The following is a 43856-nucleotide window of genomic DNA, read 5'->3' as shown; positions in this document are numbered from 1 at the left end:
TCGGTTTTTTTGGTGATTGCGTAGGCTTTGCACATTCTGCGCGCCCTGGTTTGGGCCGAGAGGCGCGCGGCCTGCCTTCGCTTGATCCGGCTGCCTGGCTTATACCAACCTCTAGAATTCACTGGAAGAATGGAGGGAAGGTGTTGTGGGGAAGAGGCGCTGAAGCGCGTGGAAGGGAGAGCCGGTGTCTTTCGAGCCAATTCTGCAGCTTGGTTTTAGCGGACGATCCCCCGCTCGCTCGACTCCACGAAGTCAATGAGATGCGAGAGTTCCTCGGTAGGGGGTTCGACTGCTTTCATCGTTTCGATGGCCTGGGTGACGTTGAGGTCTTTTTTGTAGATGGTTTTGTAGGCGGTGCGGAGGGACTTGATGGCTTTTTCGCTGAAGCCTCGGCGCTGGAGGCCTACTTGGTTGATGCCTCGGATGAGAGCGGGGTTGCCGTCGGCGATCATGTAGGGGGGAAGGTCTTGGACGAGTTTGGTGACGCCTCCGGTCATGGCATGCCTCCCTATGCGGACGAATTGGTGGATGCCACTGAAGCCGCCCAATATGACATAGTCTTCCACGAGGACGTGGCCGCCGAGGGTGCTGTTGTTCGAGAAGATGCAGTGGTCGCCAATGACGCAGTCGTGCGCGATGTGGGTGTAGGCGAGGAAGTGGCTGTGGCTGCCGATGCGGGTTTTGGAACCGGGGGCGGTGCCTCGGTTGAGGGTGACAAATTCTCGGAAGAGGTTGTGGTCTCCGATTTCGAGGTGGGTGGGCTCCCCTTCGTATTTCAGGTCTTGGGTCTGCTGGCCGATGCTGCCGTAGGGGAAGAATTCGTTTTCTTTTCCGATTTGGGTGGGGCCTTGGAGGGTGACGTGGTTGTGAATTTTGGTTCCCTCTCCCACGGTGACCCCTTTTCCAATGATGCTGTAGGGCCCGATTTCTACACCACTGCCCAGTTCGGCCTGTGGGTCGATGATGGCGGTGGGGTGGATCATCGGAGAGTTTGCTAGTTTTCGGTGTTCAGTTTTCACTGCCCGCTGTCGGGCTCTGCGGGCTATTGTTCAACCAGTCCGAATTTGAGTTCGCCTTCGCTGACGACTTTGTCGTTTACGAGGCAGCGGCAGTAGGTTTGGCCTACGCTGCCTCGGGCTTTGGTGACTTCGGCTTCGATGAAGAGGGTGTCCCCCGGGAGGACGGGTTTGCGGAATTTCACTTTGTCCGCGCTCATGAAGTAGCCGATTTTTCCCTGGTTGCCTTCCTGTCTTAACATGAGGATGCTGCCAACTTGGGCCATGGCTTCCACTTGGAGCACGCCTGGCATGACGGGGTGGCCAGGGAAGTGACCGGGAAAGAAGGGTTCGTTCATGGTGACGTTTTTGATGCCGGTGCATTTCCATTCGCCTTCGAATTTCACGATCCGGTCCACTAGCAGAAAGGGGTAGCGGTGGGGGAGGATTTTGAGGATTTCGTTGATGTCGAGGACGCTTTCGCCGGTCGGGATTTGGACCGGGGGGACCATGGCGCGCATGACGGCGTATTCTTTGGCGACTTTTTTGGCCATTTCGGTGTTGGGGCCGTGGCCGGGGCGGACGGCGATGATGTGGCCCATGATGCGTTTGCCGCAGAGCATAAGGTCGCCCACGATGTCGAGGATTTTGTGGCGGACGAATTCGTCGTCGAAGCGGAGGGGCTCGCTCGCCATGATGGAGTCGCCCTTGATGACAATGGCGCTTTCAAGGCTCCCGCCTTTGATGAGGCCTTTGTCGAGGAGCGGTTTGACGTCTTCGTAGTGCACAAAGGTGCGGGCGGGGGCGATTTCCTTTTCGTAGATGGCTGGGGTGATTTCGGTGCTGAAAAATTGGGTGAAGTTCCCTTGGTCGTCGGCTTGGGTGCAGGAGATGCGGAATTTTTTGTCCGGGACGATGGTGAAGAGGGAGCCATTGCGGGATTCAAGGTGGATGGGCTCGCGGATTTCCCAGACGCTGAGTGGCTCGTCCTGCTCGACGATGCCTGCCTGCTGGATGCATTGGAGGTAGGGCGCTGCCGAGCCGTCCCCGATGGGGGGCTCGTTGGCGTCCATTTCCACGAGGGCGTTGTCGATCCCCATGCCGGTGAGGGCGCTGAGGACGTGTTCGACTGTTTGGACTTTGACGCTGCCTTCTGCCAAGGTGGTGGCCCGCTCGACGGTTTGGACCTTGCTGACGTGGGCCGCGATGAGGGGCTGGTCTTCGAGGTCGATCCGCTGGAATTGGATGCCGTGGCCGCAGGGGGCGGGCTTCAAGGTGAGGGTGACGGTCTCCCCGGTGTGGAGGGAGTTGCCCTTGAGGCTGGCGGGCTGGGCGAGGGTCCGTTGTTTCGGGGGCTTGTCGGCCATGATCCGCTAGGGAATAGCGGGAGGGACCCCGTGGGTCAATGCGGAATGCGGTGGGCGGTCTGTGGAATGATTTGGGAGTGGGGCGTCATTCCGCGTGGGGCAGCCATTCGCCGAAGAGGGCGAGGTAGAGCATGCGGTAGGTGTCTGTGTTGTCGAAGTTGAGTGGGAGGCGCTCGGCGTGGAGTCCGGCGGCCCGGGCCGCGATCCCGCCGGAGAAGTCCATTTTGCCGGCCCAGGCGATGCCGAAGGGGAAGCGTCGGCCTGCCCGGTCGGGGAGCGAGAGGAAGGGGGCGGTTTGCGGTCCGTCGATGCCGTCCATGGGCGCGCCATTGTCGGTGGTGGCCATGGGGAGCTGGTCCAGGGCGAGGAGATTGGGGAGGCCGCCGTAGCCTCGGGCCAGGGATTCGGCGATGGAGACGATTTGGAGGCCGCCGGCATCACTATCGCTACAGGTGAGGAGGAGGGTGTCGGGGTGGGCCTGGAGGAAGTCGAGCCCGATTTGGAGGGCGTCGTCGGCCCGAAGGGCGGCTTCCATGGTGCCGCCTGCGTTATTGTGATTAGAGAAATTATCAGTTCCCTCTTCTTCGGTGACCAAGAGAAAGCCTTTTTCGTGGCGAGATAGGATGGTGAGGGCGGCTTCGGTCATTTCTGCGACGGTGGGGGCCTCGGGCTCATAGTGGTCGAGCCCTTCGGCGGCTTGCAGTTCCTCCGATTTCGCGTGATAGGTGTCGGAGGTGGCGAAGATTCCCAGCAGTTTGTCGACGGTGGGGAGGTCGAGGGCTTGGAGTTGGCTGCGGTTGAAAACGATGGTGTAGCCGGCGGCTCGGGCTTCTTCGATGAGGTTTCGCTGGTCGCTTCGCGCCCCCGGCCCATGGAAGCCTTCGACGCCTTCGGGGAGAAAGAATTTTTCGCCCCCGAGAAGGAGAACTTGGGCTCCACTTTGGAGGATTTGGCTGGCGATGGCGTCCACGTTCTTGCGCTTGCGAACGCTCGCTAGAAAGACGCCGGTCCCGGGCTCGCCGATGTGGCCGCTATTGACGAGGCCGACCGCTTTCCCGCGGGCGAGCGCCTCCTGCATGATGCTTCCGGGGTAGCCGGAGAGGGCGCGGAGGGGCTTTTTCAGGTCCATTCCATAGGAGTCGGCCGCGACTTTCACGCCATAGGCATGGCAGGTGGCTCCGGCGTGGGAGGTGGGGGTGAGGCCATCTTTGACGTGGCCGCGGTAGATGCCGATTTCAGGGAGTTGGTCCCAAGCGAGGAGGCCATCCGGTCCGACTTTGAGAAAGCGGGCGGCCCCCCAGACATTCACGCCAGCTCCGTCTGGGTGGATGAAGAGGGCGCTGCCGCTCGGGAGGGGCTCAGCCGGGAGAGAGAGGCTTCCTAGAAGGGTGAGGGCGAGTGTCCGAAGAACCATGAGGTTAGGGGTGGTGGCAGACAGGGTCTTGGTCCACCACCAGTTTGTGAAAAGAGGGGCGCCCGCTAACGAATGACGCGGACGGGGGTGCCGTAGGCGACGTTGTCGAAGAAGGTGCGCGCCATCCGTTCGGGCATGCGGATGCAGCCATGGGAGGCAGGGTAGCCGGGGATGTAGCCGGCGTGGAGGCCGATGCCGCCATGGATGCGCATGAAGTAGGGCATGGGCGCTCCCACAAAGCGGCCGCCGCGGGGCACGGGGTCCTTGCGGGAGTCGGCGTCCGGGTTCACGACGTTGCCGTAGGCGTCCACGATTTTTCCGTAGAGATTGGAGGCGTGGTCTCGGCTTTTTTGGATGATTTTGAAGTTGCCCGTGGGGGTGCGGTAGCCTTCCCGACCGGAGGAAATCAGGGAGGAGCCGACGAGTCGACCTCCTTTGTAAAAGAGGGCTTGCTGTCGGGTGAGATCGATGACGACCGAGGGCGCGCCGCTGTAGCCTTCCCCATCCCAGTAGGAGACGGAATCGGCCATGGGGCCTTCCTGCCGGTAGGCGCCCACCGCAGTGGGGTCGCCCACTCCGCGCAGGTAGGCGGTGCGGCCATAGGGATCATTCGAGCCGGCACATCCGACGAGCAGACCAGCCGCGAGAGACAGAAGAAGGATTTGGTGAGTCATGATAGAGGAGGGAGCAAAATACGGTTTCCGGGCTCAGCGGTCAAGCTGCCCTCCGGTGGCACTTGCGAGAAGCGACGGAACCTCTACATTCCGGTTTCCTTTCCGAAAACCATGCCCAACTACGATTACGTTTGCGATACCTGCGGCCAGACCTTTGAGGTCTTCCAGTCGATGACGGCCCCCCGTTTGGAGGCCTGCCCTGACGAGGCGTGCCGCGGCCAGGTGCGACGCAAGATCGGCACGGGCGCTGGCATCATTTTCAAGGGCTCCGGTTTCTACCAAACCGACTACCGCAGCGATTCCTACAAGAAGGGCGCGGATGCGGAGAAGGCCCCTTCCAAGGAGTCGAAAGCGTCGAAGTCCGAGGGCCAGAGCACGAGCAGCGAAGCCAAGCCGAAGGCGTCCTCCGGAGGTGGGGATTCCAAGAAGTGACGTTTGACTTCCTTTATGGAAGCCCGTTTCGGTTCTCATGCGCCCTGGCAACGTTCGACGCCCGCCTTCCTACGCCCGCAAGGCTCGGGGCGGCGGGCTGATGCTGTTCGTCCAGATCTTCACGATCCTGCTCTTGCTGCTATTTGGGCTCGTCTTATTTTTCTCCTTCCAGGCGGAGGATCTTTCGGACATTGCCGGGCATCCCAGCGCCCCGGCCGAGAGCCAGGAGGAGCTGGGGCTGACGCGAGTGGAAGGTCCGGGCGAGATCAGCGAGATGCTTCAGTTGCAGCCGGAGGTCCGGCTGACGGAGGAGGCGATCAATGAGTATCTCCAGCGGACTTTGGCGGCCAAGCAATTGGGATCCTTCGAGGGCTTTGCTGAGTATGTGAATACCTGGGTGCGCTTGGTGGATGGGCAATTCGAGGTCATCATCGAGCGAAAGCTCTTCGAGCGATCGGTCACGGTTTCCTTGCACTTCGAGGTCATGCGCCAAGGCGACCTCTTTCTCTGCCAGGCCAAGCGAGGACGCTTCGGGAACCTGCGAGTCTTCGGCGGGTTTCTGGCCGCGCTGCAACCGGCCGTGAGGGAGCTGCACGATCTTTACCAAGAGGAAATCGCCGCCCTGACCGAGACCGGGAGGGTGGTCATTGAGCAGGATCGCGTGATTCTGGAGCGAGGTTATTAGTGACCAGAGCCAAGCCCTCAAGCGACCGGACGCGACGCGGTGCAAGGGGACACGAAGGGGCCGAGGATTGCTTTCGCTGGAGATGCGGCTAAGAATTTCTCCTTTCCCAAGATTCCGGGTTCCCCCTTCCCATGAAACGACGAGGCCTCCTCACCACCTGGGCAGCTTGCTGGCTGCTCGGCGGGTGGCTATGGCCGGCGCTGGGGCAAGAAGCTGGGGAAGCGGTGGAGAAGGAACCGAGCGAACCGGCGCGAACCCTCAGTTCCTCCCGGCAGATGGTGGTCCAGGGCGGCACGTCTTCGGCCCGCGGGGAGTTGGCGGTGCTCTTCGAAGGGATGAAACGGGACCTCCTGGCACTTTTGCAACGGCGCGATCAATGGAGCTTTGAGATTGTGGCCCGCCTTTTCGGGGAGGTGGGCGATCCAGCGCCGAGTGATGGCGATATGATTCGCTACTCGGCCCGGCCGATCGAGGGCGGCGGCTTCCAATTTCTCCTCGATCTCAAGCTCAACCGCGGGATGGAGGAAGCTCAGCTTCGGCGCACGCTCCTGGAACTGCTCTTGATGGAGCTGGCGCTGCGGGAGCTGCGCGGTCAGGACTTGGTGGCCAACCAGCGGGTGGTCTCTCCTTGGGTGCTGGAAGGCATCGACATCCTGCTCTTCCAGCGGCGCTTGGGCTTTTTGCCCCCGGAGATCGACCTGGCCATGAAGTCGCGCCGGCTCCCTGACTTGGAGATCGTGACAGAATCCGCGCCCCTTGAGATGGATCGCATCTCACGGGCGCTTTACGGGGCGGCTTCGGCCGGCCTGGTGCAGATGCTCTTGGAGGAGGACAAGGGCCGCTCTCGCTTCGTGCAGTTTCTTCAGCGACGCCCCCTCCACCCCCAAGGCGACGCCGTGCTCCTGGACTTCCTCTACCGTGAAATGAGCGTGCAGGAAGACGAACTTCATCGCTGGTGGGCTATCAAAAAAGAACAACTGGCCCAGCCCAAACTCTTTGACGCCATGGGCCCAGCCGAGACGGATGAGCAGCTGGCGCGCGCTTTGGAAGTGGCCTTCCTGATGGAGGAGCAAGGCGTCCAGCGGACGGTGCGCACCACTGTCCACGAGGTCGATACCCTCCGCCTGCGGCGCGACCGGGCCACCATCCTTCTCCCCGTGGAAGAGCGCCTGAAAGTCCTCCGGGTTCGGGGGAGCGCCCTCTACCGGGAGGTGGTCGAGGGCTACTTGCTGGCCGTGGGGAGGCTGGTAGCCGGGCAGACGGTGGCCCTCTCCGAAACCATGGCCGAGCTGCGGGAACGCCGCGCCGAGGTGCGCCTGCGGGCCATAGAAATTGAAAACTACCTCGACTGGTTCCAAGCCAACCAAGTGGAGGCCCCCCGCGGCATCTTCCGAGGCGTGCGGGAGGCGCAGGAAGAAGTCGGGCAGCTCTTGCCCAAGCGGGAAGACGAAATCGCCCTCTACCTCGATGCCATGCAAGCACGCTTCGCCAATCAGGAAGCCCCCGCTGAACCGTGAGTGCATTGACAGTCGCCCCCGTTCACTCCACGTTCGGCGCATGCAACAAAGCACCTTTGAGGAAGCCGTCCGCTCGGTCAGCCAATCGGACCCACGCTACGCCGAAGAGGCTTACTTGTTTTTGCGAGACGCGCTCGATTTCACCCTGCGGGAGGTCAAGGGCGGTGAAGTGGCGGAAGACCGTCATGTCTCGGGTCCCGAGCTGTTGGAAGGCTTTCGACGCTACGCGCTGGATGAGTTTGGCCCGCTCGCCAGGACCGTTCTGGAAGACTGGGGGCTGACGGAGTGCGCGCAGGTGGGCGACTTGGTCTTCAATCTCATTGAGATCGGGGCCTTTGGGAAAACCCAATCGGATAAGAGGGAAGACTTCCGCGGGGACTACACCTTCGAGGCAGCGTTCACCGCACCCTTCTTGCCCGCAGCCGCTTCTCGCAAAGATCCCGATGCTCGACCCGGCAGACAACCCGAGCACCCGGTCGAAGGCGGGGAAGGCTGAGGCGTGGCACGCTTTTCTCGGCGTGACATGATTGTCACCCAAAACCGATGGGGTCTCTCGCCCTCTTTCGGTTATACTTAAGAGAAGTTTATTGTGGTGGCCAAGTCGAAACTCGATTTCAAAACCGTCTTTCTCTCCGACGTGCATCTCGGCACGCGCGACTCGAAGGCCGCCGAGCTGACGAAGTTCCTCAAGCACGTCCACTGTGAAAAGCTCGTCCTCAATGGAGACATCGTGGATGGCTGGCAACTGCGTCGCAAACCGTTCTGGCTGGACGAGCACACCAAGCTCGTCCGTCACATCCTCAAAATGATGGAGAAGAAAAACACGGAAGTGGTCTACCTCCGCGGCAACCACGACGACGTCCTGACCCGCTTCCTCCCCATCTTGATCGACAAATTTTCTCTCGTGAGCGAGCACCTCCACCAGACGGCCCGTGGGAACTACTTGGTGGTCCACGGGGATGGCTTTGACAACGTGACGACCGATCACAAGTGGGTGGCCCATCTCGGCCACCTCGGCTACGCCTGGCTCCTCCGCTTCAATCGCCTCTACAACCGCTGGCGCGCTTGGCGGGGCCAAGAATACTTCTCCCTCAGCAAAAAGGTCAAAGCCAAGGTCAAATCGGCCGTCAGCTTCATCGGTCGCTACGAAACGCAGCTCCAGGAGCTGGCCAAGCACCGCGGGTGCATCGGGATCATCTGTGGTCACATCCACACCCCCGAAAACAAAATGATCGGAGACATCCACTACCTGAACTCCGGGGACTGGGTCGAATCCCTCACGGCGGTGGTCGAGCACTGGGATGGTCGCTTCGAAGTCCTCAGCTACCAGCAATTCCTGCTTCAGGCAGCCGCCTCCAGCCCAGCGGAGTCATCGCAAGAGGCCCCGCTGGAAGACGCTGCCTAATCTGCAGGTCCAGCCTCCCTCCTAGCGAAATGATTTCCTAGCTAGGTCGACGCTAGGGAGTTGAGTCGAGGCCCGATCCGGGTAGGCTCTCGGCATGGCATCTGAAAGCGAGTCCGAGAGCTTGAGCGAATTTTCCCGCTTTGTGATCGCCCACACCCAAAACACGGGCTTGGCGCTCGGGCAAATCCCCCACCCCACGACCGGGGAAACCGCCGTCAACCTGCGGATGGCGCGGCGGATGATCGACCAACTCGCCATGCTGCGAGAAAAAACCGCCAACAACCTCGACGCCCCCGAAACGCAAGTCCTCGCCCTGGGCCTGGACAATCTCGAAAAGCTCTATTCCCAGGTCGAACAGTCGCAAGCCAGGCCGGCCGAGGAGCCAGCCCTCCTCACCGAGCAAGAGGAGGAAGAGCTGTGAAGGGAAGCGGGCTCTTTTGGCTGCTATGGCTGGGAGGGGCCCTGGCCGAAGAAGGCCCCCAGCCCCATCCAGAGCGCCACCAAGCGCCCCCTCTGCCGCTGCTCCTGCCCCAGGCCGCGACCCGCGCGGCCGAGAAGCAGCCCAACCTGCTCGACTCCCAGCTGGTGGCCATGTTGCCCTTGGATCGGCCCTCCCGCGGGGTCGTCATCCCGCGCTACGAGGACAATGAAGTCCGCTCCGTCTTGAAAGCGGCCACCGTCACCCGCGTCAGCCCTCACGAGCTCACCATCTCCGGGCTGGAAGTGGAATTTTACGACGAGGGCTTGGTGGCCGAGCCCAGCTCCCGCGTCCTGGTCGAGGCCGCCACCTTCGACCTGCGCAGCAATCTACTCCGAAGTGAGAGCCCGACCATGATCGTGAGCGGCGACATGATCACCCATGGCGTGGGCGTCCTTTTCAACCAAGCGACGGGCGAGGTTCGCCTCCTAAACGATGTCCGCTCGACCCTCTTCATTCAAAGCGCCCCATGACCCTGCGACTCTACGCTCCACTGCTTCTCCTCTTGGCGAGCCCTCTCCGGCTCCCAGCCCAGGAACCCGCAGCGGGAGAAGAAATCCTCATCGAAAGTCGGAGCCTGGAAGCGCTCCCGGAATCTCGCACCGTCATCTACGAAAAAGACGTCTCGGTCGAATACCCTGCCGAGAACCTCTGGGTGGACTGTGACAAACTGGTAGTGGTTCGGAAAGTGGCCGGCGACCCAGAAGAAGCCGCTCCCGAGGCACCAGGCGAGGGCGGGATGGCCTTGGAAAAAATCGTGGCCGAAGGGCAAGTCCGCATCCGCCGCAAGAACCTCGAGGGCGAAATGCAAATCGCGCTCGCCGGGCGGGCCATCCTGAACCCGGAGACCAAAATCGTCACCCTCGTGGGCTGGCCGGAGCTCTACTCCGGACCGCAACACCTCAAGGCCACCTCCGAAGGGACCCTCATCTACCTCTTGGAAAACGGCCGGCACAAGGTGGAGGGCCCCGCGGCCACCCGGCTCGTGCCGGTGGAAGAGCGGCCCGCCGAAGTGGGCGGAGATTCGCCCGAGAAAGATTGACGCCGCCCGCCCTCGGGTGTTGTTTGAAGGTCGCTCCTCACCATGGTCCCTGCCGATTCCGCCCCGAAAAAGACTCGCCCCTCAGGCGGCCTCCGTGCGCAGGGCCAATCGGAAACGAACCCAGCCGAGAGCCCGTCTCCGGAAGGCCCCTGGCTGCTACGCACCTCCCAGTTGGTCAAAATTTACAACGGGCGGCGGGTGGTCAATGGAGCGGACATCCGGGTGGGAGATGGCGAGATCGTGGGCTTGCTCGGCCCCAACGGCGCCGGCAAAACCACCACCTTTTACATGATCGTAGGCCTGGTGGCGCCCGATGGGGGCCAAGTGACCTTCTCGGGGCGGGACGTGACCCACGTCCCCCAGCACGTGCGCGCCCGCTACGGCATGGGCTACCTGCCGCAGGAGGAATCCATCTTCCGCAAAATGACCGTGGAAGACAATCTCCTGGCCATACTCGAAACCCGCCCGGACCTCACGGGTGCCGACCGCCGGGCCGAATGCCAAGCGCTCCTTCGGCGCTTCGGCATCCAGCACATCGCCAAAAACATCGCCATGACGCTTTCCGGCGGCGAGAAACGCCGCCTCACCATCGCCCGCTCGCTCGTGACCAACCCCCAGCTCCTCATGCTGGATGAGCCCTTCAGCGGGGTCGACCCCATCGCCGTCCGCGAGATCCAGGAAATCATCCGCGAACTCCGCCAAGAAGGCTTGGCCATCCTCATCACCGACCACAACGTGCGGGAAACGCTCGACATCGTGGACCGCGCCTACCTCATCTTTGAAGGCCGGGTGCTGCGCGAGGGCTCGAGCGAATTTCTGATCAATGACGAGCTGAGCCGCGAACTTTACCTCGGGGCCGACTTCCGCATGTGAAATCACCTGCTGCCAACCCCAACCCCAAGCCCAACCCAAGCCCAAACTCAGAACGAACGGAGGAAACACCATGCAAACCAGCAATGTCAACGTCGCCATCACCGTCACCGGAAGACACAAAGACATCACCGCAGAGATGCGCGAGTATGCCCAACAAAAGATCGAGGGCCTCCACCTCGACTACCCGAAGATCATCGAGGCCAAGGCCATCCTCGACATCTCGAACTACCGCCAACTTTGCGAAATCATCCTCTTCTGCGCCAACCACATCACGATCGAGGCCACCAGCGAGCACGAGAACATGATGGCCTCCATCGACGAGACGATCTCCAAGATCGCACGCCGCATGCGCAAGCACAAAACCCGTCTTCTGAAATCCCACCGCCCCCGCAAGCACGAAACCATCCGGGCAGTGGCGGAGGCCGTCTATCACCAGGCCGTCCTCGAATCGAGCGAAGCGGAGGCCGCCGAAGCCGCGCCGGCCGACCCCGTGCCGCACATTGTGCACAAAGAGCACTACCGGCTGAAGCCGCTCTACGTGGAAGAAGCCATCATGGACTTGGAGCTGAGCGAACGCTCCTTCGTGCTCTTCAAAAATGCCGAGACTGGTCGCCTCTGCCTCCTGCACCAGCGGGCTGACAAAGACTACGGCCTGATCGACGCGGGCGAAGAAAGCTAACTCCCATGGCGAAGCCGGAAAAAGCCCCCCGCTACACCGTGCGCGACTTCTTCGAAAGCCACGCCGAAGAGCTGAAGCTCACCCAGCTGGCCTCCTCCAAGAAAGGGCTCAAACGCGAGATCAAAGAGCCGACCGTCAATCGCCCTGGCCTGGCGCTCTCCGGCTTCTTCACCTACTTCGCCAAGCGGCGGATCCAGGTCTTGGGGAACTCCGAAATGTCCTACCTTCGGACCCTCCCGGCGGAGCGACGAAAAATCCGCTTCACCGAACTCTGCCAGCGGAACATCCCCTGCCTCATCATCGCGCGGAAAATGGAAATGCCGCCCGATCTGCTGGCCATCGCCGAGGAATTCGGCATCGCCGTCCTGCGCACCAGCATGATCACCATGAAATTCATCAACCTGGCCACCCTCCGGCTGGAATGGGACTTCGCCCCCACCGCCTTGGAGCACGGCTGCATGGTGGACGTGCGCGGCATCGGCATCTTCATTCGCGGGAAGAGTGGGTCGGGGAAAAGCGAAGCAGTGCTCGGCCTGCTGGAGCGCGGTTGGAGCCTGGTGGCCGATGACAGCGTGCGCTTTCGCGCCGTCGGCCAAGAGCTCATCGGCAGCGCCACCGAACTCGGCAAAGCCCACATGGAGGTCCGCGGCATCGGGATCATCAATACCACCAACCTCTTCGGCATCGGCACGCTGCGGCTGCGCAAAAAGCTCGACCTGGTCGTGACCCTCCTGCCCGCCAAGGACCTGAATGAAGTGGATCGCTTCGGGAGCGTGGGCCGCAGCATTTCCATCTTGGAAGTGGACGTGCCGCACGTGGAACTGGCGGTGGCCCCTGGTCGCGACACCGCCCGCATGATCGAAGTGGCCGCGCTCGACCAAAAGCTGAAAGACTTCGGCTACGACGCGGCCGAAGAATTCAACAATCGACTCATCGCGCTCATGCAAAGTCAGACTCGCGATTGACCCGCCCTCAAAAAGGCGAGTTTGACGGCGGGCCGATTCTCCCCTTAGTAACGACCGTCAGACGCAGCGGCTATGGTCAAAAAAGAATTCACCATCTCGAACAAACTCGGCCTCCACGCCCGGCCCGCCGCCATGTTCGTGAAATTGGCCAATCGCTTCCAAGCTGAGATCTGGGTCGAAAAAGACGGCGAGCAAGTCAATGGCAAGAGCATCATGGGGCTCATGATGTTGGCTGCAGGTCATGGCTCGGTCATCGAAGTCACCGTCGAAGGAGAAGACGAATTGGCCGCGCTCGACGCCGTGGCCTCCCTCGTCGGCAGCGGCTTCCAGGAAGACGCTGCCTAACCCCCTCGGACTGCCCACCCGCGGGCCGCGCCGGTAGATTCCAGCTTTCAAGCCCCCTCATTCTGCCCTATGAGTGAGGCGGTATGATGGATTCGGGGACTTCAGAGACGAGCGTGGCCCCCGCTGAGATGGCCCTCCAGGGTCTGGGCGTCTCCCCCGGCATCGCGCACGCCAAGGTATTCCTTCCCTGGAAACCTCATCTCGAGCCCGAGCCGGAAGCCATCGGCGAAGAAGACATCGAAAGCGAATTGGCGGCCTTTGAGCGGGCCCTCCTGCGCACCCAGCAGCAGCTGCAAGACCTCCAAGCGCAAATCGCGGGCTCCAGCGGAGGGAAAGAAGTGAGCGGCATCTTTGAAGCCCACCTGCTGGTGCTGCAAGACCAGACCATTCTCTCCGAAGTTCACCAACGCCTGCGCCAAGAACGGGTCCGCATCTCGGCCATCTTCTTCCAGGTCATGAAGCGCTACGCCGGGCTGCTCAAGAACATCGACGACCCCTACCTCCGGGAACGGGCCGTCGACATCGAGGACGTGGTCCAGCGCGTGCTGCGAAATTTCAGCGACCGGCCGGAGGAACACCACCAACTCTCGACTGGCGAAGGCGAATACATCTTGGTCGCGCACGACCTCACCCCCTCCGACACCGCCACCCTCTCGCCCGAGCAAGTGCAAGGCTTTGCCACCGAAACCGGCAGCTACACCTCGCACACCGCCATCATGGCCCGCTCCCTCGGCATCCCCGCCGTCGTCGGGGTGCATGGTTTGGTCGGTCGGCTCAAAAATGGCGATGACGTGCTCATCGATGGCTACCGCGGCCTCGTGGTGCTGAATGCGGGCCCAGAGCGCGTGGCCGGCTACCGTAAGCTGGAAGAAAAACAGGCCGCCCTCCAAACCCGCTTGGACGAAATCCGGGACGAGGACGCCATCACGGCCGATGGCCAGAAAATCATCCTCTCGGCCAACCTCGAATACCGACACGAAGCCCCCCTCCTGGCGAACCACGGCGCGCGCGGCATCGGGCTCTACCGCACGGAATTCTTCTACTTGAGCGAGGACCACTCGCCCGATGAAGAAGCCCAAACCAAGGACTACCTCCGGGTGGCCCGCTCGGCCCAGCCGGACGGCGTCATCATCCGGACCTTTGACATCGGGGGGGACAAATTGGACAGCCAGCGCGGCCGCGACCCCGAACCCAACCCCTTCCTCGGTTGGCGGGGCATCCGCGTCTCCCTGGCCGAAGAAGACGTCTTCCGGCCACAGCTCCGGGCCATCCTCCGGGCCAGCGCCGTGGGCCAAGTCGGAATCATGTTCCCGCTCGTCTCGGGCTTGGAGGAGCTCCGCCGGTCGAAGGCCATTTTAGAAGAGTGCAAAGAAGAGCTGCGCCAAGGCGGAGAAGCCTTCGACGAAGAAATTGAAACCGGCGTCATGATCGAAGTGCCGAGTGCCGCCCTCATTGCGGATGTCCTGGCCCCGGAAGTGGACTTCTTCAGCTTCGGCACCAACGACCTCATTCAATACACCATCGCGGTCGATCGCATCAACGAAGCCGTGGCCGACCTTTACGACCCCTTCCACCCGGGCGTCGTCCGCCTCATGGCCTCGGTCAAAGAAGCCGCCGTGAAAGCGGGCATCTGGGTCGGGGTGTGTGGAGAAATGGCCAGCGACCCCATCGCGACCCCCCTCCTGGTCGGGCTGGGGATGGACGAACTCTCGGTCGCGCTCAATCAAGTCCCACGGATCAAACTGGCCATCCGCCGGTTGGAGGCCGCCCAGTGTCGCCGCCTGGTGGCCGAACTCCTCCCCCTGGGAGAACGGGCCCTCATCCGCGAGCGCCTGCAAGAGCTGGCCCGCCAAGCCTACCCCGAATTGTTCGCGCTCTGATACCAAGCTCCAGAATTCACTGGAAGAATGGAGGGAAGGTGATGTAGGGAAGAGGCGCTGAAGCGCGGGGAAGGAAGAGCCGGTGTCTTTCGAGGCGGGCGCGGAAGGCGCTTTTTGGTTGTCAAGACCGGGAGGCAGTGGTTCACTCCCGGCCGCGCTGCTCACGTGGCGGAATTGGTAGACGCGCATGATTCAGGTTCATGTGGGGCGACCCGTGGAGGTTCGAGTCCTCTCGTGAGCACCATTTTTTCTCGGCGCGGGGAGGCCAGGGCGCTCTGGCAGAGGCCGATCACGTATCGAAGGAGGATGCAGGACCAGGACCCCGAATTTGTGCACCGCGCCTTCTCCGGCATCGCGGATCGCTACGTGGTGGCCAACCACGTGCTGAGCGGGGGCATCGATCTTCTGTGGCGGCGACGCGTGGCCCGCATCGTGCGGGCCCGGCTGCCCGGACGGATTCTCGACCTCGCCACCGGCACAGGCGACCTCGCCCTGGAACTCCAACGTCAAATCCCCCAGGCCGAGATCCTGGCCAGCGATTTCTGCGAGCCCATGCTGGCCCACGCCCGCACGCGCGGGCTCGAGACGCTCTTGGCCGATGCCCTTGCGCTCCCCTTGGAGGACGAGGCCTTCGATGCGGTCACGATCGGCTTTGGCCTGCGCAATCTCGCCTCCTGGGAAAAGGGCCTTCAAGAAATGGCCCGGGTCCTGCGCCCCGGCGGCACCTTGGTGGTGCTCGACTTCTCCCTGCCCGGCCCCTGGCTCCGGCCCGCCTACCGCCTCTACCTTCACCGGATCCTCCCCCTCTTGGCCAGGGCCCTGACCGGCAAAAAAGAAGCCTATCAATACTTGGGCGACTCCATCGAACGCTTCCCGAGCGGCCCAGCCATGTGCCAGCTCCTGCGCCGCAACGGCTTCGCCGAAGCCCACGCCCAAGCGCTCTCGGGGGGGATCGCCAGCCTCTACACAGCTACCACCCCCGCTCCCGCCCAGGTCGCCAGCTCCCCCGCCCTTGCCTAGAGAGGGGGAAACAAGGCACGAGATCGTCCTCGCTTTTGAAGAAGCCGCGGTTTACTTCTCCTTGGTATGAAACTTCTGCTTTCCACTCTCGCCCTCCCCCTCGCCTGGTGCCTGCTGCACCCGCCCCAGGCCTCCGCCCATTGCCAAGTGCCCTGTGGCATCTTCTCGGATGAGGTGGAGTTCAAAAAACTGCTGGAGGCCCACACCACCATTGCGAAAGCCAACCGCGAATTCGCGAAACTGCTGGAAGAAGACGGTGTCCTGGCCGCCAACCAGGCCACCCGTTGGATCCTGACCAAGGAAGAGCATTGCGCCAAGATCATGACGAGCGTGGCGGAATACTTCTTGGCCCAACGGATCAAGCCGGACGCGGAGAACTACCAAGAAATGCTCCTAGCCGCGCACACCACCATGCGGGCCGCCATGAAGGCGAAGCAAGATCCCAGCGAAGAAGTGGCCAAGGCCCTCCAGGACGCGATCCTCCAGCTCTACCAGGCTTACATGGGCAAAGCGATGGAGCTGGCGGAGCACTAATACCAAGCTGCAGAATTGGCTGGTAGAATGGCCGAGTGGATTTCGGGCCAGACCAAGGCGCGACGAGGGCGCGGTGCAGGCACCGTAACCGAGGAGCAACGCAGGGCTGGCTCCAAAGACTCCGGCTCTTCCTTCCCCGCGCTTCAGCGCCTCTTCCCCACACCTCCTTCCCTCCATTCTTCCAGCCAATTCTGGAGGTTGGTATAAGGGGCGCTTCAAAGAAGCACCGGAACGCGCGGTCGGGTGAGATCGCCCAGGCCGAAGAGCTTTTCTCCCAAGTCGCCCAGGTAGCCCAGGGTCTCGGGGGAAAGGAGTTCGATGATTTCGTCCAAGGCCTCGCCACTGAGACAGAAAGGGAGGCCTTGGAAAAGGAGGTCGCCCTCGACGCAGAGACCGCAAATTTGGTATTCCTGAGAGCGTTCCCGAGGGGTGTCCTTAAAAAGGCAGCGAGCCAGCCAGGGCTCGACCGTGGGGTCGTCCTGCCGCAAAAGACTTTGGCTGCGTGCCTCCAAATCGACGTGTTGGTGGAAGTAGCCTTCCAAGCGCTCGAGAGACTCTTCCGAGTAGGCCTCTCGATGGCGTTGGCAGCACTCCATACAAAGCGCATACTCAAAGACCACCTCGTCCGGAGCGTCTTCCACTCGTCGGAAGGCCTTCTCTACCAGGTAGGGAGCATTGCCCTCCAGGAGAGAGCAGCCACAATCCGAGCAGGTGGAAAAGGGCGCGTCCTGCTCGAAGGACCAGAAAATCGGAGGGAGGGGGGCGAAGCGGCTGGAGACAAAAAACTCCTCGTCCCCGCCTTCTGCTTCTTCTGAGGCATCGTTCTCGGCCATCCTGGACTATGGGCTGGTTTGGCTGCGCTGCATGAAGAAATCGAGGCCCCAAAGGTGGCCCAGAGGTAGCTTATACCAAGCTCCAGAATTCACTGGAAGAATGGAGGGGAGGTGTTGTGGGGAAGAGGCGCTGAAGCGCGGGAAAGGAAGAGCCGGTGTCTTTCGAGCCAGCCCTGCGTTGCTCCTCGGTGTTTCTTCGGAGGGGGGCGAAGGCTTGGGAGAAAACTTTGAGGGCGGCTTGGGGGTGCCTTGAAAGGATGATGCCTGGGAGGAGGCTCTGGCCCTGCCAAAAAAACCGTCGAGGTTCTTGGGCGAGCGGGCGCCGCTCTAGGAGGCCTTGGCCATCTCTTCCTTCACTAATTTCTCGATCTCGGCGTAGAGCTTGGGATCGGCCTTGAGTGCTTCCTTGGCGCCATCGCGGCCTTGGGCCAGTTGGTTTCCCTTGTAGCTGAACCAGCTTCCGCGCTTTTGCACCAGGTCGAATTCCTGGGCTAGGTCGAGCAGGGAGCCGACCGAGGAGATGCCCTCATTGTACATGATGTCGAACTCGGCCTCGCGGAAGGGGGGAGCCACCTTGTTTTTGACCACCTTGATCTTGGTCCGGTTTCCCTGCACGGTGCCGTCGGTGTTTTTGATCATGCCGATGCGGCGGATGTCGACCCGGACCGAGCTGTAGAATTTGAGGGCCCGTCCACCGGGGGTGGTTTCCGGGCTGCCAAACATGACGCCCACCTTTTCCCGGATTTGGTTCGTGAAGACGCAGACGGTGCGGGCCTTGGCGATGAAGGAGGTCAGCTTCCGCATGGCAGCGCTCATGAGCCGGGCCTGCGCGCCCACGGTGGAATCCCCGATCTCCCCCTGGAGTTCTTGTTTCGTGACCAAGGCCGCGACCGAGTCCAGCACGATGACGTCGAGCGCGTTCGAGCGCACGAGGGTCTCGCAGATTTGGAGGGCTTCTTCGCCCGAGTTGGGCTGGGAAACCAGCAGGTCATCCATGTGCACGCCCAGGCGCTTGGAGTATTCCGGGTCGAGCGCGTGTTCCACATCGATGAAAGCAGCCAAGCCGCCCGCTTTCTGCGCTTGGGCGATGGCGGTCAAAGTGAGGGTGGTCTTCCCCGAGGATTCTGGGCCGAAGACTTCCACGATCCGGCCGCGCGGGAAGCCGCCCACTCCGAGGGCACGGTCGATCAGAAGATTCCCGGTCGGGATGGCATCGACATCCACCCGGTGATCATCCCCCATCCGCATAATGGAGGATTCGCCAAAGTCTTTGTGGATCTGATTGATGGCCAGATCGAGGTTCTTGAGCCGGGCCTGCTGGATTTTTTCCTTTTCCTTATCGACGGCCGCGGGAGGCTCGGCTTGTTTCTTGGTGGTTTCCTGTTTGGCAGCCATAGGAATGCAAATGTAGCGATTCTTTTATGGCAATCCAAGGGGAAACGCAACTGTTCATTTGAGTAATTTTTTAGTTATGGCAACCACCGCGGATGAAAAATGGATGAAACTGGCTCTTTCGGAGGCGGAGAAGGGCTGGGGCTTGACGGCCCCCAACCCCCCTGTGGGTGCCATAATCGTTCACAATGAACGAGTTGTGTCAAAAGGCTGGCACGCCTTCGCCGGGGCACCCCATGCGGAGATCGTGGCGCTCGAGGAGGCGCGGAAGTCGGGTCAGTCCGTGGAGGGGGCCACCCTTTACGTGACCCTGGAGCCGTGTTCGACCGAGGGCCGGACCGGCGCCTGCACGGAGGCCATTCTGAGCTCGGGGATCGCGCGGGTGGTCTGGGGCTCGACCGATCCCCACCCTGGTCACCAAGGAAACGCGTGTTCGATCTTGGAAAGCGAGGGACTGACCACGACGGCTGGGGTGGCGGAGAAGGAGTGCGACCGCATCCTGCGGGGATTTCGCAGCCGGGTGCAAAGGGGGCGTCCCTGGGTCGTGGGCAAGATCGCCCAATCCCTGGATGGCCGCATTGTGCGACCGGGCGATGAGGGACAGTGGCTGACCGGGGAATCGGCCCGTTTCCAGGTCCAAATGCTGCGCGCCAAGGCCGATGCCATTGTCACCAGTGGCACCACCATCCGGCAAGACGACCCCTCGCTCACCCTGCGCATTCCCCATCCTTACGGTCACAAGAATCAGCCCTGGCGCATCGTGCTCAGTCGCAGCGGCGAGGTGCCGGAAACTTCCCGCGTTTTCAATGACGATTGGGCGGAGCTGACCAAGTTGTTCCATGTGGAACACCCGGCCGAGGTCTTTCAGGAGTTGGGGCGGATGGACTGCAATCAGGTTTTGGTCGAGGCCGGCGGGCAATTGTTGGGGCGGCTTTTGCGGGACGAGTTGATCGATGAATTGATCGTCTTTTCCGCCCCGCTTCTCTGCGGAGTCGGCCTTTCTTCGGGTTTCTCGGGCTTGGGCTCCCTCCCTGGCTCCATCGTGCTGGATGAGGTCAAGGTCCAGGCCTTCGACCAGGATGCTTGCGTCCAGGGCCTGGTTCGCTACCCGGAGCCATGAGTCGACCGGCTGTCTTCTTTGATCGGGACGGCGTCCTCAACGATCCGAGGGAACACTATTATGTCACTTCTTGGAAGGACTTTCACTTCCTGGAGGGCGCTTGCGAGTTGGTCCAGCTGGTCAAGGCGCGGGGTTGGTTGGCGGTGCTGGTGACGAGCCAAAAGGCGGTCGGCAAGGGGCTCCTCAGCTTGGAGGGGTTAGCCGAGATCCATGCCCGCTTGCAAGAAAGGCTGGAAAGCGGCTTCGGGGTGGCCTTCGATGGGATCTACGCCTACACCGGGGCCGACGACGAGGGGCGCGGGGCCAAACCCAAGCCGGATTTGGTCTGGGACGCGGCCGAGGCTTTGGCCATCGATTTGGACCGGTCCTGGGTGCTGGGTGATTCCGATCGGGACATCGCGATGGGGCAGCGGGCCGGTCTCGCCAAGACCCTTCGGGTGCTCTCTGCCGGGCGGGAGGCGGGGGTGGAAGCGGACGAGACCTTTTCCTCGGTGGCGGAGGCGCTGGCGTGGTTTCGAGTTCATTTGCCCGAGGTCACCCCTATCTGAGGAGGGCCGTCAGACCGCTTGGCGGGCCAGCTTTTCGAGATAGACGGCCAGGACCGAGACATCGGCTGGGGTGATGCCGGAGACGCGGGCGGCTTGCCCGAGGGTTCGCGGCTGGATCTCGGCCCATTTCATCTGGGCCTCTTTTTTGAGGCCACTAATGGCGGCGAAGTCGAGCCCGCCCGGGATGGCGCGGTGCTCATTCCGATCGGCCCGGGCCACCATACCTTCTTGGCGACGGAGGTAGCCTTCGTATTTGAGGTCGGTCTCCAGCAGTTGCCAGATTTCCCCCGCGAAGCGAGCCCGCAAAGCCGAGGGCAGGGTGGCGACGGTGTTTTCTGGTCGACGAAACCACTTGGCCAGCGGGAGGTCCTCGACCTTGGCCTCCCGTTCGGCGAAGTGGCGGGCGGCCGCCAGTTGGGAGGCTTTTTCTTCGGTGTGGCGGCAACGGGTCTCCTCGATCAAGCCCCATTCGGCCGCCTTGGGGGTCAGCCGGAGGTCGGCGTTGTCTTGGCGCAGGAGAAGACGGTATTCGGCCCGGCTGGTGAAGAGGCGATAGGGTTCGGTCACGCCCTTGGTGACGAGGTCATCGATGAGCACGCCGAGGTACCCCTCCGAGCGGGAGAGGGAAAAGGCGGGCTTGCCTTGGAGCTGGAGCGCGGCATTGGCCCCGGCCAGGAGACCTTGGCCGGCGGCTTCTTCGTAGCCCGAGGTCCCATTGATCTGGCCCGCGAAGTAGAGTCCCCGCACCCGCTTGGTCTCGAGAGTGGGCGAGAGCTGGGTCGGTGGGCAGTAATCGTATTCCACGGCGTAGCCCGGGCGGAGGATCTCGGCCTTTTCCAAGCCGGGGATGGAGTGAAGGAAGGCTAGCTGGATGTCGAAAGGCAGGGAGGTGGAGACGCCGTTGACGTAGTATTCGTTGGTGTGGCGACCTTCCGGCTCGAGGAAAAGCTGGTGCCGGTCCCGATCGGCAAACTTGACGACCTTGTCCTCGATCGACGGGCAATAACGGGGTCCGACCCCCTCGATGAGACCCGCATAGAGGGGCGATTGATCGAGATTCGAGCGGATGATTTCGTGGGTTTCGGGTCGGGTGTAGGTGATCCAGCAGGGCATTTGTTCCACGTGGAACGAGGGGTCGGCCCAGCGATTGAGGGTGAAGAGTTCGTCGCTCTGGCCCTCGAGGGTGTGGGAGAGGTAGCTGAAGAGGGCCGGCTGGGAGTCGCCATCTTGGCGCTCGCACTGGGAAAAATCGATGGAACGGCCGTTGAGGCGACAGGGCGTTCCGGTTTTGAAGCGGGCGATTTCAAAACCCAGGTCCTTGAGGCTGTCTGAGACGGTGGAGGTGGCGTCGCCCATGCGACCGCCGACCTGGTTTTGTCGCCCCACGTGCATCAAGCCCCGCATGAAGGTCCCCGAGCAGAGTATAACGGCTCGGGCCCGGTATTCCAGGCCCAGCCCGGTCCGCAAGCCTCGGATTTCATCCTTCTCCACCAGCAGTTCCGCCACGTTCCCTTGGTGCAGTTCCAGGTTGGGGGTGTTTTCCAGGACCCACTTCATGCGGAATTGGTAGGCTTTCTTATCGCACTGGGCCCGCGGCGCCCGCACGCTGGGGCCTTTGCGGGCGTTCAGCAGGCGGAACTGGATGGCGGTGGCATCTGTGTTCAAGCCCATGGCCCCGCCCAAGGCGTCGATTTCTCGCACCAGGTGCCCTTTGGCCAGGCCCCCGATGGCAGGATTGCAGGACATCTGGGCCACGGTGTCCAAGTTTTGGGTCAGGAGGGCGGTGCGACAGCCCAGACGGGCGGCCGCCAGGGCCGCCTCCACGCCGGCGTGTCCAGCGCCAATCACGAGAACGTCGTAGGGCGTGGGGTAGACAAACATGAGCTTCGGAGAAAAGAACGATACGCGATCCGTCAAGTCGGCGGTCGAGGGGCGGCCGCCTTCTTGGACCGGCTCCCCGTATTTAGTATTGTAACAGGTTATCAAAGCCTCCTCCAAGCTCTCTTTAATTCTTCCGTGAAGAGAGGCGCGGGCTATGCTTTGGGGGACAGGAAATTTCTGTGGTGACGGATTGCTCTTCCATTTCCAGTGAGACGGAGGCCCCGCGTCGACGGGTCGATTTCATCGACGCCCTGCGCGGTTACGCCATTCTCATGATGCTTCAGGGTCACACGGTGGATGTGGTGCTCTGCGAGAGCTGTCGCAAGCCGGAGCATTTCGCCTACTTTCTCTGGGATCGTCTGCGCGGCTTGACTGCCCCCACCTTTTTCTTCGCGGCCGGCTTGATCTTCGCCTATTTGCTGTTGCGAGAGGAAGCGCGGGCGCCCGGTTCGAATGCTCGTCTCGGGAAGGGCTTGTTGCGGGTCGTTTGGCTGCTCGTTTTAGGGTTTTTGGCGCAGTTTCATTTTTATGATCTCGAACGGATTTTGCGAGGGGCGCCCGACCGCTGGGAGTTTCTTTCCTCTTCCCATGTGCTCCATAGCATTGCGCTCACTCTTTTGCTGATTCTGGGGGTGTTTTGGTTGGTCCGTCGGGGTCCCCGCCATCTGGCACTGCTGGTCTGGCTCGGGGTGGGGCTGCTCAGTTTTCTTTTGGCGGGTTTTATTGCTCCCTGGAGCCCATCGACTTTTCCGTGGACCTGGATCAGCCTTTTCACCTCGCGAGAGACGGCTTACTTCGCGCTCTTTCCTTGGGCCGGATTTGGCTTGGCGGGGGCGGCCTTTGGTGGGCTGCTCTGGGTCACCCGCTGGCATGAACGCGGGTGGTTCTCCGGCAGCCTGGCGGGGGTGGGAGCGATTCTTTTACTGGTCTGTGCGCCTTTTGGTGGAGAGCACGGTTGGCTGACTTTCCGCTTGGCGGCCGGCATTTTTCTTCTGGGACTGGTGGGGCTGCTTTGTCTGCGAGGTTGGATGCCGGAATTTGTTCTGCGGGCTGGCCGAGAGACGCTGACCCTCTTTCTCCTGCACGTGGTGGTGCTTTACGGTGGCTTGACCGGCTACGGTCTCCATTTGCTCTGGCCGAGGGAACTGGGAGCGGGGCCGACTCTTCTGCTGGCGCTTTCGATGGTGGCGTCCTTCGCGCTCTTGGCTTGGCATCTCCCGACTTTGCGCCGATGGTGTCCCCCTCTGCGATGGATCCGGTAGACCAGCCGTCCCCGACCAAGGAGAGGGTGGTCTTCATCGATTACCTTCGAGGCTATGCCATCCTCATGATGTTGCAGGGCCACACCGTGGACATCCTGCTCCAGGATGCTTACCGGGACAATGCTTACTGGCTGTATGCCTTCTGGAACCACATGCGGGGCTTGACCGCGCCCCTTTTTTTCTTCTCCGCCGGGCTCATTTTCACCTTTCTTCTCCTAAAGGGCGAGGAAGCCGAAGACGGCCTCAACCCACGCCTAGCCAAGGGACTTCGCCGGGGGCTTTGGCTGCTGGTCTTGGGCTTTTTGATCCAGACCAGTTTCGCCGGGCTCGGGCGCTTGGCTCAGGGCCAGCTTTCCGGTTTCGCTTTTCTCTCCTACACGCACGTGTTGCATACCATTGGGATGACCCTCCTTTTGATCGTGGGCTTGTTTTTCTTGGTCCGAAGGGCCCCGTTCTGGACCATCCCGACTCTTTTTGGGAGTGCGGGTTTTCTGTTCTTCGCGCTCTCTGAGGTGATCGGTGCCTGGCGCTCGGATTCCTTTCCCTGGGTCTTGGTGAGCCTTTTCACCAATGAGGAGCAGGCCATCTTCGAGCTGTTTCCTTGGGTCGGTTTTGGTCTTTTCGGGGCGGCCTTCGGCTGGCTCCTCTGGAAGACGGCCTGGTATCGAAGCCTCCGCTTCCACTTCGCTTTGATCGTCCTGTCCTTGGTGCTGGCGCCCTTTCACAATTTCTTTCCCGGGGGCGAGGGCTTTGCCTGGTTTCGCTTCTTTGAGAGCTTCCTGGTCATTGGCACCGTGGGAGTCCTGAGCCAAGTGGAGTGGCTCCCGGGTTTCCTGGCCCGTTGTGGCCAGGAGACGCTGGGCATCTATGTCCTGCACGTGATTCTGCTCTACGGCGGGGTCACGGGCTTTGGCTTGGCCCAGACGGGGCTGCGACGAGCCCTCGAACCGGCACCCACTGCTGGCTTGGCCTTGTTGGTGGTCCTTCTCTTTGTTTTGCTAGCGGTCTCCCTGCCTGCCCTGCGGTCCCGCTTTCCTCTCTTAAAGTGGCTGCGCTAAATGACTCTTTGTGAATAGTCTGCGAACTGATCGGGGGCTGTCTTGGGAACAAGTTGGCGGACAACTTCCAACAAGTGACAGGAAGGTCGTGCTCTGGCCGGTTGCTGGCTCGGGAGAGGACTTGTGCCGGCTTCTTTTCCCAGCTTTTTCTTCTGCAAGTGGTTCACGGTGAGGGGGTGAGTGTTCTTGCTGCACTTGTTCACGCCATGAAGAAGAAGAACATTTCCAGGCCAAGAATAACTTCTTTCATCAAGTCTCGCTTCCGAAGAGCCCCAGCTCGGGATGGGCTAGGGGTTGGAGAGGGGCCTTCCCTTTGGCTGGGGAGGGGCGGAGGGGTGCCGAGGGTTGGTCCCCTTCCAGCTGGGCCAAGAGTTCTCGGGCTCGTTCGATGACGCTTTCAGGAATCCCGGCCAGGCGAGCGACTTGGATGCCGTAGGAGCGATCGGCTGCTCCCGGCACGATCTTGCGCAGAAAGATGATGCGCTCCTTCCATTCGCGCACTGCGACATTGAAGTTTTGGCTGGCTGGGCAGGTCTCGGGCAGGGCCGTGAGCTCGTGGTAGTGGGTGGCGAAGAGGGTGCGGGCTTGGTTGTGGCTGTGGAGATGCTCGGCCACGCTCCAAGCGATGGAGAGCCCATCGTAGGTGCTGGTGCCGCGACCGATCTCATCCACGATGACGAGGCTGCGTTCGGTGGCGTTGTTTAGGATGAGGGAGGTTTCGTTCATCTCGACCATGAAGGTGGAGTGCCCGCGGGCGAGGTCATCGCTCGCTCCCACTCGAGTGAAGATTTGGTCCACCAGGCCGATCTCGGCCTCGGCCGCGGGGACGAAGCTGCCAATTTGCGCCAGGAGGGTGAGGAGGGCCACTTGGCGGATGTAGGTGGATTTGCCGGCCATGTTGGGTCCGGTCAAAAGGAGGAGACGCTGGCGCTCGGCTTCGAGAAGGGTGTCATTGGGCACGAAGGGGTCTTCCATTTCCTGCTCCAGCACCGGATGGCGACCCTCCACGATCCGAAGATCGCGAGAGTGATTGAGCTGGGGGCGGCAGTAATGCCATTTGCGGGCGGTTTCGGCCAGCGATTGCAGCACGTCCACTTCCGCGATGGCGCGGGCCGCCTTTTGGAGGGCCTCCAAGTGAGCGATGGCGCGGGCTCGCAGCTGGAGGAAGGTTTCGTATTCGAGAGCCTGGGCTCGTTCATCCGCGCCCAGCAGGACGCTTTCCCGCTCTTTCAGCTCGGTCGTGATGAAGCGCTCGGCGTTGGCCATGGTTTGCTTGCGCAGGTAGTCTGCGGGCACTTGGTCGAGATGGGTTTTGGTGATCTCGATGAAGTAGCCGAAGACGTGGTTGAACTTGACCTTGAGCGACTTGATGCCCGTGCGTTCGATTTCCTGGGCTTGGAAGCGCCCGAACCATTCCTGGCCTTCACGGGCGGCGTCCCGCAGTGTGTCGATGTCTTCATGGTAGCCATCCCGGAAGAGACCTCCTTCCTTCGGCGAGACGGGCGGCTGCTCCACCAGGGCCCGCTGGAGTTCCTGGGATAGTTCCGAGAAATCGCCGAGGGCGGCGCACAATTGCTGGGCCCGTTCCGCCGGGGGAAAGAGGGTTTTGAGCTGCTGCGCCACGGTCGGCAAGACCAAGAGGGAGCGGCCGAGTGCCCCGAGGTCCCGCGGATTGCCGAGACCTTGGCTGAGGCGGCTGGAGATGCGTTCGATGTCTTTGATCTCGCGCAGGGTCTCCCGGAGCTTGGCTAGAACGAAAGGTTCTTCCACCAGAGTTTGCACCACGTCTTGTCGATTCCGCAAGGCGGAGAGGTCGCGCAAGGGGTGGAGAATCCAATGGCGCAGCATCCGGCTGCCCATGGGGGTGAAGGTTTCATCGATGGCTTCCAAGAGGGTGGGCTGCAGGGAGCCCTTGCGGGGAACCAGATCGAGATTGCGCTGGCTGGCGCGATCCAGCCCTACGAATTCCTCGCTTCGGTAGGGTTGCAGGGAGCGGAGGTGGTCGACTTTTTGTCGCAAGAGCAGCTTGAGGTAGTGCAGGATGGCGCCGGCTGCTCCCAGACCCGCTTCCATTTCGCTGCAACCAAATCCATCCAAGGAGGCGACGCCGAAGTGCTCTTGCAGCAGGTCGCGAGCGGCCTCGGGGAGGAAGGTGTAGCCATCTGTTTCCGTGGCTTGCTCGAAGGCGGGCAGCCCGTTCGGGGCATCGCTTTTTAGAAGCTCGGCCGGGCTGAGGCGCTCGACTTCGTCTTCCAAGGCCTGGACTTGAGTGAACTCCGTCACGCGGAATTCGGCCGTGCTGAGATCGACGAAGGCCAGGCCAAAGAGGCCCGCGTGCTGGTAGACGGCGGCCAGGTAGTTGGCCCGCTTGGCGGGCAGCAGGGCGAGATCGCTGAGCGAGCCCGCACTCAAGATCTGGCGGACCTCTCGCTCCACGATTTTTCCGGCTTGCGGTTCGCTGGTTTGCTCGGCGATGGCGACGCGACGGCCGGCCTCAATCAGTTTCCCGAGGTAGGCTTCGGCCGCGTGGTGGGGCACCCCGCACATGGGAACCTCATTCCGCTTGGTCAGGGCCACGTTCAGCAAGCCGGCCGCTTGCTTGGCATCCTCGAAGAAGAGTTCATAAAAGTCGCCCAAACGGAAGAAGAGCAGGACGTCCTCGGGGAGCTGCCGACGGAGGCGGAGATACTGCCGCATCATCGGCGTCTCCTTGGCGTCCTGGCTCCCCATGCGCCTATCTTATACCAAGCGACAGGATAACCTAGTGGAAGGGTTGTTCGGTCTCAGGCGTAGCTGGACTCGACCCGTTCGGCGACGTCCCGGTAGCCATAGTCCGCTTCGTAGATCTGCTTGAGGCACTCAAGGGAGTCTTCCTTGCGGTCCATTTTCTCGTAAAGCAGGCCGAGGATGTAGAGCAGGTCCTTTTTCATGGAGTCCATGACTTGGAGTTCGCCGAGGGCTTCGGTGAGCTGCTTGGCCGCCAGGTCGAGCATGTTCTTAGCCTCATAGCATTTGCCCAAGAGCAGCATGGCTTTGATCTTGATCGAGGGATTGTTCTTGGCCCGCTGGAGGTGCGGGATGGCCTCGGATTCGCGACCCGCCGCGAAGAGGTATTGCCCGAGATCGAAGCGCAGTTGGGGATCGGTGGGGTTGCGCTCCACTCGCTCCTCGGCTCCCGCGATCAATTTGGTGGCGCGTTCGCCCTTCAGGGTTTCCAGCTCGGCCTTTTTGGCGTCGCGGGTGGCGTCGTCCTTCGCTCCCGCGATTTCCGCTTCCAAGGAGATCAACTGCTGCTCGGAGACTTTTTCTTCCGCGTAGGAGATTTTGCGTTCGAGGGAGGTGTCCCCATCGCTCAAATGCATGGCCCAGCTGTAGAATTGGTGGGCTTCGGACCACTGTTCCAGTTGCTCGTAGAGGTCGGCCACTTGCTTGACGACTTTGAGGTCGTTTTGGTCCGCGGCGTAGCGCTGAAGCAGGGTGTCGAGGCGCTCTTGCTTCTGTTCCCGCGTCATGCCGGTGCGGCTGGCGGCTTCCATTTCCTGGGCCTCGGTGTTGTCCTTTTGGAGGTCGCGGAAGGAGGCGGTTTCCCAGTTTTGCTTCGCCATCGAGGCGCGGGCCGAGGCGTCTTTGGCCCCTTTGACCGCTTCCAGGTCGGTGGGATCGATGGTGGCGATCTCGCTGTAAATCTTGGAGGCTTGCTCGGCCTCGTTTTGCTCCAGGTAGTGCTGGGCGAGCTTGTGGAGGTGCTTGGTGGCCTTGGGATGGCCTTCGCGAATGGTTTCGAGGGCAAAGGTGGCCACCTCCACCTGCTGGTCCGCCAGGGCGGCTTCGTAGAGCACGAGATTCGCCTCGGGGTGATGGGGCTCGGTTTCGAGGACCTTTTCAATGGCCGCGATGGCCCCGACCGGATCTTTTTTCACCTGGCCCTTGATCCGCATGAGAGAGAGGCCGCCGCCGCCGCCACCTCCTCCGAGGAAGCCCTTTTTCTCGCCCTGTTTTTTCAAGACCGCGGCCCGGCGCAAAGCGCGGCGACCATCGAGGAAGCCCGGATGCTGGGCCACGAGGTGCGAGAGCAATTTGATGGCGTAGCCGTAGTTTTTGATTTCGATGGCGCTTACTCCCTTGAGCCAGTTGGCTTTTACATCCTGAGGGAGATCGTTTTCGGTGAGAGTGGACATGGGGTTCCTAGGGGGATCGGTGACTTTGAACGGGGGCGGCGGGGAAAGTCGTTCCCCCGCCGAGAAAGGCAAGCGGTAGATCGGTCCCCGGCCAGCGCCAAGCTGAAAATGCCGTGGCTCGTTCTCGGCCTCGGCCCCGTGAGCGCCTGCTAGAAGCCACCATTGGCCCTTGCTGAGAGCTGGGTTTCCGGCTCTTCTTGGCGGATGCGCGTGGTCGCCCTTTGTCTCCCCCTTTTTCTGCCCTGCCTGGTGGGCTGTCAATCCACCACCAGCGGCGAGGTCCGGTTCCACACCGAGACTTCGGCCGCTTCCGGGCCCAAGCTGTCCTTCCCGGCCGAGACGCCGGTCGGCCAACGCTTCTTCAGTAGCCAGGCCGCCATCACTCCCCGGCACTATTCGTGGTTCCAACCCTTTCGCGAGGCGGGCATGCCGACCCAAGGGGCGGTCTTCAAGCTGAACAATTTCGGCGAGCTGATCCTGCGCGACATCACGACCCAGGCCAATGGGACCTTCCTGCTGCCAACCGTGAATGAGGTGCCGAAGGAGGCGGTTTTCATCGATGGGCGAGTCGACGATGGGATCGTGGTGGTCTGGAGTGGCCTGACGGAGAAAGAAATCAAGAGCATCGGCAAAAGCGTGGTCATGAAGCCAGCCGCCAGCTTGCCCGCTCCCGCTGGGTTGCCGAGTGGGGGGGCGGCCCTGCCTTCCTTGGCCGAGCCGGGCTTGGCGCCCGCGGCGGGAGGCCCCTTCCCCGGGCCGACGGCCTCGCCCAGTGTCTTCGAGGGACGAACGATCGATCGGCGACCGCTCTTTTCTCGGTGAGGATGTTTCTGCGGGTCTTTTGCGCGGTGGGGCTGCTGGGGATGGCCTCCGGGCAGCCCCTCGGGCTCCGCTTGCCAACGGAGAACCAGGCGATTTTCAGCCAGGACCCCTCGCGCTTTTACCAATACACCCACCGGAACTTCGAGGGCCGCAGTTGGAACGAATGGCGGGGGGGCCAGTATGGCTTTTCCCGCAACGCCAAGCGAGCGGCCGATGGCAGCATCGTCTACGCGCGCTTTCACGAAGGCCTCGACATCAAGCCGGTGGCGCGCGATGCCAGCGGCGCGCCCCAAGACGTGGTCCGGGCCATCGCCTCCGGCCAGGTCGTGCACACCAATACCGTGAGCGGGCGCAGCAACTACGGGCTCTACGTGGTCCTGGAGCACGACTGGGGACAAGGCCCCTTTTACAGCCTCTACGCCCATCTGCGAACCATCACGGTGAAGCGGGGTCAGCGCGTCCCAGCTGGGAAGGGGCTGGGGCTGATGGGTTGGACGGGGCGGGGCCTCGACCGGACCCGGGCCCACGTCCATCTGGAGCTCAATCTGCGCTACTCGGATGACTTCCAAAAGTGGCACGATGAATATGCCTCCGGCACGAATTACCACGGCAATTACAATGGCCTGAATCTGAGCGGTCTCGACTTGGCGAAGCTTTACTTGGAACATCGCCGGGAGGCCGACCTCGATTTGGTGCGCTTCATTCGACGGGAAATGGAGCCCTACTACCGGGTGGCGGTGCCCAAGAACGGGAAGCTGTCTCTGCTGGCCCGCTACCCATGGCTAGGGGAAGGGCAGAGCGCCCGCTTTGGAAGTCACTCTTCCTGGGAAATCTCCTTCACGGGGGCGGGCTTTCCGGTCAAGATTGAGCCCAGCCAGCGAAAGGTCAGCCAGCCCACTCTCACTTGGGTGGAGTACTCGGCCCATCCCCACAGTTGGAACACGGTCGGCCGCCTGAGCGGGAGCGGCCACCAGGTGGGCCTGACCGAAGGGGGGCTCAGGCACCTCGCCCTGGTCACGGGGGATTTTTGAGGGAGGCGATCGCTTGGTCGACCTCCGCGGTGCTGGCCAACTGGCTCCGGGTGGCGTGCTCGGAGGCGCCTTGCTCCACCCACCATTCCATCACGAGGAGTTCCTCGGCGGTGACCTGGAGCTTGCCATCGGGAGGCATGTGCCACTCGTCCTCCAGCGGAAGATGGATGCGGTAGAGAAACTCGCTCCGCTCCACGTCACCCGGCACCACGGAGGGCCCGAGGTCGCCCCCGCGGACCAGGGCCGCGAAGGTGTCCATCCGGAGGTCCCCTTCCTGTTTTTCCTGGTTGTGGCAGGAGAGGCATTTGGCCTCAAAAATCGGGAAAACCAGCTCGGCAAAGACCACCGGGTCCGCGCTCTCGCTCGGCTCCTTTTCGACCGGCTCTTCCCGCTCGGGCAAAAGCAAGGCCGCCCGCAGCCAAGGGGGGGCGTGGTCGGTGAGAAAGCCCTTGCCGTGGGTGAGGGAGCCCCCGTCGTGGCTGGCCCAGAGCATCACCAGACAAGTGCTCGCGAGCAAGCCGCGGTAGAGCCGTTGGCGGCTGCGGGTCGGGCGCGCTTCCCACCAAAATTTGGCCAGCGCCACCCAGATCGAGAGAATGGCTGTCAGGATGCCGCCCCAAAGATGGCGATCCAGGAGGGCCGTGTCATAGTTCCCTGTCTTGCCCAAGAGCCATCCGAGCCAAGCCGCCAGGCTGGCCGAGACGGCCGCGAAGAGCACGGGCACCAGCCCGGGAATGCTGGCCCCCCGCCACCAGAGACAGGCCTCCCAGAGCGCCAAGAGCAGGAGCGCCCCGATGGGCAGGTGCAGGATGACGGGGTGAAATCGACCGAGAAACCGGACCCATCCCCCGGGATCCGCAGGGCTCTCCAACCCGGCCAAGCCGAGTCCCAGCAAGCCCGCCGAGAGGGCGAGACTGGTCGCGAGCCAAAACTTGTGGCCGCCGCAGCCGGACCAAAGGGAGGGAGGGGAAGACATGGGCCTGAAGAGTCTACGAAGCGGCCACCTGTCTTCGATCTTCTTCTTGAGGGCTGCTTGGTATAATACCAAGCTCCAGAATTCACTGGAAGAATGGAGGGGAGGTGTTGTGGGGAAGAGGCGCTGAAGCGCGGGGAAGGAAGAGCCGGTGTCTTTCGAGCCAGCCCAGCGTTGCTCCTCGGTTACGGTGCCTGCACCGCGCCCTCGTCGCGTCTTGGTCTGGCCCGAAATCCACTCGGCCATTCTACCAGCCAATTCTGCAGCTTGGTATTAGAGCCGGGGTAGATCGGGAACGGTGATCCGGATGGTGTCCTCGCCTTCCTGGTAATCGAGGCGCGCTTCGAGGGCGGCCGCCAGGTTTTCAGCCGATTGGAATTCCTTCCAAGCGAGAGTCTGGCGAGACGCGGCTTTTTTGAGAAAGCCCGTGGGGGCGGGCTGGGCCAGATGGAGGGTGACCCGCGTCAGTCGGCGGGCTTCGTCTCGCTCGAAGGAGATTTCGTTGCCCGAGGAGGTCTGGCGGGGGTCTTCTTTGCGCAAAGTGAACCCTTCAGCGTAGTGGCCCAAACACCAGAGCAGTTGGCGGAGCATGACGAAATCGGTTTCCGCCCGCAGGTCGGCGGCTGGCTCCTCCCCCTTTAGCTGCACGAGATTACCGCCCCGCAAGCCCGAGAGGCCAGCCACCTGCCAGGCCAGGTGGCGCAAGGGGAAGGACTGGACGAAGCGATGGGGGTTGCGGCGATCCTGGCCGCTGCGGAAGAAGGGAATGGGGGCCGCGGCCAGGAAGGCGGTTTTTTGTCGCTTGAGGGTCTCGAGCCAGGCCGGGGTCCGCTGGAGGCGATAGGCCAGTTGCGCTTCGTAGAGCGATTCCGGGGCCACCCGTTGCCCCTGCCCTTCATTGGTCATGGTCATCTCCGGGCTGAGAGGGATGTCTTGCCCGTGGAGCCCGACCACAAAGGGGGCCGCAAAGGAGGGGCGGGGGCCCCAGAGCGAGTTTTCCTTTGGGCGTTTTTCATACTCGGGACTGAAGAAGAAATTCCAGAAGACCATGTCCCGCCCGTGATGGGGGAAGGCATTGCTGGGGCCTCCCGAGTCGAAGAGACCTCCTCCCTCGATCCGGTCCATGAGGGAGGCCACGGAGTATTTCCCGTGGAAGTCGAAGCCCCTCTCCGGATGGAGGCGGCTGCGCCAGAGCACCAGCCCCACGTGGTGATAGCCTGCGCCTAGCGGGTGGAGCAGCCCGTCACTCTCGTCGAAGAAATGCCCGATGAAGGTCCCGGTCGAACGCCCCGCCTTGGGGCCATTGTGGGCCACCGACCCAAAGTGGCGGAGTTGGTAGAGAGAGAGGCGGGCGGAGTGCTCGGCCAGGAGAAGCGCGGTTCCATTGATGGCATGGACGCGGCGCATCCAGAAATCCCGCACCCCGGAGGCGACGACGAAACGCCATCCCGTGTTGTCCATCATGCTGCGGTGGTGAGAAAACTGCCCGACCCAAGCTCCCAGGAAGGTGAGGTCTTCCACGCCGCACTCGCGCAGATGCGCCCCTTTCCGCAGGCGCACGCCCCATTCCGGCTGAAGGCTGGTGAAGAGGCCCGAGCGAAGGGTGACGCGGGTGCCTTCGACCGATTCCACTTCGTGAAATTCCCGGAGGGTGGCCTTCTGGCTGAGGCCCCACTCCGGCTGGGTGGGCAGGCCGTAGATGAGGTAGTCGCGGGCGGAGGGGGCGTCGGTCTCATACTGGATCGCCACAAAGTCCCCGGCCTGAAGCCCGTCCACGTCTTCGAAGATCAACTCTCGAGTAGGACGGAGAGCGGGTGCAGCCAATTTCCCGAAGGAAGGGCCGGAGGTGGGGTCGCCCAAAAAGTGCAGGAAGGGCTCCCCTTCGTTTTGAAGCATGCCGTAGTAGGGGCTGCCATTTTGGGCGGTCCGGTTGGCCTGGCTGGGTCCGTCCCAGTTGTCATGCACGAGGTGGAGGATGGTGCCGGCGGGTCCGACGCCGGAGCCTTTCAAGACGATGTGGGAGTGACGGACCCGGAGTGGTTCGCGGGGAGCGAGTGGGTCGGTGCGGAAGTGAAAGACGCCGGGCGGGAAGAAGACGACGCCGCCCCCGTGGGCGGTGGCCGCGTCGATGGCCGCTTGCACGCCGGCTTGGTCGTCCTGGCCATCGTTGGGCCGGGCCCCAAAGTCGGTGACCGGAAAGCGCCGGTTGACTTCGAAGGCGCCTTCCTCCGGCACGGCTTTTTCGCCCAAGTGGTAGCCGACGTAGGAAAAGTCTGGAATGGGGGTTTCCCGTCCCTCCTGGAGGGCGGAGACAAAATCTCTCCCCAGGTTGCCCGTCAGCCCGAGCGCCCGCCGCTGTTGGTCCAGGAGAACCGCGATGCTTTCGCCCGAGACCAGGCTGCCTCCCGGCCCCAAGAGGAGCCAGCCCACGCAAGCGAGCCAGCGCAGGCGCTTTCCTGGGATGACGGGGGGGCCTCCGTGAAGGGAGCGCTTCAAGGTTGCTCTCTCTGGAACGTGTAGAGGTTCGGCAGGTCCCCTTCAAACGCGGTCCAAGTGTCTTGAGAGAACTTGAGGAAGTCCGGATGGAGGTGTCGGGTGGAGGGCTCGTCCTGGTAGGGGCTCCAGTTGCTGCTGCTGCGCTGGCTGCCATTTCCGAACCAGGTCAGGGCGTAGGCCACTTCGTGGGCCACGGGGTCGTTCTTGAGATTGTCCAGGAACATCCGACTGTAGTGATCGGCGGCTGTCTCTTCGGTGAGGCCGTTTTTGTAGCCGAATTCGGTGATGGCGGCGACTTTGCCGTGTTGGCGCGCGAGGTTCACCACGACCCGCGCGCAGGTCAGCAGGATTTGGGGTCCGTCCTCGTAGGCGTAGCTATCGAAGCCGTAGACATCGATGTAGTCTTGGCCGGGAAATCGACGGAGGAATTTTTCCTCGCTGTCCGGTTTGCTCGGGGAAATCACGAGGATGAGATGGTGAAGGTCCATTTCGTCCCGCAGGAAGTCGATCGTCATCCTCCAGAGTTCGTTGTATTGTTGCGGGGTGCAGGTTTTGGTGCCCCACCAGAACCAGTTGCCGGTGTGTTCGTGGTAGAGCCGCAGGAGAACGGGGATGGGACGGCCGTTTTCATCCCGGAGTCCGCGGATGAATTCTCCGTAGCGGCGGAGGACTTTCATGTAGGCTCGGTGGTCCGGGCTCTCCCGGTCGAGGACTTTGGTGACGGGGTCGCCTTCGTTGCTTTTGTGAGAGTTGTTGTGGGGGACGGCTAGGTCGGGATTCCGGGAGTGCGAGCTGAGGCTGATCAGGATGCCCCGCCGATGGAGTTCGGGCGCGATGGTCTGCCAGAATTCATAGTCCTCGTAAAGATGGAGCCCGAATTCGACCAGGGCGGGGTTTTTGCCGACCAGCGCCAGGCTGTCCGAAGCCAGCTCGAGGGGGTTTTCCTGCCGTTCTTTCTCGCTCGGGGTGTGTTTCCCCCGGCTGAAGGCGCGCATTTGGCCGTAGAGCAGCCGGTGCTTGGCCGCCAGCTTGAGGTTTTGGTAGAGGCGGATGGTTTCCGGCGTGGCCTCGGGGTCAGAGAGAGGCGAGGCCGGGGCCCGAGTTGCCAGAGGTGCCGAGAGGCCCAGGCTGAGGGCCATCCCCAGGGTGGCGAGGGAGCGGGCGTGGGGCAGGCGGGCGAGAGGGTTCATCGGGCTGGTTTCGGCAAAAAAGGGGGGAGGGAGAGTCAGAGGGAGGCGGAGGCGTTGGCCTTGGCGTCCCATTGCCAAAGGAGTTCGGCTAGGCGCTCCCGCTCGTCGGCATACTCGGGGTTGTCCGCCACATTGATGCGCTCTTCGGGGTGTTTTTGGTAGTCGTAGAGTTCGACTGCCAGGACCTTGCTGTCCTCGCTCCAGTCCTTGCGCCACTCGATGTAGCGAAAGCGCTCGTCCCGGACGGCCCGACCCAGAGGCGGGCCGCCCCGCCGCACGATGTGGTAGCCGGGGTAGGTCCAGGCCCGGCTCATGGGGTCGCGCAGGAGGGGGCGCAAGCTGATGCCATCGGTGATTTCCAGAGGCGGCAGTCCGCAGAGGTCCACCAAGGTCGGGAAGAGATCGACCGATTCGACCACCCGCGTGGTGACAGCTCCGCGGGCGAATCCGGGAGCGGAGATGATGAGGGGCGATCCGGCGGTCATTTCCATGTTGGTGCATTTGGTCCAACTGCCGAGGTGACCGAGTTGGAAGCCGTGGTCGCTCCAGAAGACGATGATGGTGTCATCGCGCAGGTCGAGACGATCCAGCTCGGCCAGGAGTTTGCCAATCTGCGCGTCGACGTAGCTGATGCAGGCGGCGTAGGCCTGGCGCAGGCGGTTGGCGGCCGCGCCTTGCGGGGGGTTCTGAAGTCTGAAGCCTTCAGCGTAGCGCCAGAGTTCGTGGTTGGTCCGGATCTGGTAGGAGGCACCCGCTTCGGGGAGGGTCTCGAGAGTGGGGGTGCCGGGGGGATGGTCCGCGTCGTAGAGGTCCCAGTATTTTTTGGGCGCATTGAAGGGGAGGTGGGGTTTTTGGAAGCCGACCACTGCCATGAAGGGTTTTTTGGCCTGGAGAGACTTGCGGATGAAACCGATGGCTTCGCCCACCATGAGCCCATCTCCATAGGCTTCGTCCGGCACGTCGAGCGGGCCCTCGGCGGCTGGGAGCTGGGCTTTGATCCGCCGCATGCCCTGCTTGTCTCCATAGTCGAGGGTTTGGCGAAGTTTGGAGTATTCGGGATCGGCGTAGATGGTCCCATCCGGTCGCTTCCAGGTGAAATCAAAGCGGTCTTGGAGAGCGGGGTCGACCTTGCCCGCGGTGTGCCAGACTTTGCCCAAGGAGGCGGTGGCGTAGCCCGCCTCGCCGAAGGTCCGGCCGAGGGTTTGCACGCCATCGAACGCGACCCACTTGGCGGGCCCGTAGACCTGCTGGGTCCGCTCGGAACGCAAGCTGGTCAGGAGGGCGGCCCGGGAGGGGATGCAGATGGGGTGGGAGACGTAGTGGTGGCGGAAGAGCACTCCTTCGGCCGCCAGGGCGTCGATGTGCGGGGTGACCATGTCGGTGTCGCCGTAGCAGCCGAGTTGGGACCGGAGGTCATCGACCGCGAGAAAGAGGACGTTGGGGCGGTTGGCTGCGGCAGCCGAGCTAAGGCCTAGGCAGCTCAGGGCGAGGAGTAGGGGGAGGTAGGGTTTCATAGGTGGGGTCAGAGTGGGAGGGTGGGCTATGGCAAGAAAGGCTGGGATCATTCCCATGTCCAGAGGAGCTGGGCGAGGCGTTCGCGCTCGCCTTGGTATTCCGGGTTGGCGGCCACATTAACCCGCTCTTCAGGGAATTTCTGAAAATCGTAAAGCTCCACTTCCAGCACCTTGCCTTCCTGGCCCCAGCCTGAGCGCCATTCGATGTAGCGATAACGCGCATCGCGCACGGCATGACCGACTTTTCCGCCACGATTGACGGCGTGGAAGGCCGGTTCGGTCCACTCCCGCGATTGGGGATCTTCGAGTAAGGGCCGGAGCGTGACGCCGTCGGTGATTTCCAATTCGTCGAGCCCGCAGAGGTCGACGAGGGTGGGGAAGAGGTCAACTGATTCGACGATCTTCTTGGTCCGGCTCCCCCGCGCGAAGCCTGGGGCGGAGATGATGAGCGGGGAGCCGGCCGTCATTTCAAAGTTGGTGAGCTTGGTCCAGCTTCCCAGGTGCCCCAGTTGGTAGCCATGGTCAGACCAGAGGACCACGATGGTGTTGTCCGTGAGAGCCAGCCGATCGAGTTCGGCCAGGACTTTGCCCACTTGGGCGTCCACAAAGCTGATGCAGGCGGCGTAGCCGTGGCGGAGATCCCGGGCGGCTTCGCCTGCGGGGGGGTTCTTGAAGGTGAAGCCTTCCTGGTAGCCCCAGAGATCGTGCTTTTTGCGCAATTGGAAGGAGGAGGCGTCTTCGGGCAGGGTCTCCAAGTCGGGCGTCCCGGGGAGATCATTCGGGTCATAGAGGTCCCAGTATTTTTTGGGCGCATTGAAAGGCAGATGGGGTTTGTAGAAGCCCACCATGAGGAGGAAGGGCTTGCCGGAATCGGCTGCTTGGTTCAGGACGGCGATGCTCTCCTGGGCCAGCAGGCCATCGCCGTAGGCTTCATCCGGCAGGTCGAGAGGTTTCTCGGCCGCGGGCAGTTTGCCCTTTTTCTGCTTGGTGTTTTGGTTTTCGCTTTCCCAGATGGCGGACAACTGGGGGTCGCCATAACGTGATGCCAAGGGCCGGGTCCACTCCACATCGAAGCGATCCAAGACCTCTTTTTTGAAGCGCCCGCCCGCCAAGTGCCAGATCTTCCCGAGGGCAGCCGTGAAGTAGCCCGAGTCTCCAAAGGTTCTTCCGATGGTTTGCACCCCGGGCACCTTGGCCCAACCGGAGTTCCCTTGGGTCCGCTCGGCCCGGAGGCTCGTGAGGAGAGCGGCGCGCGAGGCCACGCAGATGGGCTGCGAGACATAGTGTTGCTGAAACAAGACTCCCTTTTCCGCGAGGCGATCGATATGCGGGGTGACCATGCGGGAGTCCCCGTAGCAGCCGAGTTGGTTGCGGAGGTCATCGATGGCGATGAAAAGAACGTTGGGCCGCGCGTCTGGCTGGGCGGAAGCGATCGAAGACAGGGCCAGGCTGACCCAGGCGACCAGCCAGAGAAGAGTGGTGGAGAGGCGCATGGGCTAAGAAAGGGGGAGAAGCGCGGGCGGGTTGGTGGTAGAGGAATCGTTCGAGGGTGCCGGTATCTATCATCTTCCTTGGCCGGGACGCGAGGGCCTGGTGGGCGAGCCACGATGGCTTCGGCTTTCCTGGCGAAGTGAGAGGGGAGATTTAGCGCTCGTTCTCAGAGAGGCCGGGAGTAGAGTGACGCGGCATGGATTTGGTCTTGGCTACCTTCCCGGTCGTTTTGCTGATCTACTTGATGGCAAAACCCTCCGCCATGCCCTCGCAGCGGGCCTTGCCCTTGGTCGCGCTGGTGATGTATCTGGTGCGGCTCCTTTATTTTCGGGACGCCCCGGTGCTGATCCACGCCACGGTCCTGCAAGGCTTGCTCTCGGCCCTCATCCCCATTTCCATCATTGCGGGGGCCATTTTGCTTTTTCGCTCAATGGAAGCCACCGGAGCGATGGGGCGGATTCGGACCTGGCTCAACTCCATCACGACCAATCGGGTGGCGCAGTTGATGATCGTGGGCTGGGCCTTTTCCTTTTTGATCGAGGGCGCGAGCGGCTTTGGCACGCCGGCCGCGTTGGCCGGGCCTATCTTGGTCGGACTCGGGCTGCCGGCTTTCCGAGTGGCGGTCTTTTGCCTGGTGATGAATTCGGTCCCGGTCTCCTTCGGGGCGGTGGGCACGCCGACTTGGTATGGCTTCGCCCCGGTTTTGGAAGCACTCGATCCGAGCGCGAGGGCGGCCCTTTTGCGAGAGGTGGGCATCAAGTCGGTCCTGCTGCATGGCGCGGCGGCCTTGTTCATTCCTTTTTTCGCGGTCGCCACGGCCGTGGGTTGGAAGCGGGCGCGCGCCAACTGGCTTTACATTTATCTGAGCGTGGCCGCCTGCGTGGTTCCCTACATCGCCCTGGGGTTTTTCAGCTACGAGTTCCCCGCTTTGGTGGCGGGGGGAATGGGCTTTCTTCTTTCGATCGCCTTGGCCTCCCGAGGTCTCGGTCTCGATCAGAAAGAAGCTCCAAGAGCCGCCGCTCCGACGCCGGAAGCCGAATCGCCGGTCACAGGCGGGCTGGTGAAAGCCTTTTTTCCCCTCTGGGGCACGGTCTTGCTCCTTCTTCTGACGCGCATCCCGGACCTCGGCCTGAAGCCCCTTTTGACCTCGACGGCCGGCGGCCTCTCCGCGAGCTGGGGTTGGTGGGGGCAGTTCTCGCTTAGCGCTTCTCTGGTGGTCTCTCTGGAGGAGATTTTTGCGACCCCTGTTTCCTGGTCTTATCAGATTCTCTACGTCCCGGCCTTGATCCCCTTTTTCCTGATCTCTTTGGTGACCTTTGCGCTCTACCGCACCTCCGGGAGCACTCTGCGGGGAGCGCTCGGGGAGGTCGGCCAGACGATGGCCAAGCCCACCTTGGCCCTCCTGGGAGCGCTCGTGTATGTGCGCTTGGTCATGATGGGGGGAGAGCGCTCCAGTGCCGAAATCATCGGCAGCTCCCTGGCCGCCGCCACCGGGGAGCAGTGGCCCCTGCTGGCTCCCTTTCTGGGCGCGATCGGTTCCTTCTTCTCCGGCTCGGCTACCATTTCCAATCTCACTTTTGGCAGCATCCAGTATTCGGTGGCGGAGACGCTTCATCTCTCTGCTTCGACCGTCTTGGCGCTCCAATCCGTGGGCGCCTCCATGGGCAATATGGTCTGCATCAACAACATTGTGGCCATTTGCTCCATCCTGGGCATCAGCCAGGAAGAGGGCCGCATTCTTCGGCTGAATATGATTCCGATGTTTCTTTATGGCCTCCTGGTGATCGTGGCCACGCTTCTCTTTTTTTGAACCGCCCTCTTTCTCTCCTACCCAGGCCGGACGGACGGGAAAGGCGGGTAGCCCGGCGGATTTCGGCGACCAGATCCAATGGTGGAGGGGAAGTTTGGAAAAGAGGTGGAGTCAGCAAAAGGAGGTCGCTTCCTCGAAGAGCGGCTTCGCCAGGCGCTGGGTCGGGGCTGCTGGCAGGGCAAATTTCATGGGCTCTCTCGATCTTTGGGTGTAGGGGTCTAGATGACATCGCCCGATCCCTCTGGAGTTTCGCGCCGCCGGTTTGGCGGCCTTTTGTTGGCAACGGCCTCTCTCGGCGCGGTGCCGCGGGCCTCAGGGCAGGCCTCGCAGGCGGTTTCCTCCGCCATCCCTGCGGGGGTTTTGAGCGCGCGTTTTGGCAAGTATCGCCTCACGGCTTTGCTGGATGGCATGCTCTCGATGGGCCGGGACTTCTTTTTGAGCGAGGACGCCCAAATCGATGAACTGCTCGCGGCCAGTGGGATCGACGGACAAGCCATCGCCGCACCCATTTGTTCCTTTCTTCTGCAGTCGGCGGACCAGACCATTCTCATCGACACCGGGATGGGGGCCATCGACGCCTTTGGCCCAGGCTTTGGCCACACTCTGGCCGGCCTTTTGGCGGTCGGCGTCTCGCCCGAGGAGATCGATATGGTGGTCATCACGCACGCGCACCCCGATCACATCGGAGGCCTCTTGACGGCGGAGGGCCAAAAAGTTTTTTCCAAGGCCGAGATCGTTTTGAATGAGACCGAAGCCAAGTTTTGGACGGATGAAGGCCAGATGGCCCAAGCCGACGAGGCGGCCAAGGGCATGTTCCAATTCGCGAGCCAAGCCTTGGCCCTCTATGGCGATCAAGTCACGCAGGTGGCTCCCGGGAAAGAGATTGCTTCTGGCCTCACCCTGCGAGCCGCCCCGGGTCACACTCCTGGGCACAGCGTTTTGAGGATCGATGGCGGGGAGCAGCAGCTCATGATGATCGCGGACCTTTTGCACAATGCCGAGGTCCACACCGCCCTTCCCGAGACAGGCTTTGCCTTCGACACCGACCCGGCCCAGGCAGCCGCCACCCGGAAAGCCTTTTTCGAAGAGTTGGCTGCGGAGAAGACCCTGGTGGCCGGAACCCATCTTCACTTTCCCGGCCTTGGACGGATCTTGCAGGAGGGCTCCGCCTATCGCTATCTGCCCGCTTCTTTGTAAGCCGCCTCTTTCTTTTCGGGATAAAGATGGCCTTCTCTTCGAGGCAGCTCGAGCGGAGCTGGCTTCTTGGAAGCGAGGTAATCCTGCGCTTGGCCGACCAACCAGAGATAATGGTCATCGGGCAAAGGATCGTAGGAGAGGAGGGTGAGGCCTGGAGCGACTGGCGGGTGGGCATCGACCTTGAGGATTTGGGTTCCTTCATCGATTTCATCAAACATGGCTTGGTAGATCATGCGGCAGCCGCCGTTGATGAGGAGTCGGTATTGGGCCCAGAGAAAGTGCCCGCCTTGTCGAGGAATGGCATTGAATTCCTCCCCGGGGTAAAGATTGCCCCAAGAAAAGCCTGGGAAGACCACCGGCAGGTAATCGAGGCCTTCTTGTTGGCACCACGCGAGATCCGGTAGCCAGGAGTGCTGCGCATGTTGTTCAGCTTCTTCGATCGAGCGATAGCGCCCCGGCGTCCAAGGGCTCACTACATCAGCCATGCGAATGAGATCGTGGACTTGGCTGCTGGGGTCCGCGTCCCGGTCGAGAGTCCTCCAGCCAGTGGGCACGCCCAGCATGATGCTGAGATTTCCGTAGTCCGCATCGTCGCGGAAAAAGCGAATGAGGTCCGCCGTCTCCTCAAGGGTGTAATTCCTTTTCCCTTCGTCCGGGTGGAAGCCCACCCCCCAGAGAGCGATGAGCGGCTTGCCCTTGTGCGAGAGATAGGCTTGGTCTTTGGGATCACGGGTAAGCTGCATGTGATCTACCAAGCGCTTCCAATCCTTCTTCACCTCTGCGGTTCCTCCACGGGGCAGACTGCTGAGGTCATACATCACGACGTAGGCTCGGCCGTGGGCGTTGGCGGCCGCCCGGACATTGTCGAGAACCCGGTTGTTGCGCCGCATCCCGCTCGGCCAGCGGACATTGGTGGCAAAGCGCTGGAGGAAAGCCGCCTCGATGCCATATTCCTTCATCCAGCGAAAGTGGGTCATGGCCACATCGGGATGCGCGCTGGAGAAGGCGTAGGCAGGGCTGCCATCCGCCTTCACAAAGCGAGTCCTGGCCAAGGCCTCCGGATCCATTTCTTCGGTGTGGGGCCAGTAGTCAATGGTGAGTCGACTAGGCGAAAAACGTCCCTGGCGGCCATAGTGCACCCAGCCACGGGAATACCCGTCCTCAGGCGTGCCAAACCAACCTTGGTATCCGGTCACCACCTTCCCATGCAGCGTGGAAGTGTCCACGCCCGGCACAGACGGGCCAGAGAAAGGCTTCATCTCGGCAAAGACCTCCTCCCAACCGAGGCGTTCCCGATCCTGCGCGGGGCTCACCTGTAGCCAGGAGAGCAGAATGAGGAGGGGGCCCAGGGTAGGAAAAAACCGCATGAAAGAGTGGGATCGAAGAAGAGACAAACAGCTCGGGAAAGCGCTGACCCTCTACTCATCGGACCAGTCGGAAATCTTTCAGGGAAATGCGGCAAATCCCAGGGTCTTCACTCCTCCTCTCCCCCTTCGGAACTGGGCTCCTTCGCGAAGAGAATGCAGCCAATCGGGGGAGCGGCGTAGCTGCCACGGCGTGGGAACTGGAGCTGACCGGTCTCCGGATCCACCCGGAAAACCGAGAGGGTCCGGGAATGAGCCCCCGCTGCCAGCAGCCACTTGCCGGAGGGATCGAGATTGACGTTTCGGGGCCAAGCTCCTCGGATGGGCTCGACCTCGATGACTTCCAACTCGCCCGAGGCTGGGTCGACGGCATAGACCGTTACGCTATCGTGCCCGCGATTGGCTGAATAGACCCATCGCCCATTCGGGTGCACCACGATTTCGGAAGCGGTCACGAAGTCTTCCTTGGCTTTGTCTGATTCGCTCAGGGCGGCCACCGTGCTGCGTCGGCTGAGGATACCTTGCTGGGCCTGGTAGGCGAAAGTCGTGCAAGTCAGGGCCAGCTCGTTGAGGACGAAAACGAATCGTCCATCGACCGAAAACCGCAAATGCCGTGGACCGCTTCCGGTCCTGAGCGACGAGCGACCGTGAAATCGCAGAAAGGGCGGCTCGTCCAAAACAGCATAAACGAAAACCTCATCCAGGCCTAGGTCCGGGACCAAAGCGAAGCGACCGTCGGGCGAAAAACCTGTCCAGTGAGGATGGGGACCGCTTCGATTGAGCGGCTGCTGCGGGTCCCTCGGCCGGTGGGGCAAGGAAGCCACCTTCTCGCCCAAACCGCCATCCGACCGAAGGGAAAAGACGGCGGTCGTCCCCTCGCCATACTGGGCGGTCATGAGGAAGCTCCCGCTCGGATGGACGGCCAGGTGGCAAGCGCCTTTTTCGTGGAGAGCGAGGTGATGAAGGAGCCGCAGGCGCCCATCGCCTTGTCGCAGGAAAGCCGCCACCCCTTCGACGCCATCCAAGGTCCCCACCGCATAGAGGATTTCGAGCGTGGGATGCCAAGCCAGAAAGCCGGGGGAGAGGATGGCAGCGGCCCGCTCGACCTGCCGCAGTTGGCCGCTCGAGCGATCAAACCGAGCCCTGTAAATCCCATCAGCCGCCGCCCCACCCCAAGTGCCGAAATAAACATCGCCTGCCACCCCGTGCGACAGAGAGAGAAGAACGAGAAGAAAAACTTTCAAAGAACTGAGGGAAACGCTGATTTAATCCCTTCTTGAGTGGGAGGATAGATTGAGAGTGGGAGAAGGGGGTGGTAGAGAAGAGGAATGGAAAAGCAGCTGAGTTTTGCGCAAGCCGAGTATGAAGGGAAGAAGCGTGTAACGCGGAGG

General features: G+C 62.1%; 39 protein-coding genes and 1 tRNA gene. 24 read left to right on the top strand and 16 right to left on the bottom strand.

Annotated elements, in window-relative coordinates:
• Positions 1-215: 215 nt before the first annotated feature.
• The 4 genes from lpxA to AAF555_07790 form a co-directional block, all read right to left on the bottom strand.
• Entirely contained in the window at positions 216-983 is a 768-nt protein-coding gene (lpxA, locus tag AAF555_07805) for an acyl-ACP--UDP-N-acetylglucosamine O-acyltransferase (GenBank protein ID MEM6911475.1), read from the bottom strand.
• A gap of 59 nt (positions 984-1042) precedes the next feature.
• Entirely contained in the window at positions 1043-2362 is a 1320-nt protein-coding gene (locus AAF555_07800) for a bifunctional UDP-3-O-[3-hydroxymyristoyl] N-acetylglucosamine deacetylase/3-hydroxyacyl-ACP dehydratase (GenBank protein MEM6911474.1), read from the bottom strand.
• Between the two features lie 85 nt (positions 2363-2447).
• Positions 2448-3776 carry an alkaline phosphatase gene (locus AAF555_07795; protein ID MEM6911473.1) on the bottom strand — a complete coding sequence of 443 codons (1329 nt, stop codon included), beginning with the start codon at positions 3774-3776 and terminating at the stop codon, positions 2448-2450.
• A gap of 65 nt (positions 3777-3841) precedes the next feature.
• Positions 3842-4450 (bottom strand): L,D-transpeptidase family protein, encoded by a 609-nt coding sequence (locus AAF555_07790; protein ID MEM6911472.1) that lies wholly within the window; start codon positions 4448-4450, stop codon positions 3842-3844.
• Between the two features lie 111 nt (positions 4451-4561).
• Between AAF555_07790 and AAF555_07785 the strand changes: the two genes are divergently transcribed.
• The 16 genes from AAF555_07785 to AAF555_07710 all read left to right on the top strand — a co-directional run bounded on the left by AAF555_07785 (position 4562) and on the right by AAF555_07710 (position 16305).
• Positions 4562-4882, top strand: coding sequence for an FmdB family zinc ribbon protein (locus tag AAF555_07785; GenBank protein MEM6911471.1), 321 nt, complete (start codon positions 4562-4564; stop codon positions 4880-4882).
• Positions 4883-4919: 37 nt separating this feature from the next.
• Positions 4920-5567: a hypothetical protein gene (locus AAF555_07780; protein MEM6911470.1), complete on the top strand. Its 648-nt coding sequence runs from the start codon at positions 4920-4922 to the stop codon at positions 5565-5567.
• A 131-nt stretch (positions 5568-5698) separates the two neighbouring features.
• Entirely contained in the window at positions 5699-7084 is a 1386-nt protein-coding gene (locus AAF555_07775) for a hypothetical protein (protein ID MEM6911469.1), read from the top strand.
• Between the two features lie 40 nt (positions 7085-7124).
• The gene (locus AAF555_07770; GenBank protein MEM6911468.1) at positions 7125-7580 is read left to right on the top strand and encodes a Minf_1886 family protein; all 456 of its coding nucleotides are present in this window, start codon (positions 7125-7127) and stop codon (positions 7578-7580) included.
• A 96-nt stretch (positions 7581-7676) separates the two neighbouring features.
• A complete protein-coding gene (locus AAF555_07765; protein MEM6911467.1) occupies positions 7677-8489 on the top strand; it encodes a UDP-2,3-diacylglucosamine diphosphatase in 813 nt (270 codons plus the stop codon).
• A gap of 94 nt (positions 8490-8583) precedes the next feature.
• Entirely contained in the window at positions 8584-8910 is a 327-nt protein-coding gene (locus AAF555_07760; protein ID MEM6911466.1) for a DUF1844 domain-containing protein, read from the top strand.
• On the top strand, positions 8907-9440 hold the full coding sequence (locus AAF555_07755) for a hypothetical protein (GenBank protein MEM6911465.1): 534 nt from the start codon (positions 8907-8909) through the stop codon (positions 9438-9440). The genes AAF555_07760 and AAF555_07755 overlap by 4 nt, the downstream gene beginning before the upstream one ends.
• Complete coding sequence (locus tag AAF555_07750) at positions 9437-10009, top strand: hypothetical protein (GenBank protein ID MEM6911464.1); 573 nt, start codon at positions 9437-9439, stop codon at positions 10007-10009. The genes AAF555_07755 and AAF555_07750 overlap by 4 nt, the downstream gene beginning before the upstream one ends.
• A 42-nt stretch (positions 10010-10051) precedes the next feature.
• On the top strand, positions 10052-10882 hold the full coding sequence (gene lptB / locus AAF555_07745) for an LPS export ABC transporter ATP-binding protein (protein ID MEM6911463.1): 831 nt from the start codon (positions 10052-10054) through the stop codon (positions 10880-10882).
• Between the two features lie 70 nt (positions 10883-10952).
• Entirely contained in the window at positions 10953-11561 is a 609-nt protein-coding gene (gene raiA / locus AAF555_07740) for a ribosome-associated translation inhibitor RaiA (protein MEM6911462.1), read from the top strand.
• 5 nt (positions 11562-11566) lie between these two features.
• Positions 11567-12526, top strand: coding sequence for an HPr(Ser) kinase/phosphatase (gene hprK, locus AAF555_07735; protein MEM6911461.1), 960 nt, complete (start codon positions 11567-11569; stop codon positions 12524-12526).
• Between the two features lie 72 nt (positions 12527-12598).
• On the top strand, positions 12599-12871 hold the full coding sequence (locus AAF555_07730; protein MEM6911460.1) for an HPr family phosphocarrier protein: 273 nt from the start codon (positions 12599-12601) through the stop codon (positions 12869-12871).
• 83 nt (positions 12872-12954) lie between these two features.
• Complete coding sequence (ptsP, locus tag AAF555_07725) at positions 12955-14751, top strand: phosphoenolpyruvate--protein phosphotransferase (protein MEM6911459.1); 1797 nt, start codon at positions 12955-12957, stop codon at positions 14749-14751.
• Positions 14752-14910: 159 nt separating this feature from the next.
• Positions 14911-14995: transfer RNA gene (locus AAF555_07720), tRNA-Leu, on the top strand.
• Positions 14996-15057: 62 nt separating this feature from the next.
• A complete protein-coding gene (locus tag AAF555_07715; GenBank protein ID MEM6911458.1) occupies positions 15058-15771 on the top strand; it encodes a ubiquinone/menaquinone biosynthesis methyltransferase in 714 nt (237 codons plus the stop codon).
• 66 nt (positions 15772-15837) lie between these two features.
• Entirely contained in the window at positions 15838-16305 is a 468-nt protein-coding gene (locus tag AAF555_07710) for a superoxide dismutase [Ni] (GenBank protein ID MEM6911457.1), read from the top strand.
• Between the two features lie 215 nt (positions 16306-16520).
• Here the strand turns inward: AAF555_07710 and AAF555_07705 are convergent, their stop codons facing one another.
• Both AAF555_07705 and recA read right to left on the bottom strand, forming a co-directional pair.
• Positions 16521-17138, bottom strand: coding sequence for a hypothetical protein (locus AAF555_07705; GenBank protein MEM6911456.1), 618 nt, complete (start codon positions 17136-17138; stop codon positions 16521-16523).
• Positions 17139-17465: 327 nt separating this feature from the next.
• On the bottom strand, positions 17466-18533 hold the full coding sequence (gene recA, locus AAF555_07700) for a recombinase RecA (protein MEM6911455.1): 1068 nt from the start codon (positions 18531-18533) through the stop codon (positions 17466-17468).
• 76 nt (positions 18534-18609) lie between these two features.
• Between recA and ribD the strand changes: the two genes are divergently transcribed.
• The gene (gene ribD / locus AAF555_07695) at positions 18610-19650 is read left to right on the top strand and encodes a bifunctional diaminohydroxyphosphoribosylaminopyrimidine deaminase/5-amino-6-(5-phosphoribosylamino)uracil reductase RibD (GenBank protein MEM6911454.1); all 1041 of its coding nucleotides are present in this window, start codon (positions 18610-18612) and stop codon (positions 19648-19650) included.
• Positions 19647-20198, top strand: a complete 552-nt coding sequence (locus AAF555_07690) for an HAD-IIIA family hydrolase (GenBank protein ID MEM6911453.1) — start codon at positions 19647-19649, stop codon at positions 20196-20198. The genes ribD and AAF555_07690 overlap by 4 nt, the downstream gene beginning before the upstream one ends.
• Before the next feature lie 9 nt (positions 20199-20207).
• Here the strand turns inward: AAF555_07690 and mnmG are convergent, their stop codons facing one another.
• Positions 20208-22079 carry a tRNA uridine-5-carboxymethylaminomethyl(34) synthesis enzyme MnmG gene (mnmG, locus tag AAF555_07685; GenBank protein ID MEM6911452.1) on the bottom strand — a complete coding sequence of 624 codons (1872 nt, stop codon included), beginning with the start codon at positions 22077-22079 and terminating at the stop codon, positions 20208-20210.
• A 182-nt stretch (positions 22080-22261) separates the two neighbouring features.
• On the opposite strand from mnmG, the gene AAF555_07680 reads away from it, so the two are divergent.
• Together AAF555_07680 and AAF555_07675 are read left to right on the top strand one after the other, a co-directional pair.
• Positions 22262-23341, top strand: coding sequence for a heparan-alpha-glucosaminide N-acetyltransferase domain-containing protein (locus tag AAF555_07680; protein ID MEM6911451.1), 1080 nt, complete (start codon positions 22262-22264; stop codon positions 23339-23341).
• Positions 23329-24399 carry a heparan-alpha-glucosaminide N-acetyltransferase domain-containing protein gene (locus tag AAF555_07675; protein MEM6911450.1) on the top strand — a complete coding sequence of 357 codons (1071 nt, stop codon included), beginning with the start codon at positions 23329-23331 and terminating at the stop codon, positions 24397-24399. Before AAF555_07680 ends, AAF555_07675 begins: the two co-directional genes overlap by 13 nt.
• 249 nt (positions 24400-24648) lie before the next feature.
• Here the strand turns inward: AAF555_07675 and mutS are convergent, their stop codons facing one another.
• Both mutS and AAF555_07665 read right to left on the bottom strand, forming a co-directional pair.
• Entirely contained in the window at positions 24649-27129 is a 2481-nt protein-coding gene (gene mutS, locus AAF555_07670; protein MEM6911449.1) for a DNA mismatch repair protein MutS, read from the bottom strand.
• A gap of 53 nt (positions 27130-27182) precedes the next feature.
• Entirely contained in the window at positions 27183-28577 is a 1395-nt protein-coding gene (locus AAF555_07665; GenBank protein MEM6911448.1) for a tetratricopeptide repeat protein, read from the bottom strand.
• Positions 28578-28781: 204 nt separating this feature from the next.
• Between AAF555_07665 and AAF555_07660 the strand changes: the two genes are divergently transcribed.
• Together AAF555_07660 and AAF555_07655 are read left to right on the top strand one after the other, a co-directional pair.
• Complete coding sequence (locus AAF555_07660; protein ID MEM6911447.1) at positions 28782-29399, top strand: hypothetical protein; 618 nt, start codon at positions 28782-28784, stop codon at positions 29397-29399.
• 2 nt (positions 29400-29401) lie between these two features.
• Complete coding sequence (locus AAF555_07655) at positions 29402-30430, top strand: M23 family metallopeptidase (protein MEM6911446.1); 1029 nt, start codon at positions 29402-29404, stop codon at positions 30428-30430.
• Here AAF555_07655 and AAF555_07650 read toward each other — a convergent pair.
• From AAF555_07650 to AAF555_07630, 5 genes are all read right to left on the bottom strand, one after another.
• Complete coding sequence (locus AAF555_07650; GenBank protein MEM6911445.1) at positions 30414-31406, bottom strand: c-type cytochrome domain-containing protein; 993 nt, start codon at positions 31404-31406, stop codon at positions 30414-30416. The genes AAF555_07655 and AAF555_07650 overlap by 17 nt on opposite strands.
• A 270-nt stretch (positions 31407-31676) precedes the next feature.
• Entirely contained in the window at positions 31677-33899 is a 2223-nt protein-coding gene (locus AAF555_07645) for a DUF4955 domain-containing protein (protein MEM6911444.1), read from the bottom strand.
• On the bottom strand, positions 33896-35089 hold the full coding sequence (locus AAF555_07640) for a glycosyl hydrolase (protein MEM6911443.1): 1194 nt from the start codon (positions 35087-35089) through the stop codon (positions 33896-33898). Before AAF555_07640 ends, AAF555_07645 begins: the two co-directional genes overlap by 4 nt.
• 35 nt (positions 35090-35124) lie before the next feature.
• Positions 35125-36603: a sulfatase gene (locus tag AAF555_07635; GenBank protein ID MEM6911442.1), complete on the bottom strand. Its 1479-nt coding sequence runs from the start codon at positions 36601-36603 to the stop codon at positions 35125-35127.
• A 47-nt stretch (positions 36604-36650) separates the two neighbouring features.
• Positions 36651-38096 (bottom strand): sulfatase, encoded by a 1446-nt coding sequence (locus tag AAF555_07630; protein ID MEM6911441.1) that lies wholly within the window; start codon positions 38094-38096, stop codon positions 36651-36653.
• Positions 38097-38290: 194 nt separating this feature from the next.
• On the opposite strand from AAF555_07630, the gene AAF555_07625 reads away from it, so the two are divergent.
• Both AAF555_07625 and AAF555_07620 read left to right on the top strand, forming a co-directional pair.
• Complete coding sequence (locus tag AAF555_07625) at positions 38291-39904, top strand: L-lactate permease (protein MEM6911440.1); 1614 nt, start codon at positions 38291-38293, stop codon at positions 39902-39904.
• A gap of 222 nt (positions 39905-40126) precedes the next feature.
• On the top strand, positions 40127-41101 hold the full coding sequence (locus tag AAF555_07620) for an MBL fold metallo-hydrolase (protein MEM6911439.1): 975 nt from the start codon (positions 40127-40129) through the stop codon (positions 41099-41101).
• On the opposite strand, the gene AAF555_07615 is transcribed toward AAF555_07620, so the two are convergent.
• Both AAF555_07615 and AAF555_07610 read right to left on the bottom strand, forming a co-directional pair.
• Positions 41080-42468: a glycoside hydrolase family 71/99-like protein gene (locus AAF555_07615; GenBank protein MEM6911438.1), complete on the bottom strand. Its 1389-nt coding sequence runs from the start codon at positions 42466-42468 to the stop codon at positions 41080-41082. The two genes, AAF555_07620 and AAF555_07615, sit on opposite strands and share 22 nt — an antisense overlap.
• Positions 42469-42575: 107 nt before the next feature.
• Complete coding sequence (locus tag AAF555_07610; protein MEM6911437.1) at positions 42576-43709, bottom strand: lactonase family protein; 1134 nt, start codon at positions 43707-43709, stop codon at positions 42576-42578.
• Positions 43710-43856: the final 147 nt, after the last annotated feature.

Source organism: Verrucomicrobiota bacterium, assembly GCA_039027815.1.
Taxonomy (GTDB): domain Bacteria; phylum Verrucomicrobiota; class Verrucomicrobiia; order Verrucomicrobiales; family JBCCJK01; genus JBCCJK01.
The sequence above is the reverse complement of the archived record's forward strand: the minus strand, read 5'-3'. Positions and strand labels throughout refer to the sequence as shown.

Excerpts from the sequence above, each read along its gene's own strand:
- lpxA (MEM6911475.1), bottom strand. The coding sequence starts at position 983 with ATGATCCACCCCACCGCCATCATCGACCCACAGGCCGAACTGGGCAGT.
- AAF555_07640 (MEM6911443.1), bottom strand. The coding sequence starts at position 35,089 with ATGAACCCTCTCGCCCGCCTGCCCCACGCCCGCTCCCTCGCCACCCTG.
- AAF555_07705 (MEM6911456.1), bottom strand. The coding sequence starts at position 17,138 with ATGGCCGAGAACGATGCCTCAGAAGAAGCAGAAGGCGGGGACGAGGAG.
- AAF555_07750 (MEM6911464.1), top strand. The coding sequence starts at position 9,437 with ATGACCCTGCGACTCTACGCTCCACTGCTTCTCCTCTTGGCGAGCCCT.
- ribD (MEM6911454.1), top strand. The coding sequence starts at position 18,610 with ATGGCAACCACCGCGGATGAAAAATGGATGAAACTGGCTCTTTCGGAG.
- AAF555_07625 (MEM6911440.1), top strand. The coding sequence starts at position 38,291 with ATGGATTTGGTCTTGGCTACCTTCCCGGTCGTTTTGCTGATCTACTTG.
- AAF555_07795 (MEM6911473.1), bottom strand. The coding sequence starts at position 3,776 with ATGGTTCTTCGGACACTCGCCCTCACCCTTCTAGGAAGCCTCTCTCTC.
- AAF555_07615 (MEM6911438.1), bottom strand. The coding sequence starts at position 42,468 with ATGCGGTTTTTTCCTACCCTGGGCCCCCTCCTCATTCTGCTCTCCTGG.
- AAF555_07635 (MEM6911442.1), bottom strand. The coding sequence starts at position 36,603 with ATGAAACCCTACCTCCCCCTACTCCTCGCCCTGAGCTGCCTAGGCCTT.
- AAF555_07630 (MEM6911441.1), bottom strand. The coding sequence starts at position 38,096 with ATGCGCCTCTCCACCACTCTTCTCTGGCTGGTCGCCTGGGTCAGCCTG.
- AAF555_07775 (MEM6911469.1), top strand. The coding sequence starts at position 5,699 with ATGAAACGACGAGGCCTCCTCACCACCTGGGCAGCTTGCTGGCTGCTC.
- AAF555_07770 (MEM6911468.1), top strand. The coding sequence starts at position 7,125 with ATGCAACAAAGCACCTTTGAGGAAGCCGTCCGCTCGGTCAGCCAATCG.
- lptB (MEM6911463.1), top strand. The coding sequence starts at position 10,052 with ATGGTCCCTGCCGATTCCGCCCCGAAAAAGACTCGCCCCTCAGGCGGC.
- AAF555_07715 (MEM6911458.1), top strand. The coding sequence starts at position 15,058 with ATGCAGGACCAGGACCCCGAATTTGTGCACCGCGCCTTCTCCGGCATC.
- AAF555_07675 (MEM6911450.1), top strand. The coding sequence starts at position 23,329 with ATGGATCCGGTAGACCAGCCGTCCCCGACCAAGGAGAGGGTGGTCTTC.
- AAF555_07800 (MEM6911474.1), bottom strand. The coding sequence starts at position 2,362 with ATGGCCGACAAGCCCCCGAAACAACGGACCCTCGCCCAGCCCGCCAGC.
- AAF555_07650 (MEM6911445.1), bottom strand. The coding sequence starts at position 31,406 with ATGTCTTCCCCTCCCTCCCTTTGGTCCGGCTGCGGCGGCCACAAGTTT.
- raiA (MEM6911462.1), top strand. The coding sequence starts at position 10,953 with ATGCAAACCAGCAATGTCAACGTCGCCATCACCGTCACCGGAAGACAC.
- hprK (MEM6911461.1), top strand. The coding sequence starts at position 11,567 with ATGGCGAAGCCGGAAAAAGCCCCCCGCTACACCGTGCGCGACTTCTTC.
- AAF555_07785 (MEM6911471.1), top strand. The coding sequence starts at position 4,562 with ATGCCCAACTACGATTACGTTTGCGATACCTGCGGCCAGACCTTTGAG.
- mnmG (MEM6911452.1), bottom strand. The coding sequence starts at position 22,079 with ATGTTTGTCTACCCCACGCCCTACGACGTTCTCGTGATTGGCGCTGGA.
- AAF555_07620 (MEM6911439.1), top strand. The coding sequence starts at position 40,127 with ATGACATCGCCCGATCCCTCTGGAGTTTCGCGCCGCCGGTTTGGCGGC.
- AAF555_07690 (MEM6911453.1), top strand. The coding sequence starts at position 19,647 with ATGAGTCGACCGGCTGTCTTCTTTGATCGGGACGGCGTCCTCAACGAT.
- recA (MEM6911455.1), bottom strand. The coding sequence starts at position 18,533 with ATGGCTGCCAAACAGGAAACCACCAAGAAACAAGCCGAGCCTCCCGCG.
- AAF555_07780 (MEM6911470.1), top strand. The coding sequence starts at position 4,920 with ATGCGCCCTGGCAACGTTCGACGCCCGCCTTCCTACGCCCGCAAGGCT.
- AAF555_07655 (MEM6911446.1), top strand. The coding sequence starts at position 29,402 with ATGTTTCTGCGGGTCTTTTGCGCGGTGGGGCTGCTGGGGATGGCCTCC.
- AAF555_07710 (MEM6911457.1), top strand. The coding sequence starts at position 15,838 with ATGAAACTTCTGCTTTCCACTCTCGCCCTCCCCCTCGCCTGGTGCCTG.
- AAF555_07760 (MEM6911466.1), top strand. The coding sequence starts at position 8,584 with ATGGCATCTGAAAGCGAGTCCGAGAGCTTGAGCGAATTTTCCCGCTTT.
- mutS (MEM6911449.1), bottom strand. The coding sequence starts at position 27,129 with ATGGGGAGCCAGGACGCCAAGGAGACGCCGATGATGCGGCAGTATCTC.
- AAF555_07665 (MEM6911448.1), bottom strand. The coding sequence starts at position 28,577 with ATGTCCACTCTCACCGAAAACGATCTCCCTCAGGATGTAAAAGCCAAC.
- AAF555_07790 (MEM6911472.1), bottom strand. The coding sequence starts at position 4,450 with ATGACTCACCAAATCCTTCTTCTGTCTCTCGCGGCTGGTCTGCTCGTC.
- AAF555_07730 (MEM6911460.1), top strand. The coding sequence starts at position 12,599 with ATGGTCAAAAAAGAATTCACCATCTCGAACAAACTCGGCCTCCACGCC.
- ptsP (MEM6911459.1), top strand. The coding sequence starts at position 12,955 with ATGATGGATTCGGGGACTTCAGAGACGAGCGTGGCCCCCGCTGAGATG.
- AAF555_07660 (MEM6911447.1), top strand. The coding sequence starts at position 28,782 with ATGCGCGTGGTCGCCCTTTGTCTCCCCCTTTTTCTGCCCTGCCTGGTG.